This window comes from Pirellulales bacterium (assembly GCA_036490175.1).
Classification (GTDB): domain Bacteria; phylum Planctomycetota; class Planctomycetia; order Pirellulales; family JACPPG01; genus JACPPG01.
In genome coordinates this window covers 1-46,770 of sequence record DASXEJ010000082.1, presented here as the reverse complement: position 1 = coordinate 46,770, position 46,770 = coordinate 1, and the positions used below count along the sequence as shown (strand labels likewise).

General features: G+C 60.2%; 38 protein-coding genes. 17 read left to right on the top strand and 21 right to left on the bottom strand.

The window, feature by feature from the left end; genetic code table 11:
• Positions 1-245: 245 nt before the first annotated feature.
• On the bottom strand, positions 246-524 hold the full coding sequence (locus VGG64_05985) for a hypothetical protein (protein HEY1599131.1): 279 nt from the start codon (positions 522-524) through the stop codon (positions 246-248).
• Between the two features lie 247 nt (positions 525-771).
• Between VGG64_05985 and VGG64_05980 the strand changes: the two genes are divergently transcribed.
• The 3 genes from VGG64_05980 to VGG64_05970 all read left to right on the top strand — a co-directional run bounded on the left by VGG64_05980 (position 772) and on the right by VGG64_05970 (position 5,018).
• On the top strand, positions 772-1,800 hold the full coding sequence (locus VGG64_05980) for a hypothetical protein (GenBank protein ID HEY1599130.1): 1,029 nt from the start codon (positions 772-774) through the stop codon (positions 1,798-1,800).
• A gap of 469 nt (positions 1,801-2,269) precedes the next feature.
• Positions 2,270-3,628, top strand: coding sequence for a DUF1501 domain-containing protein (locus tag VGG64_05975; protein HEY1599129.1), 1,359 nt, complete (start codon positions 2,270-2,272; stop codon positions 3,626-3,628).
• A 127-nt stretch (positions 3,629-3,755) separates the two neighbouring features.
• On the top strand, positions 3,756-5,018 hold the full coding sequence (locus VGG64_05970) for a hypothetical protein (protein HEY1599128.1): 1,263 nt from the start codon (positions 3,756-3,758) through the stop codon (positions 5,016-5,018).
• Between the two features lie 39 nt (positions 5,019-5,057).
• Here the strand turns inward: VGG64_05970 and VGG64_05965 are convergent, their stop codons facing one another.
• Complete coding sequence (locus VGG64_05965) at positions 5,058-8,432, bottom strand: PAS domain S-box protein (protein ID HEY1599127.1); 3,375 nt, start codon at positions 8,430-8,432, stop codon at positions 5,058-5,060.
• A 227-nt stretch (positions 8,433-8,659) separates the two neighbouring features.
• The gene (locus tag VGG64_05960) at positions 8,660-9,619 is read right to left on the bottom strand and encodes an alpha/beta hydrolase (protein ID HEY1599126.1); all 960 of its coding nucleotides are present in this window, start codon (positions 9,617-9,619) and stop codon (positions 8,660-8,662) included.
• A gap of 358 nt (positions 9,620-9,977) precedes the next feature.
• On the opposite strand from VGG64_05960, the gene VGG64_05955 reads away from it, so the two are divergent.
• The 5 genes from VGG64_05955 (at position 9,978) to VGG64_05935 (ending at position 13,824) form a co-directional block, all read left to right on the top strand.
• A complete protein-coding gene (locus VGG64_05955) occupies positions 9,978-10,313 on the top strand; it encodes a DUF1805 domain-containing protein (protein HEY1599125.1) in 336 nt (111 codons plus the stop codon).
• Between the two features lie 138 nt (positions 10,314-10,451).
• Positions 10,452-11,426, top strand: a complete 975-nt coding sequence (locus tag VGG64_05950) for a dihydrodipicolinate synthase family protein (GenBank protein ID HEY1599124.1) — start codon at positions 10,452-10,454, stop codon at positions 11,424-11,426.
• 72 nt (positions 11,427-11,498) lie between these two features.
• A complete protein-coding gene (locus VGG64_05945; protein HEY1599123.1) occupies positions 11,499-12,332 on the top strand; it encodes an enoyl-CoA hydratase in 834 nt (277 codons plus the stop codon).
• 26 nt (positions 12,333-12,358) lie between these two features.
• Positions 12,359-13,180, top strand: a complete 822-nt coding sequence (locus VGG64_05940) for a class II aldolase/adducin family protein (protein HEY1599122.1) — start codon at positions 12,359-12,361, stop codon at positions 13,178-13,180.
• A 32-nt stretch (positions 13,181-13,212) separates the two neighbouring features.
• Positions 13,213-13,824 carry a hypothetical protein gene (locus VGG64_05935; protein HEY1599121.1) on the top strand — a complete coding sequence of 204 codons (612 nt, stop codon included), beginning with the start codon at positions 13,213-13,215 and terminating at the stop codon, positions 13,822-13,824.
• Between the two features lie 43 nt (positions 13,825-13,867).
• On the opposite strand, the gene purE is transcribed toward VGG64_05935, so the two are convergent.
• The gene (gene purE, locus VGG64_05930) at positions 13,868-14,362 is read right to left on the bottom strand and encodes a 5-(carboxyamino)imidazole ribonucleotide mutase (protein HEY1599120.1); all 495 of its coding nucleotides are present in this window, start codon (positions 14,360-14,362) and stop codon (positions 13,868-13,870) included.
• A 183-nt stretch (positions 14,363-14,545) separates the two neighbouring features.
• On the opposite strand from purE, the gene rfbD reads away from it, so the two are divergent.
• Positions 14,546-15,526: a dTDP-4-dehydrorhamnose reductase gene (gene rfbD / locus VGG64_05925; GenBank protein ID HEY1599119.1), complete on the top strand. Its 981-nt coding sequence runs from the start codon at positions 14,546-14,548 to the stop codon at positions 15,524-15,526.
• A 13-nt stretch (positions 15,527-15,539) separates the two neighbouring features.
• Here rfbD and VGG64_05920 read toward each other — a convergent pair whose 3' ends face one another.
• From VGG64_05920 to VGG64_05890, 7 genes are all read right to left on the bottom strand, one after another.
• The gene (locus VGG64_05920) at positions 15,540-16,805 is read right to left on the bottom strand and encodes a PQQ-binding-like beta-propeller repeat protein (GenBank protein HEY1599118.1); all 1,266 of its coding nucleotides are present in this window, start codon (positions 16,803-16,805) and stop codon (positions 15,540-15,542) included.
• A gap of 52 nt (positions 16,806-16,857) precedes the next feature.
• Positions 16,858-17,412, bottom strand: coding sequence for a hypothetical protein (locus VGG64_05915; GenBank protein HEY1599117.1), 555 nt, complete (start codon positions 17,410-17,412; stop codon positions 16,858-16,860).
• 77 nt (positions 17,413-17,489) lie between these two features.
• Positions 17,490-18,434 (bottom strand): ThuA domain-containing protein, encoded by a 945-nt coding sequence (locus tag VGG64_05910; protein ID HEY1599116.1) that lies wholly within the window; start codon positions 18,432-18,434, stop codon positions 17,490-17,492.
• Between the two features lie 288 nt (positions 18,435-18,722).
• Entirely contained in the window at positions 18,723-20,144 is a 1,422-nt protein-coding gene (locus VGG64_05905; GenBank protein HEY1599115.1) for a polysaccharide biosynthesis/export family protein, read from the bottom strand.
• 42 nt (positions 20,145-20,186) lie between these two features.
• On the bottom strand, positions 20,187-22,994 hold the full coding sequence (locus VGG64_05900) for a hypothetical protein (protein ID HEY1599114.1): 2,808 nt from the start codon (positions 22,992-22,994) through the stop codon (positions 20,187-20,189).
• A 341-nt stretch (positions 22,995-23,335) separates the two neighbouring features.
• A complete protein-coding gene (locus VGG64_05895; GenBank protein HEY1599113.1) occupies positions 23,336-24,250 on the bottom strand; it encodes a haloalkane dehalogenase in 915 nt (304 codons plus the stop codon).
• 115 nt (positions 24,251-24,365) lie between these two features.
• Complete coding sequence (locus VGG64_05890) at positions 24,366-25,388, bottom strand: NADP-dependent oxidoreductase (GenBank protein ID HEY1599112.1); 1,023 nt, start codon at positions 25,386-25,388, stop codon at positions 24,366-24,368.
• 156 nt (positions 25,389-25,544) lie between these two features.
• On the opposite strand from VGG64_05890, the gene VGG64_05885 reads away from it, so the two are divergent.
• On the top strand, positions 25,545-26,501 hold the full coding sequence (locus VGG64_05885) for a GNAT family N-acetyltransferase (GenBank protein ID HEY1599111.1): 957 nt from the start codon (positions 25,545-25,547) through the stop codon (positions 26,499-26,501).
• Here the strand turns inward: VGG64_05885 and VGG64_05880 are convergent, their stop codons facing one another.
• A complete protein-coding gene (locus VGG64_05880; GenBank protein ID HEY1599110.1) occupies positions 26,502-27,206 on the bottom strand; it encodes a methyltransferase domain-containing protein in 705 nt (234 codons plus the stop codon).
• 26 nt (positions 27,207-27,232) lie between these two features.
• Positions 27,233-27,547 (bottom strand): hypothetical protein, encoded by a 315-nt coding sequence (locus tag VGG64_05875; GenBank protein ID HEY1599109.1) that lies wholly within the window; start codon positions 27,545-27,547, stop codon positions 27,233-27,235.
• Positions 27,548-28,216: 669 nt separating this feature from the next.
• Here VGG64_05875 and VGG64_05870 point away from each other — a divergent pair.
• Complete coding sequence (locus VGG64_05870) at positions 28,217-28,885, top strand: PEP-CTERM sorting domain-containing protein (protein ID HEY1599108.1); 669 nt, start codon at positions 28,217-28,219, stop codon at positions 28,883-28,885.
• Positions 28,886-29,122: 237 nt separating this feature from the next.
• Here the strand turns inward: VGG64_05870 and xylA are convergent, their stop codons facing one another.
• Positions 29,123-30,433 carry a xylose isomerase gene (gene xylA / locus VGG64_05865; GenBank protein ID HEY1599107.1) on the bottom strand — a complete coding sequence of 437 codons (1,311 nt, stop codon included), beginning with the start codon at positions 30,431-30,433 and terminating at the stop codon, positions 29,123-29,125.
• Between the two features lie 572 nt (positions 30,434-31,005).
• On the opposite strand from xylA, the gene VGG64_05860 reads away from it, so the two are divergent.
• On the top strand, positions 31,006-31,647 hold the full coding sequence (locus VGG64_05860; GenBank protein HEY1599106.1) for a hypothetical protein: 642 nt from the start codon (positions 31,006-31,008) through the stop codon (positions 31,645-31,647).
• A 231-nt stretch (positions 31,648-31,878) separates the two neighbouring features.
• Entirely contained in the window at positions 31,879-32,166 is a 288-nt protein-coding gene (locus VGG64_05855; GenBank protein ID HEY1599105.1) for a putative quinol monooxygenase, read from the top strand.
• 74 nt (positions 32,167-32,240) lie between these two features.
• On the opposite strand, the gene VGG64_05850 is transcribed toward VGG64_05855, so the two are convergent.
• The gene (locus VGG64_05850; GenBank protein HEY1599104.1) at positions 32,241-33,059 is read right to left on the bottom strand and encodes an SDR family NAD(P)-dependent oxidoreductase; all 819 of its coding nucleotides are present in this window, start codon (positions 33,057-33,059) and stop codon (positions 32,241-32,243) included.
• Positions 33,060-33,125: 66 nt separating this feature from the next.
• Complete coding sequence (locus tag VGG64_05845; GenBank protein ID HEY1599103.1) at positions 33,126-33,746, bottom strand: DUF6174 domain-containing protein; 621 nt, start codon at positions 33,744-33,746, stop codon at positions 33,126-33,128.
• Positions 33,747-34,093: 347 nt separating this feature from the next.
• On the opposite strand from VGG64_05845, the gene VGG64_05840 reads away from it, so the two are divergent.
• Both VGG64_05840 and VGG64_05835 read left to right on the top strand, forming a co-directional pair.
• Positions 34,094-36,298, top strand: a complete 2,205-nt coding sequence (locus VGG64_05840; protein HEY1599102.1) for a hypothetical protein — start codon at positions 34,094-34,096, stop codon at positions 36,296-36,298.
• Positions 36,299-36,385: 87 nt separating this feature from the next.
• Positions 36,386-37,408: a tRNA-dihydrouridine synthase gene (locus tag VGG64_05835; protein ID HEY1599101.1), complete on the top strand. Its 1,023-nt coding sequence runs from the start codon at positions 36,386-36,388 to the stop codon at positions 37,406-37,408.
• A gap of 36 nt (positions 37,409-37,444) precedes the next feature.
• On the opposite strand, the gene VGG64_05830 is transcribed toward VGG64_05835, so the two are convergent.
• The 4 genes from VGG64_05830 to VGG64_05815 all read right to left on the bottom strand — a co-directional run bounded on the left by VGG64_05830 (position 37,445) and on the right by VGG64_05815 (position 41,922).
• Positions 37,445-39,028 carry a DUF1559 domain-containing protein gene (locus tag VGG64_05830; GenBank protein HEY1599100.1) on the bottom strand — a complete coding sequence of 528 codons (1,584 nt, stop codon included), beginning with the start codon at positions 39,026-39,028 and terminating at the stop codon, positions 37,445-37,447.
• 37 nt (positions 39,029-39,065) lie between these two features.
• Positions 39,066-40,463: a hypothetical protein gene (locus VGG64_05825; GenBank protein ID HEY1599099.1), complete on the bottom strand. Its 1,398-nt coding sequence runs from the start codon at positions 40,461-40,463 to the stop codon at positions 39,066-39,068.
• Between the two features lie 162 nt (positions 40,464-40,625).
• On the bottom strand, positions 40,626-41,351 hold the full coding sequence (locus VGG64_05820) for a zf-HC2 domain-containing protein (GenBank protein HEY1599098.1): 726 nt from the start codon (positions 41,349-41,351) through the stop codon (positions 40,626-40,628).
• 4 nt (positions 41,352-41,355) lie between these two features.
• Positions 41,356-41,922, bottom strand: a complete 567-nt coding sequence (locus tag VGG64_05815; GenBank protein ID HEY1599097.1) for a sigma-70 family RNA polymerase sigma factor — start codon at positions 41,920-41,922, stop codon at positions 41,356-41,358.
• An 819-nt stretch (positions 41,923-42,741) separates the two neighbouring features.
• On the opposite strand from VGG64_05815, the gene VGG64_05810 reads away from it, so the two are divergent.
• Both VGG64_05810 and VGG64_05805 read left to right on the top strand, forming a co-directional pair.
• Positions 42,742-43,422, top strand: a complete 681-nt coding sequence (locus tag VGG64_05810) for a PEP-CTERM sorting domain-containing protein (GenBank protein ID HEY1599096.1) — start codon at positions 42,742-42,744, stop codon at positions 43,420-43,422.
• Between the two features lie 202 nt (positions 43,423-43,624).
• Positions 43,625-44,902: a dipeptidase gene (locus tag VGG64_05805; protein ID HEY1599095.1), complete on the top strand. Its 1,278-nt coding sequence runs from the start codon at positions 43,625-43,627 to the stop codon at positions 44,900-44,902.
• Between the two features lie 390 nt (positions 44,903-45,292).
• Here VGG64_05805 and VGG64_05800 read toward each other — a convergent pair whose 3' ends face one another.
• Positions 45,293-46,354, bottom strand: coding sequence for a PEP-CTERM sorting domain-containing protein (locus VGG64_05800; protein ID HEY1599094.1), 1,062 nt, complete (start codon positions 46,352-46,354; stop codon positions 45,293-45,295).
• Positions 46,355-46,770: the final 416 nt, after the last annotated feature.

The window sequence follows — 46,770 nt, the reverse complement described above, 5'->3', positions numbered from 1 at the left end:
CCATTGCCATTGTCCGTCCGTCAAATCGCTGGGATAATTCGCACTCATTGTTACGGCTCCGTCTTCCTTGACTTGAGAACCAAGAGGGCGGAGTCGTAACGTTTTTCATCGATTCAGGCAATTTGAAGACTTGTTCTTAGTGGATTGGTGGCACGGCTAACCTGCTTGGTAGCCGCGCGCTGACAATTATTGCTGTTGTACCTTCCCACCCCGTAGTCGCTACTGGCTTGTGGTAGGTGATTGGATTAGAGGCCATGAGAGCACTGGTATCGCTCGACAAATGGCGCAGAGATGACGGAAAGCCGTTGCGTTGCGACCGGTTCATTCAACGCATCCGACAGTCGCATGCGCTCTATTGGCAAAGGGAATTCCTCACGCCTGCCGCGTGAAATGTCACTATGAGCAATTACGCCCATCGGCACGTTGCGGCTGGCCGTCGATCGCCGTATGTAACGGTGGCGCTTCATCTCTATGAAGACTGGCAACTGCGGCGTGGCCAGCTTGTTGTCAGAGAGCGCCGCCATTCTTACTACACGACGGGCGATGACCCCGGTGTATTTTCCGCAGTCTGTCACTGGCCGACGTGAGATCGAGAGACCGCCGGCGCACGGCCCGCGCCATCGGGGGCAATATACGTGTTGCTACGCGGCGCATCGGTCTCGACTCTTCGCGCTGTTATTCGGTAATCCAGCCACGAAATGGCGAAAGTACTAGTGCCTTACGCACGTGGATCTCGCCTAACGACACGCATTATTTCGAGAGACTGCTAAAATGGCATTTTCCGACGAACAGACGATGCTCACCTTGGCCTTCATTTCGGACCTCGGGGAGACAATTACCGGCACCGATTGCGGCACCGAGGTCCAACTCTGCCAGAATGTGCGTCAACACCTCGCCTCCGAGCCGGCGGTGGCTGGCGATTGGGATTTGGTGTGGGGCCCGACGGTTTTTAAGTTCCCGCTAATTGCGCGACACACGGACGATGTCTTCTACATCGCTCAAAACACGAGCGACCGGTCCCGATATGTCCTTGCTCTCAGCAGCACAAATCCGTACGAGCTCACCGATTGGCTTTTCGAGGATTTCATGGTCCTCAATACAACGGCGTGGACCTATGGGGTGCCTCCGCCAGGCGCTCGAATTTCTAACTCCGATGCCTTGAGTCTGGCAATCCTGCTAGGTGTCAAACCCTGCTACGGGATTCCGGGAGCGGGTCAGACGCTGATGGACTTCTTGACCAAGACTGTTGCCGCAAGCGGGGGAAATGTCGAAGTCACAGTCACCGGCCATAGCCTAGGCGGCGCCTTGGCGGCCACGGCCGCATTGTTGTTAGCCGATACCCAGGGACCGAACGTCATTGGCCCGAATCGCTGGGATCCGACGAACAAGGCGGCGGTTCGCGCTTTCTGCTATGCAGGACCCGCCACCGGCAACAGCGCATGGGCGGACTACTTCGATCAGCGACTTGGTGCCAACACGCGCCGCATTTGGAACTCGTTGGACGTCGTGCCGCGCGTATGGAATGTCCACGACATGACAGCGATCAACAGCATTTACGAACCGAGCATCAAGACACCGTTCTGGACGAAAACGCTCGTGCGTCTTGTCTCGGCCGCTGTGGCCGACGATTGCTACGAACAGATTCAGAAAAAGGTACTGCCGCTCGTTGGCTCGGTGAATGTCGCCATGAATACATTCATCGAGCAAGTGATCTATCAGCACATCGACGCCTATTTTGTGTTGCTTGGCCTACCAGTCCCGATGGTCTTACTCAACAAATTGCGCGCAGCAGCACGCTAGCGATGGGCCGGCGTGCACGGGACATGCATCGTCCCCGTAAAATAAAGCGGGCAAACGGACTCGAACTGTCGACATCCAGGTTGGCAAGCTCGCACATGAGTAGTCGGGCTGGGACACGCTATGCCGAGATCCTCGCGATGGGCGACTGTGGGAACGCACGTTTCCGATGAGCGAGATACATGGCGGCGGTCCTCCGAGATTGGCGATCATCGCAACGGACGCTGCGGCTCAAAAATACAATATCCCAGGGCGCACGCATTAATCAGCCACCCGCGCAGGCAAAAAGTTGACCTACCTTCGCGGACTCGAAACAATGTGGTTCCCCGCAGACTACTGGAGTTTGCCGCAGCCCTGCGAACTAGCCCGGCGTCCTATATGGCGACGGCTGACGGTCGCAGGTTTGTGGACCCGCCCGCAAGCGTGAAATTTTGTTCCCGCCCACAGCCGCACACCCCTGGGAAGTCGTGCGATGAATTTTTTCTGCCCTGGCCCGCTGCCGCGCCGCGAGTTCTTGCGCGCGGGGGCGCTCGGTATGGGGGGATTGGGGCTCGACCAGTTGCTGGCCGCGCGGGCCCGCGCCGGCGAGTCCACGCGCAACACATCCGTGATTCTGTTTTGGATGTGGGGTGGGCCCAGCCATCTGGAGACGTACGATCTGAAGCCGCAGGCGCCGGCCGAATATCGTGGCCCCTTCCGCCCGATTGCGACCGATGTGCCGGGCCTGGACCTCTGCGAGTTGTTTCCACGGCAGGCGCGGCACGGCTCGCGCATCTCGTTGATTCGTTCGCTGCACCACGACATGTCGGCGCACAACGATGGATCGATCGAGCTGCTCACCGGCAAAACGCCCGAGCGGCCTGACCCTACTTCGACCGCGCGGAGCGAGCATCCCGATTTTGGCATGGTGGCCAGTAAGCTGCGCGGCAGCCGGCCCGATGGTCTGCCTAACTATGTCGGCATTCCACGGCAGCCATTCATGACGCGGCCGACGTATCTGGGGTTGTCTCACTCGGCGGTGGCCGCCGGCGATCCTTCCGATAAGGGATATAAGCCACCCAACTTGTCGTTGGCTGCCGGCGTTGATGCCGGACGGCTCGACCAGCGGCGTGGGTTGCTGCCGCAATTCGACCGATTGCGACGCGACTTGGATCTTGGCGGTTCGCTCGACGGCGTCGACGAATTCCGGGGCCAGGCCTTGCGGATGCTGACGAATCCCTCGGTCGCCAATGCCTTTGACATTAGCGATGAGAATGATCAGGTGCGTGATCGCTACGGACGGCACTTGTGGGGACAGAGTTTTCTGTTGGCGAGGCGTCTGGCCGAGGCCGGCGTGGCGGTGGTGACGATCGACGCGCTCGCGCCCACGCTCAGCGATCGTTATTTCAGTTGGGACGATCACATCAACCCGATCACGCGTTGGGACCTGGCCGACGCCATGCGTTATCGCGCCCCGTTCATGGATCAGGGCTTATCAGCGTTGATCGAGGACGTTTACGATCGTGGGCTGTCGGAGCGGATTCTGATTGTCGCTGCCGGCGAGTTTGGCCGCACGCCGCGGCTGGTGGAGCGCGACGGATTGATCGGCCGCGACCATTGGCCGGGCGCCCAGGCGGCGCTAGTCTCTGGCGGCGGGCTGCGCATGGGACAGGTCATTGGCGCGACCAATTCCAAGGGAGAATTCCCGGCCGATCGGCCACTCACTCCGCAGGATCTACTGGCCACGATGTACCGGCACTTGGGCATCGACTACCGACGGCCCTTCGTCGATCTGGCCGGCCGGCCGACGCCGATTCTGGGCGACGGAGAACCGATCAGGGAACTGGTGTAAGCGGCCTGGCAGGTGCATTGTTCTCTCGTAACCGCTGATACCGCCATGCGGCGACTCGCGCGCGCACCATCCGTATTGGCGGTACACTGAGATGGTTCTAACCGCATTCTCTCGCACGTAATGACAAATGAATGCCGCCCCTGCCACCGTCGCTTCGTCCGCTCCGACCACGGCCAATCGCCCCGTTGTTGCGCCCGTCAAAGGGGACCAACGGCTTGTCTCGCTTGACGCCTATCGAGGGTTCATCATGCTGGTGATGGCCTCGGGCGGGTTGGGAATCTATGAGGTTGCCCGCAAATCATTTCCCGACAGCGAAGTTTGGACGACGCTCGGCTATCACTTCCATCACGTCAGTTGGCTGGGATGCGCATTTTGGGACTTGATCCAACCGTCGTTCATGTTCATGGTCGGCGTGGCCATGGCTTATTCTTATGCGGCCCGTGCTGCCCATGGCCAGTCTTACGGCCGGATGCTGGGGCATGCGATATACCGCTCGATCGTGCTGGTGCTATTGGGTATCTTCCTGCGCTCTGGCGGCGGCACGCAGACGAACTATACGTTCATGGACGTCGTGTCGCAGATCGGCCTGGGCTATACGTTCTTGTTCCTGCTGTGGAACAGACCGCGCTGGGTACAAGGAGTGGCGGCCGCACTGATACTGGTCGGCTATTGGGGATGGTTCGCGGCTTATCCACTGCCGCCTGATGATTTCGACTACAAGAGCGTAGGCGTCGGAACCGAATGGCCGCACCTGACCGGGTTCGCCGCGCACTGGGACAAAGGGACCAACGCCGCGGCGAATTTCGATGTCTGGTTTCTGAATCAATTCTCGCGTGCGAAGCCGTTCGCCTACGAAGGCTCTGGCTATCCAACGCTGAACTTCATCCCGTCGCTGGCCACGATGATCTTCGGGCTCATGACGGGCGAGTTGTTGCGCGGACCTCGCAGTAAATCCGCTAAGTTCTGGATCCTGGCCGGAAGCGGGCTGGCGGCGCTATTGGTCGGCAAGCTCCTGGACGTGGCCGGCATCTGCCCGATCGTGAAAATCATTTGGACGCCCAGTTGGGCCATCTTTTCGACCGGCTGGACGTTATGGATGCTGGCGGGCTTCTACGGCGTGATCGACATCGCCGGATTGCGCCGCTGGAGCTTTCCGTTTTTGGTGGTCGGGATGAATTCGATCGTGATGTACGTGATGTACGGCCTGCTGCGCAACTGGTTTAACACGCGGTTGAAAATCCATTTCGGTCAGGAACTGTATCACCAGGTGGCTGACGGGCTGCACCTGGGCGCAGCTTATGTGCCCATCGTCGAGCACGTGCTGGTACTATTCGCCATGTGGCTGGTCTGCTTGTGGCTGTATCGACAGCGCATCTTCGTCAGGATTTGAGCGGCCGGATCACTGCGCGCGACTCGGCTGCGATCTGGATCAATCCGGCTTTGCGCGCAATTCGTTCAAGGTTTTTACCAGCGCGGCATAGCCCACCGGCTTGACCATGTGGCCGTCGAAGCCGGCTTCTTTGGACTTCCGCCGATCATCGTCTTGGCCCCATCCCGTCAGGGCGACGAGGATCATACCCTGGCCCCATGTCTGCCCCCGAATCCTGCGGGCGACTTCGTAACCGTTCAGCCGAGGCAGGCCGATATCAAGCAGGATCACATCGGGCCGAAAAGAGTCCGCCAATTCGACCGCTGCCAGGCCATCGTGTGCGATCTGCGTGTCGTTACCCGCGGCCTTTAACAACAAGGCCAGCGACGTGGCCGAATCGCGATTATCGTCAACCACGAGAATGCGGCTCGCGTCGACAAGTTTCTGCTCGGTGACGGCGGGCTCGGGCAACTGTTCAGGAATTTCGACGACAATCGGGAGCCGGATGATGAATTCACTTCCTTGGCCTGGCCCAGCGCTATTTGCCTGCACCGAACCGTTATGCAAATCGACCAATCGTCGGACAAGCGTCAAACCGATCCCCAGCCCGCCGTCGGACCTGTCCAATGATCGATCGATTTGCGTGAACATATCGAAAATTTTTGGCAGCATGTCCGGAGGGATTCCGATGCCGGTGTCTTTCACCGAGATCACCGCCGCGGGTCCCTGTCGCTCGACCACGATCGAAATGCAGCCTCCCGGCTCGCTGTACTTGCCAGAGTTGTTGAGCAAATTACTGAACACTTGCGCCATTCGGACGGGATCAGCATGCAAATAGATGGGCTGCGACGGCAACTCTATCTTCAACTCTTGCTGAGAGGATTCGATCGCAGGGCGGCTTGTTTCCACAGCTTGCTGAACAATCGACGCTATGTCGACATGTTCGCGACGAAGATCGATCTTTCCTCGCGTGATACGACTGACATCCAACAGGTCGTCGACCAGCCGGACCATCTGTGCCACCTGGCGCTCTATGAGCGCTCGGGCCTCTTTGACGGTGTCTGTGTCGCCGTCGGCCAGCTTCATTAACTGCAGACCGTTGCGAATCGGCGCGAGAGGATTGCGCAACTCGTGCGCCAAGGTCGCCAAGAACTCATCCTTCCGATGATTGGCCTCGGAAAGGTCCGAGGCCAACTGTCGCAGATTGTTCTCCAGATCGCGACGTTGCGTGATGTCCCGGCTGACGGTCGCCAGCCCGACGCAGTTGTCATGCGAGTCGACCAGCGCGACAACCTTGTACAACATCCACAGCGCGTTGCCAGTCCGAAAATGGCGGAAACGCACTTCAACTTCGCCGTGGCCATTTTTTAGGACCGACGGCAAAAACTCGTCAAGCATCTTGGGCTGATCTTCTGGGAAGAAAAAATCCCGGACCGAGATATCCTGCAACGGCTCCTGCTCGTTCAGGCCGACCATCCGCATGCCTGCTTTATTGACGTAGAAGGGTTGGCCCTGCAGATCGCAAATACCGACGAAGTCGGTGATGGTTTCCGCCAAGGTGACAAACTTTTCCCGGTCCTCCTCGGCCCGTTTGCGATCGGTGATGTCGGTGCCGGTGGGCGCCAGAAACAGAACATTCCCGTCTTCTCCCTTGATAGGAAGCACGACCAGGTCGACGATCCGCTCGCTGCCATCGGAAACAAAATAGGGCATCTCGGCGCGAAAGGCCTGGCCGGTTGCGGCCTGGGCAATCGCCCCCCGGATCTGATCCATTAGCGCCGCAGAGCGGTTCCACCAAGGACAATCCCAGAACGGTTTGCCAACGACTTCGTCTCGGGTGTAACCGCAGGCTTCCAGCGAGAGGCGATTCGGCTCGATGAGAATCCCGTCGAGTGTCATGATGCCGGCGAAAAGCGGCCCCTGATCAAAAAACGCGCGGAACTTGGCATTGGCCGTGGCGGCTTCGCCGAGTAAGAACCGCTCACGCGCCGCGAAGCGTTCCGCCTCGGTGATATCCGTGTTCGTGCCAAACCATTGGACAACGCGACCCTCTTGGTCCAAGAGCGGCTCGATCAAAGTCAGAAACGTTCGGAAGGTGCCATCCTTGCCCTTGAGCGGAAACACCATCTCGAACGGGCGACCTGACGCGATGGCCGAATTCCATTTTTCTAGAACATTCGGCAGCGATTGGGGATCGTGAAGCGACTGCCAGCCCCAGCCTTCCATTTGTTCGAACGTTGTACCGGTATAGTCGTACCAGCGGCGGTTGTACCAGAAGATGTGGCCGTCTGGCTTTGCCGTCCATACCAGCTGCGGAATGGAGTCCGCGAGCGTGTGAAATTGGCGCTCGCGTTCTTTCAGTTGTAGTTCCGTATTTCGCCGATCAGTTACGTCGCGGAAAACGAGAACGCAGCCGACAATTTCACCGTCCTTGCAACGGATGGGCGCGGCACTATCGTCGATGGGTCGCTCGGTGCCATCTTTGGCAAGCAGCACCGTGTGGTTCGCCAATCCTACAATAACGCCCTGGTACAAAGCCCTGGCCGCGGGGCTCTCGACGGTCTGCCGGGTATCCTCGTTCACGATGCGAAACACATTGTCGAGAGGCTGACCGGCTGCATCGTCGCATTTCCAGTCGGTAAGTTCCTCGGCGACGGCATTCATGGTCGTAATGCGGCCATCGAAGTCTGTCGCGATCACTGCGTCGCCAATGCTGGAGAGCGTGGTGCGCCAACGTTCCGCCTGCTCGGCAATGGTTTGCGACGCCTTGGCCCGAACAGCCAGATGTCGCGTCATCAGCACGATGAACGCCCCGACGGCCGTCAGACCCGCGACGCCCGATAGCAAACCGGAGATGACGGCCACTCGATACGTGTGTTCCGACGCCTGACGGCGATCCCGCAGCAAGTCCTGTTCGTGTTCGACCATTTGCCCCACGACGCTGCGCAGGGCGTCCATTGCTTGGCGGCCCCGATCGGACAAGACGGCTTGCCGAGCCGCCTCGAAACCATCGCCGGTCATGATCCCGATGGTCTTGTCGAGTTCCCGCAACTTGGCGGCAACATGCTCTTTCAAGGCAGGAATCGTCGCTTGCTGACGAGAGTTATCCGCCGTCAAAGTCGCTATTTCGTCGACCGTCTCATTGATGCGGGCGACGGCCGCGTCGTAGGGCTCGAGATAACGCGCGTCACCAGAAATGAGGAAGCCCCGCTGTCCCGTCTCGGCGTCCTTCGCCAGCGACAGCAGGTGCTCCAGGCGGGCAATCACCTCATGGGTATGACCGACCCAACTAGCATCCTCGTTCAATTGCCGGGTATTGCGCAGCGCGAGCGCAATGTTCATGACGAGCAGGGATACGGCGACTGCGGCGCCCAGGAACAGGGTCGTAACTTGCTGCCTGTTCTTTACCTCGCTTTTTCTAGGCGATGGTCGCATAGCGTTAGTGTGTCCGTCCGAATGCCGTGGGCGGATTGCCAGCCGAACTCACTGCCGCAGACGCGGCCAGAGTCTTTGAAGCTTCTGACTTAGTCACTGGAAGTTTACACGCCCGCACAGTGCAACATGCTTGCCGGTATTTGCCTGCTGGCCTGGACGGCCAAACGCCAAAACCTGGGCGCGCGTAAATACACGACTATGGCGCGCGGGCAATGTGCCGGGTTTGCCTACTTCGGCAGGTGCGTGTCGAACCAGTCGGCGACTTCCTTGACCTCTTCATGAATCGTGGGCCACGGATGTCCGCCTCCGGGCTTGACGATCAGTTCGGCCGCAACACCTTCCTTCTTCAGAGCCTCGATCAGTACTTCGGACTGCTGTAAGGGAACCAGCGGATCAGCGTCGCCGTGATATACCAAGAGCGGCGGAAACCGGCTCGATACGTTCAAGGCCGGCGAAATTTTCTTGATCTGTTCGTAGACTTCTTCGTTCTTCTGCGTCGTGATCCCGCCGGTGAACAACAGGTTGCCGATCATCCGCGACGTTCCGCCGGGATTGTCTGGGCTGACCTTTTGCTTTCCCCAATTGGTGAAGTCGGTCGGCGGGAAGAACACCGACACGGCTTTCACTCGCGTGCTGGGACGCTTCAGCGGATCGCGGTCGTCCGGGTTTCCGTCAGCGGCCGTGGCCGCACAGAGACAAGCCAAATGGCCCCCGGCAGATGCGCCCGTCAGGCCCAGACAGTCGGGATCGATCTTGTACTCTTCGGCATGGGCTTTGACCCAGCGGATGCCTTGGTTCAAGTTGTCCAGCATCTCGAGCGCCGTGAAACGATTGCGCGAGCCTGGCCGCACTGCGAACACGGTGTAACCGCGGCCGCAGAACGTATCGAACATGCGGGCACGTTTATGGTCATTGATCTTGCCGCGATCGGAAAACCATGCACCGCTGGCGACGTCGACAATGCCTAAACCGTTGGCCTTGCCCGTGGGTGTGAAGATATCCATCAACAAGCCCACGCCGTCGATGTCACCGAAGACCACGTCCTGGTGCTGGACGTAAGGGCTTTCCTTCTTCGCGGGTGCATCCGTAACCGCGGTGGCGCCGGCAGCATCGTCGGCAGCGCGGGCGGAAACAGAAAGAAGTACCGGCAATGCGCAAAGCAAGGGAATGAGGACCAATCGTTTCACGGTAGTTACTCCTGCGGGGCGCGGAAGGTGGGTATCACGGTCCAATGGCCCCACTACTTTGGGGTCGCTATGGCAATCCGTGACAGGATTTAGCGGCAAAGCGACATTTTCATCCACGGGACGCCTGCCGTCAAACTCTTCTCGCCTTCTTCGGGCGCCGGCCAGTAGATCTTCGCCAGACCGCGAGATCGATCACGCGGGGCGTGGCGGCCAGCCATTGCCAGCCTTTCTGTTTCCACCAGGTTGGGTCTGTTTTCTAGTCGTGCGGCTTGCAGCCGCTGGTCGGCGCGGCTACCAAGACTAATGTCGACGGTCCGAGACGTCTTCCGGGGGTATATTGAAATAGGAACTAATTCACATGACCACAACCACGTTGCCAACGGCACGTAACGACACGCTCCAGACGCCCCATGGCGCGGTCCTGGGGACCAGCTTTCGCTGGCCGGGCGGCCAATATTGTGCCATCCATACGAGCCGTGGAATGGTCGGCTGTGGCATTTACGACGTCGACATTGCCGGCGAATTCGGCATGGTCGTAGCCATCGCTCGGGGCACTCCGGCCAAGCCTTTGTGCGAGCCAGAAGACCTTTACGAGGCCAAGATCGTGGAGGTCAGCGAGCCAGCACGCAAATTAGGTATTCAGCCGGGCATGACCGGCCTCGAGGCCCTCGCGAAGCTGCTAGCGGCCGGTTAGACTCGACGCACGAAAGATGCCAATCGCAAATACCATGACGAATGACGAGTCGCTGGACATGGCCAAGCCATTGTCTCGCGCAATGCAGCTCATCGTTCCAATGTCCCCAATCTTCATTTCCCACCTGTAAGCCACGCTATGAAACCATCACCCGTTCGTCTGATTGCCGCACCGTATACGCCGTTTGGGCGTAATGGCGAGTTGGCCCTCAACGTGATTACCGAACAGGCCGACCTGTTCGCGCACAACGGACTCGCCGGCGCGTTCATATGCGGTACGACGGGGGAAAGCATGTCGCTCACGATGGACGAGCGACGCCTGCTGACCGAAACCTGGATCAAGGCCGTCGCGGGGCGATTTGCCGTGATCGTTCACGTCGGTCACACGTGCCAACGTGACTGCATCGCGCTGGCCGAGCATGCCGCGGCACATGGCGCGTCAGCGATTGCGGCGATGGCCCCTTGCTTCGCCAAGCCGGCCGACGCCGAAATGCTCGCAGATTTCTGCGTCCCGATCGCCGCGGCAGCGCCGGACCTGCCATTTTACTACTATCACATCCCTGGCATGACCGGCGTGAACATGTCGATGGCGCATTTCATGCAGGTCGCCGGCCGACAGATTCCGAATTTGGTAGGGTTGAAATACAGTCACGACGATCTCGTCGATCTGGCGGCTTGCGTGGCGCTCGACGATGGGCGGTTCGAGATTCTGTTTGGCAAGGACGAAATCCTCTTGGCAGCCCTGTCCTTGGGCGTGCGTGGGGCGGTCGGTAGTACGTACAATTTCATGGCGCCGCTTTATCACCGCGTTATTCACGCCTTCGATACGGGTGACATGGCCACGGCCCGGCGCGAGCAGATGAGGGCCGTCGAATTGGTGAGAGCGTTGCTTCGCTTCGGACCCGCCTTCATGGCGGCCGGCAAGAGTGTGATGTCGCGGCTAGGAGTCGAATGTGGACCAGTGCGTCCGCCGCTACGGCCATTATCGCCCGAGCAAGCCACGATACTGGACGAACAGCTCACGCGACTTGGATTTGACGACTACTGCGCCAAGAGCACTTCGGCACCACCTCGAAAAGCGGCCAAAACGGCCCGCGCTTTTAGCGCGAGTTGAAAGATGTTCATTGACGTCGGGCCGGATGCCGTGGCCACTGGCAACAGAGCGGCCAGGGAGGAAGACCGAACGATGGAAAAGCAATCTTCCACGACATCTTCTGATACCGTGTCGGTCGCAGCGGCTGCCGTCAGCGAGTCGCCACTCGTCAAGTGCGACCGTAAAGATCAGATCGCGATCCTAACGCTTGCCAATCCAGCACGCCGCAACGCGCTGGGTCGCAAATTGCTTCGACAACTGCGCGATCAACTGCGTACGATCGGATCCGACCGCACGATCAAATGCGTGGTGTTGCAGGCTGAAGGACCGGTATTCAGCTCGGGCCACGATCTACGCGAGATCGCTACCGCGGACGAGGCCGAGGCTGTGTCGCTTTTCGCTCTCTGCACGGAAGTCATGGAAGCGATCCGGCTTTTACCGCAGCCGGTGATTGCACAGGTACAAGGAATCGCCACCGCGGCGGGCTGCCAATTGGCCGCCACCTGCGATTTGGTCGTCGCGGCCGAGGAAGCGACGTTCGCCACTCCGGGCGTGAAGATCGGCCTGTTCTGCTCCACCCCTGCGGTCGCCTTGGCGAGAGCCGTGGCGACAAAGAAGGCCGTCGAGATGCTGCTCACAGGGGCGCCTATTACCGCCGCCGAGGCCGCGCGGATCGGGCTCGTGAATCGCGTCGTGCCGGCGGATCAACTTGAGGAAACGACCAACGCACTGGCCAGGCAGATTGTGTCCGCGAGCGGCGCGACGTTGGCACTGGGCAAGCGGGCGTTCTATGAACAGTTGCCGCTGGATCGACCGCAAGCGTATGAAGTAGCCGAGCGTGCGATGGTCGAAAACGCGCAAATGCCGGATGCCAAAGAAGGAATTGCCGCGTTCCTGGAAAAACGCCGACCCGAGTGGCAAAGCTGACTCATGCACGCACAGGGAGACATTCTATGATCAACACGGATCCTACCACGATCGTTCGCAATAAGACCATTAGCGACGGTGCCGAAAAGGAACGAATCCTCGAGATCGCCAATACGCCGGAAGCTCGGCAGCAACGTGTGAAGCTGGCCGCCGCGTATCGCATTCTGGCGCGACTAGGATTGGACGACGGGCTGGCTGGCCATATCAGTCTACGCGTACCCGGAGCACCGGATTACTTTTGGGTTAATCCGTTCGGCAAACTATTCAGCGAAGTTACAGCCGAGAACCTGGTACTGGTGAATGACAAGGGCGAGATCATCGACGGCTGGCCGATGATCAATCAGGCGGGGTTTTGCATCCACGCCGCGATTCATCACGCCCGACCCGATGTGCATTGCGCCGTCCACACGCATCCGCCGGCAGGTTCGGCGTATAGCGCACTGGCGATTCTGCTCGACCCACTGGATCAGACCGGCTGCTCGTTTTTCGAGGATCACGCCGTGTACGTCGAGTACACAGGCATCGTGTTGGACGAGCGGCAATCGCAGGACATCGTGTCGGCGTTGGGAGACAAACGGGCATTGATCCTGGCCAACCATGGACTGCTGACCACGGGCGGATCAGTCGAGCAGGCTTTGTTGGACATGATTGACATGGAGCGGACCTGCGCGGTGAACTTGCGGGCCATGGCTACCGGACGTCCGCTACAGGTCGTGCCGCCCGAGGTTGCCCGGCAAAGCCGCTCGGTATTGACGCAGCCCATGCGCTATCCGTTTCAGTGGGAAGCCGTGGTGCGGCAGCTCAATCGCCACGAGACCGATTACGATCCTTGGCGAAACGATTCCTAATTAGCGGATGGTGCGCGCAGGGGGCGACCAGAATGCTGCATGCCGACTTGCAACCATTTCGCAAGACGCATTACATAGGGCGCATCAATCGCGCATTCAAACCGGTTGCCAGGGAGCTGAAAAAAGCGGGCGCATCCGCGCTCTCTCTGGACCTTGTTTCCAACAAAGATGCGTCGCCCCTCAGAGATCTGCTCACGATTCGTTGGAGCTACGACGCCAATCAATGGTTGCGAGCACGTGCGACGGCCTGCGATTTTCAGTTCGTCCTGACGCTTCCCTTTCGGAACGGCGTCACGCTTCCCTACGCGCTGGAAATCTATCTGGATTCGCGGGCGCCGGTGCGCGCAAGCCTGGGAGCATGGTGGAACAAGCGCGGAAGATGGTTCACCGATCCGCCAAGCCGAAAGTCGGCGCGACGGCTGCAAGCGCTCCGCTTGCCAGGCGTGGGATGGGTCCACGCTTCCGGCGGGTTCAAGCACTCCCTGCAAAGCGGCGGAGCGATCCTACCTGCGGATACCTCGGGCGAGACGAATCGCTGGATTGTGCAGTCGGCATATCAGGGATTTCTGATCCGCGTCGGACCGCGTGTCGTCAAGTACCTACGCGCCGCGGCGCGCCTGCAGAACTTGCTTAACGCGTGGTAAATCCTGCGCTGCAGGATTTGTTCAAAGGTTGCCGCGGTAACCTCTACGGCAGCGTTTCGCTCAACACTTTCTTGGCCTGGTCGGCGCGAAACTTGCGAAGCTTTTCGACCAAAGGAGGCCGGCTCGTGGCCAGGATGCTGACGGACAGCAAGGCCGCGTTCGTGACGCCGGGCTTGCCAATCGCCAATGTGCCAACGGGAATGCCGGCCGGCATCTGCACGATGGCCAACAGCGAATCGAGCCCATTGAGCGACGTGCTGGGGATGGGCACGCCGAGCACCGGCCGCACTGTGTGCGCCGCCACAACCCCCGCCAAATGGGCCGCTCCGCCGGCCGCGGCGATCCAAACTTCCACGCCGCGTGATTCAGCGTCGGCGATGTAGCTCCGCAATTCGTCGGGTGTGCGGTGCGCCGAGAGTACGCGGCTTTCGTGTGCCACGTCAAACGTGTTCAATGTCTCGTCCGCATGCCGCATCAATTCCCAATCGGATTTACTCCCCATCACAATGGCCACTAGCGGTCGTTCGGCTGCATGCATTTTCGCTATCCTTTCATCACGATTTATGGCGCGCGGCCGAGTATGGCATATTCCTCGGTGCTGGCAAGGGGGCCGGCACGTCGATGCGTCGCAATTTGGCCTGGACGGCGCGTAACGCGGTTTGCGACAAATACCCTTTTCCGATCGGCATGAACGCAACGCTGGCGAGAGTGCATCGTAGCCATGTCCGCTAATCCAATGTCGCAGCGAATCCTCATCATCGGGTCGACAGGCCAAGTCGGCCGCGAGTTGCTGGCCGCGCTCGCGCCTTTGGGCAGCGTTATTGCCACGGCTCGGGCGCCCGAGCTTACGCGCGGCGTCACGCCTTGCCGAGCGTTGGATGTTACCGATCTAGAGGCCGTCCGCGCCACGGTGCGCGAGGTCAGTCCCACGGTGATCGTCAACGCGGCGGCTTACACCGCCGTGGACCGCGCCGAGACCGAAACCGAACTGGCCACGATAATCAACGCGATTGTGCCCGGAATATTGGCCGATGAGGCACGGCAGCTGGGTTGCGCGCTGGTGCATTATTCGACTGACTATGTCTTCGACGGCAGTGGTACGCGCCCCTGGCGAGAAAATGACACGCCGCACCCTCTGGGTGCTTACGGACGCACAAAACTCGCCGGCGAAGCCGCGGTGCGGGCTGCGGGCGCTGCGCACGTAATCTTGCGCGTTTCCTGGATCTACGCCGCGCATGGCCAGAACTTCGTCAAAACAATGCTAAAGCTGGCAGCCGACAGGACAGAACTGCGAGTGGTCGCGGATCAGTGCGGCGCACCGACGCCCGCCTCACTTGTCGCTTCGGCTACAGCGCACATCCTCAAGCAAAGCGCTCTCCAACACGGTGCTGGTTCACCGGCGGACGCCTTTCGCGAGCGAGGCGGAACGTACCACGTTCCTTGCGCCGGCGAGACCAACTGGCACGAATTTGCTGAAGAGATTTTTCGACAGGCGCGAATTCACAACGTGCCGCTCAAAATCGAGCGTGTGCTGCCGATCGCAACCGCCGATTATCCCACGCCCGCGCAGCGGCCCCATAATTCTCGACTGGACGGAACCCGGGCCTTCGAGCAATTCGGCCTGAGGCTTCCTGATTGGCGTGCCGCGCTCGCGGCAGAATTTCCTGCCATCGCGGCGTCGTTTCGTGGAGGCGCTGCGTAGCGGTTGAACGCTACTACGGAGCGGCCCCCGACACGTCGGCTGCCGACTGCTCGATACGGTAGAGGTGCGTGTCGGTCCGTAGATAGATCGCGCGACCCGCCACGGCGGGCGAAGCCATGATTCGCCCCGGGAGCCGGTTGCGGGCGACTTCTTTCAGCTCGGCGCTGGCCTCGGTGACCGTCGTCTCGCCTTCCTCGGAAAAAAAATAGACATTGCCAGCCGCCGAGATCGGGCTGGCCGAGAAGTTGCCTCCCAAGCGCGACTTGAAGCGTTCCTTGCCCGTCTGCACTTCCAGACACGTGAGCACTCCTTGATCGCTTACCATATACAGATTCTGGTCGACGACAACAGGCGAAGGGTTCGCTGGCACCTGGTTCTTCACGCGCCAAACGATGTGCGACTCGGTGACGTCCCCCGCGCCGTCCGGCCGTATGGCCCACAGTTGCGGCTTCATATAACCCGTGTCCAGAATCACGAGGCCGCCTGCGAACAGTGGGCGCGGCACGTTGGAAAAGCCCTCGAAATCGACGTACCACAACTCGGCACCGGTCGCGGCGTCGTAGGCACTGGCCCGATCCGCACCGACGCTGACGATTTGCTTGCGCCCGGCGACATCGATCGCGAGCGGAGTGGAATAGGCCTTTCGCAGGTCGGGATCGGCATTCTTGCGCCCCGATCGTTCGGCTTTCCAAACGATGCTTCCTGTGCGTTTATCCAGAGCGACAACATATTGCACATCCATGCCGTCGCAATTTACGACAAGCAGATTGCCCACCAGAATCGGGGAACTGCCGGGACCTTCCTTGTGGTCCAACTTCAATTCGTTATTGGTCCACAGGATCTTACCGCTACGGCTATCAAGGCAGGCGGTTCCATATGTCCCAAAGTGAACCCACACGCGGTCGCCTTCGATGACCGGCGTGGGCGAGGCATAGCTGTTCTTGGCGTTAATCTTTGCCGGCTCGTCGATGTTGAACACATGCTCGTCATGCACGATGCGGCCCGACGCGCGGTCGATGCAAAGGGCGTGCAGCGAACGACCGTCGTCGAGTGCTGTGGTGAGCCAGATGCGATCCCCGTCGACTACAGGAGAAGACCATCCGCGTCCGGCAATGGCCGTCTTCCAGGTGACGTTCTCGTCGTCGCTCCAGGTCACCGGCAAACCGACAGCATCCGCATGCCCTTGCCCGTCCGGCCCACGAAATTGCGGCCACGATTCGCCCGCCCAAGACGGTGCAGGCATGAACAAGAGCATCAGGAAAAGTAGGTGGCGCTGCACGCGTCAAAACTCCAGGCAAAGGCGGGAACACGGGCGGAGCAGGCAGGCCTCCCTAGCATAACGGCAGGGTGCCCAGCGTGCCAACGGTTGCCGGAGCGAGATGCAAAGCACCGACAATCAAGATGGACGAAACAGCCGGTTGAGAATCGACCGCAGCTTTTTCGGATTTAGGCAGGTCAAGCAAGTACGCTGTAACAAACATGCTAGACAGCAGGAACAGGAACGTCAGTCCGCACATGATGATCACGCTGAGCCAGCCCAGGGGCTCGTAGCGACGAATCCAAACCCGCCAGTACAGCAGAAGGCCGGCGACAAGCATCGTTGTAAAAGGAGCCCCCAAACCCAAGCGCCAAGCCCAAGCATCGAACGCAGCAAGCGTCACGAATGCGAAGATCGAAGCCGTACCAAATTGCAGTCGCGGCGAACGTCGTTCGCGCACGTACAGCAGTAAATAGGCCGTTAGTAGCAATAGAACAGCGGCCTGAAATGCCCACTGAATGGCCTCCGGCAAACGGCCATCCAGGAGGATGGTCACCACCGCATCCGCCATCAGCACGACTACTACGGCAAAAAGTGCAAGTCTTCTCGCTGGCTTGACGCGCTGCATGCGTAGCCCTTTGCAATGCGCAAGGAGCGGTTAGCGTGAGATGGCTAGAACTGCTGGTGTTCTTTACCCTACGTCCGCTATTTCTTTCCCTTCGGATCGAGATTCTTCTTCAGATCCTCGCGCGCCACCATCGAGGGGACACCGTCGGCTGGTACGTCGCCGTGGGCCGCCCATACGAGCGCGTTGAGAATGAGCTTGCGGAAATAGTCGTCACCCCAATTGATGTGAAAGTGACCACCGGTGAACCCGAAACCGCGGCCGCCGTCAGGACGCTCGACGGCCCATGCCAGGACCTCCTCACGCCCCGGATGCTCCTTGGCGGCCGGAGTTCCGCGCACGCCGTCAGGCGGCGTGGCACTGACGATGGGAATGACCCCCTCCATCTCAGGACGGAACCGCATGTTGAAGTACCATTCGTCGCGAATCGAGAAGGGCTTCACTCCGCGCGTGATGGGATGTTCCGGCAGGCTCTTGATTTGCGCCACCCAGTGCGGGTTGATCGAATAGCCGGTCTCGTAGTAGCCGCCGATCCAATCGATCAGTTCCGGACCGCCGCGGTCTTTGGGCACTTCGACGGCGTAATGCACGCACACCAGGCCGACGCCGCGCGCGACCAAAGCCCGCATCTGCGCCAGGTTCGCCTCACGAATCAAAGGATGGCCGGACCCGCCATCCATATAGAGCATGACGGCATCGGCGTCGTCGAGCACCTTGGGCTCTTTGGGCCAGCCGTTCAGATACGCGTCGCAGTGAATTCCCGGCACCTGATCCAAGCACTGCTTCAGCAGTTGTACGCCGGCATTGAACTCGTGATCACCGCGTCCGTGGCTGGGTGTGCCGGCGACGAGGACGATTTTCTTGTCCTTTGCCTGCGCGGATTGGCCGGCCGAAAGGCCGAGCATGATCGCAACCGCGGCCAAACCGGCAAAGCAGGCGCGAAGGCAAGCCAGAGTTGCCCCCCTCTGCCCTACTGTCGAAGTCTGCTGTAAATCTGGCACGAATAACAATTGATCTGTGTTCATTCCAAGTTGTCCGTTCGAAGAAGGGCAAAGTTGATCGCGAGGGTCACTCTCCCGGGCACTGTGTCGGCCAGCCAGGCCGGACCGTCTGCCGGGAAAGCGGTTGCTATCTTACAGCGCAACGCGGCGAGAATGAACCAGCCTGCGGCCGGGCACCGGTGCAAGAATGCGGAGCCACGAATGGAAATCGGCCAGCCGCGTCAAGCGATGTTCAAAGAATGCAAGCCGGCGTAGGGCCGCAATACGTCGAAGCTGCCGGTCCCTCGCTGATGAAACCGCCTGCTAGGCGCGTTAGTGGGCCCCCGACACGCCACCGACGTTTGTCAGACCCTGGAAGACGGTGTACTGGAACGGAATCACGCCGTAGAGGCCGCGGGTGAAGACCAGTTCGATGGCGTCGTCGACGACCTTGATGGGCCGTTTCGGCACGACGATGATGTCGGAGTCGCGTAACCAGATTTCGTCTGCGGGGCAGGGCTTCTTGCCGAACAAAGGCAAGTGTATCTCGAGCACCGTGGCCATCAGTTGCCAGCAATCGTCGCGGCGAAAAACGACCACGTGGGCCAGGTTACCGCCCAGCTTCCAGCCGCCGGCCAGTGCGATCGACTGCATCGCGGTCGTCGGAGCAACCAGCTCGTACCGGCCCGGTTGAGTTACCTCGCCCACTACGTAGATATAGCGCGGCGCACGGCTATTCAACAGCGGCGTCACGTCAAACCCGTTGACTAACACCTTGTAGCGAGTGTCGATCTCGCGCTTCAGTTCCGAGAGCGTCAATCCCTGGGCTGGCACAGAGCCGATGCCGGGCAGTTGAATCGTCCCTTCAGGCGTGACCCGCACTTCGCGTTGTTGACCGCCAAAGCCTTGGCGGGCGTCGATCGTGGCACGCAATTCTTCCAGCTTCGAGTTGAGCTTGGTCGGCGTTACCGTAATCGATGGCTCGCGGACGAATCGCTGGTATTGATCCTCTAAGTCCTTCCGCACATCGTCGATCGTCCGACCAGCCACGCGCACCTGCCCCAGCAACCGCAGCGTAATGGTGCCGTCCGGCTGAATGATGACGCTGCGGTCCAAATCGGCATTGGTGAGCGATTCGACCTGCAGCACGTCCCCCACGGTCAATTCATAAGCCTGCTCTGTCGGCACCGTCGTCAGGCGGAATAGCAATAGGATGTGATCATCGACGCGAAGTCGGTATTCCGGCACGTGCCGCAGACGATGGGGGCCAATGTATTCACCTTGGGCAAAAATTTGCCAGGGAATCGGCCGCATGGCCTTCCAATTCAATTCGTAGCACTCGCCACCCGGTTGGCACTTCACGCCGCAGCGATAGTTGGGCACCGGGGGACAATCATTTTCACTTGGCCACGCCGCAACCGGCGCCGCGCCCGCGCCGTATTGACCGGCAGCGGCATCGTAGCCGTAGGGGCCGTTGTTGAGGACTTTCATGTCGTCGTCTTCAGGTAACGGCGCGATCTTTGGTGGTGCAACGGGCTCGCCCGTGGGCGCGGGATTCGCGTTGTTGAACGGCTGCGCCGTCGGCGTCTCGTCGGCAAACATGATCCGGCCTGCCACCTTTACGGCGGGCTTGGGCGCGGGGACCGAGGCGGGCTGTTGGGCAATCGCGCAGTTGGCGCTTGCCAGGATCAGCATGACGAGCCGGCCGGCCTGGATTACGGCGCGGCAAACTGCGATTTTCCGAATCCCTGTCACGTTTCTGTTCCCTTGCACGCTTGCTGTCCCTGAGACGTCACATTAGCGCCGCTGCAGCTGCTGGCCGCCGGTTTGTTGCGCCGTATTGCTGTTGCTGTTGCTGTTACTGGAAAATGCGGCGGTGACCTTGGTCTTAAGCCAGTTCAACGGATATTCGTCGGCCCGGGCCTGGGTCACGGGTTGCTGCCCGGCGGGCTGCTGGGTCTGCTGTTGTGGCGGCTGCATTTGCGGCGGCGCACCCTGGCGCGGTGCCCCGGCCACAGACTGCTCTGCCGCCCGTGGTTGTGGTACCGACATGTCGCCGGCTTCGGGCCCGCCCGAGGCGCGGACAAAAGTCTCGGTATCGACGAAGTTCACCATCGGCCGGTCGCCGCCGCCCACCGTGTTGGTTTGCTTAGCCTGGCGAGCCAACTCGTATCGTCCCCAAGCATTTTTCGCGGCGTTCATGTCTCCCAGCGATTCATACGACACGGCCAGATTCCGCCAGCTCTCTAGCTGCGGCGAAACGCAGACGCTCTGCAAAAACGCGGCTTGTGCTTCGGGCCATTGGCCATAGCGGGCCAACAAAACTCCCAGCTCGTTAGCAGCGGCGTAATTCGTCCCATCGATGGCCAGGGCCGCCTGGTGCAGGGCAATGGCTTTCGGTCCGCACATCATCTTTTTCATGTCGTTGCCCGTGCCCAGAACGGATTGCAGCCGAGCCAGCCCGTACAACGCGGCGGCGGCGGTCGGCTCATGCCCTCCGGCGACCCCCAGCTGATATTGTCCGTACGTGTAATATTCCTGCATCGCCACCAATAGCGGCATCTGGTTCGTATCTGTCCGCTTCAACACCGGAGTCTGATGGGTAGTGACAATTTGTGAAATATTCGGCTCGATCGCATCTCGCGGCACGAAGTCGTCGGCCTCACGAAAGGCCCGCATGGCCGTCCGCATGGCGTCGCTGTGGATGTGAGTGTGTTCGGCTGCATCCATGGCTTGTGCGACGAGGAGCAAGGCCTCGTTGAACTCGGTCTCGGACGAGAAAATGGCTCCTCGTTCCGCCAGGTTGAACCCGTAGTCGATGTGTTCCTGGGCACGCTGAGCCACCACCATCAAATAGGGCGGCCGTGCCGGCGGGACATTTGCCAGCGGCATCGGAACGGGTGCCGGGGCGAAACCCGGCTGCTGCATCGCTGGCGGCCGCTGTGCTTGAACCTGCTGTCGGACAGGAGCAGGCGGCGTGGCAGCCGGCATCATCGTGCGGCGCGATGGGTCGACCGCGGGAGGTGCCAATACCATCACGTTCTTCTGGGTAACGCTCGGCGGAACCGGCTTTGGGTCGACGACGGGCACAGGCTGCGCGGCGACCGCAGGAACGGGAGGCGGTGGTGACGCGGGTTTGGCCGCCACCTGCGGGGCTTGCTTCGCAGCCGGTGCAGGCACCGGTTGCGCATCCCGTGACGCGACTGCGGCACGAGGTGTCGGCGGCATGGCCCACGGTGCAACCGGTTGCGGCGGCACCTGTCGCATGCGCATTCCCCGCTCGGAAACAGGTGCCGATGCCACGGGCCGCTGCGGCATCGGTGTTGCCGGTCTGACCGTGGGCGACGTAATCGTCGGCGCCGGTGTCACGGCAGACGCCATCGTTGGCGCGGCACTTTCCGCGACAAACTGTTCGGATCGCGGTTGTTGCAAGTTAGGAGTCACGATCGGGTCCGTCGTCGGCTCACTCGGGGCGGAGTTGCTGTTCGCCGAGATCGGTGTTCCCCCTGAATTTGGAAGCACCATCCGTACACTGGTGTCGTCAGGGACAACGGACGAATCATTATTCGCCGAGTAACGATCTGCTGAATCGATATTCGCGGCATCCGTGTCCACCACCTCACTCGCACCGTCACGCGTGGACTCAGGCGCGGCACTGACAACCGGCGGGCGATTGTTGTTAGGCGTGCCACGGACACCGCGAGGCGCCTGGCCCGACGTCGGATTCTTTGCCGTGCTGCGCGAGATGCGCGGGAGGCCAATGCCAAAGCCGCGAGGCAATGCGGGAGGCGCGAATAACTCGTTTGATTTCGCCGGAGCCGCGTCATTTTTTACCGGGGCGCGCTGCGCGGCGACCGTCTCGTTCATGCTCACGTACGGCTCGGGCGTGGACAGATCGGCAACGTCTTCGCGCCGAGAAGCCGCCCCGCCTACGTCGACCGCTGGCTGCCCTTCGTCTGCCTGTTCGGTGGAATCCCCTGTCGAATCCCCTGCGGCATCCTCGTCGGTATCAGATCCGAGAACGGAAAGGTCCGAAAGCTTCTGTCGTTGTACAGCGCGAACGACTGGCGTTGCGGGTGCAGGAGAAGGCTCAACGTTTACGGCGTCCGTGGTGGCTGGTGGCGCAATCGTGGGATCAGCAACGGCCGGTTGCGCAACCACTGGTTGAGTAACGACTCGGACCGTGGGTGCTGCCGGAGACGCAGCGAGCGCCTCGGCACCGTAGTTGCCGTCCTGGGCACTGCCCGAAATGACAATCGGCGCTGTCGCGGGAACGGACCGCACGGCACGTTGCGCAATTTTCACGACGGGCCGATTCTGAGCCGACGGTAGCGTGGCTGATTCGACGGAAGCGACGCGCACCGAATTGCCTGTCGCCTCTTCGTTCCATGCCACTGGCTGCCATACCGATGCCTTGGCGGAGCCTACGTGCGGCGACTGCGGCCCGTTGTCCGTTACGACGCTCGACGCGGGAGCAGTTTGCAAGCCGAACGCCGGCGCCCGTGTTCCATCGACACGGCGCATGGCAATTCCCACTACCAGGGTCGCCGACCCGGCGGCCGCCACCAACAGCAATGGCAGGCAGTTTTGGCGCAATCGTGTCATGCTGGTCACAACTTGAGTAAATTGCGAACGAGTTTAACGGCCACCATCCTCAAACCGAGGTTGGCGGGTGTTGCTTAGAATCGTCGCCCGAAACCCGTTCCATGAGCGCAAAGCCCATAAACCAGACCATGCGGTGAGCGGGTGCCCGCAAAGTTTTTCCAAATGCCGCAGACTAAATCGCGGGACTGCTAGCATTGCAGGGCGCGCACTTACCGGCATGGGCAAGACAAGGCGACGAGATAGACTTTGCCGGCCAGTGGGAATCTCGCAAGCGATGAATTCCGTCTTGCTGCACGCCGTATCGTGCCGACGGTCACGTGGCTGTGTACCCGAGACGAGATCTAGCCTGTTACGGGGCGGCGGGCAAGGAATTGCCGAATGTGGTCAGCGATCTCTTCGCCTTTATCTTCCTGAAGAAAATGCGCGGCATCGCGGATTGTGACTGCCGGCTCGTCTTTGGCCGAGGGAATTGTACGGCGAAAAAACTCGTCGCCGCCAGCCGTGATCGGATCGCTGTCCGAAAACATGACGAGCGCCGGCTTGGTCCACTGACGAAGCGCCTCGCGCGTGCGCTTCATGGCAGGTACGGCCTCGTCCCCCGGTGCGACCGGTACCAACAACGGGAATTGTGCCGCGCCCGCTTTATACGTTGCATCGGGATAGGGTGCCTCATACGCCGCGAGAATCTCGGCAGAGGGGTTCGATTTGGTCGCCCCCTTGATCACGAAGCCAATGGGCAGGTCTAGCGTGCGCTCGGCGAATCCACGCCAAGCGGCGAACGCGGCGGCGCTTTTTTTCGCCGCTTCGGTCTGCGGCGGATCACCGGTTGGCAGGCCCGTGTTCATGATCACAAGCCGCGCAAATCGATCTGGCATTTCGGTGGCGATGGGCAGACCAAGCAATCCTCCCCAATCCTGGCATACGAGCGTGATGCGCCTCAGATCAAGCGCCTCGATGAATCCCACCACCGCGTCATGGTGCATGGCGTAGGTGTATGCCGATCGTTCGGCGGGCTTGTCAGAGCGACCAAAGCCCACCAGGTCGGGCGCAACCACCCTGTGTTCGAGCGCCAGAATCGGCACCATCTTGCGGTACAGATAGCACCACGATGGCTCGCCGTGAAGGCAGAGGATCGGGTCGCCTGTTCCTTCGTCGAGATAGTGCATCCGCAGGCCGTTGACTTCTACATAATGTGGCGCGAAGTCAAAACCCGGTAGGTTTTCAAATCGTTCGTCAGGCGTGCGGAGGGTTTTCATGATGACTTTTATTGCGAGAGGGTTGGGCACTTGGTGCGAAATCGATGCTAGAAAAAAAAGGGCACGAGATAGACAACGCCGCACTGCCTTCGCCGCCGAGTTGTAAACTTTTTATCTATGCCGCTTCATCAGACACCTTCACCAGCAGCTTGCCGAAGTTCTTTCCTTGCATCAGTCCCAGAAAAGCCTGCGGAGCGTTAGCCAGACCTTCGACGATGTCTTCGCGGTATTTGATCTTACCCTCGCGAATCCAATGGGCGATCGCACGCGTCGCTTCGGGGTAACGATCGCGATAATCGAACACCAGAAAACCTTGCATGCGGGCCCGGTTAACGAGCAACATCCGGCCTGGCCGCGGTCCGACGGCGGGCTGCTCGAGATTGTATTCCGCAATCATTCCGCAGACGGCAATCCGCGCGCGGGTATTAATGTGCCGCAGCACGGCGTCCAGAATCTCGCCGCCGACATTTTCGAAATAGACGTCAATTCCTTGAGGGCAGGCATGCTTCAGCGCGGCCGCAACATCGGGAACTGCGCGGTAATCGACGGCGGCGTCGAAGCCCAGTTCGTCGCGAATGTAGGCCGCCTTGTCCTTCGATCCGACAATACCCACCACGCGGCAGCCCGCGATCTTGGCGATCTGCCCGACGACCGCTCCGACAGCGCCCGACGCCGCCGAGACGACAACAGTTTCGCCAGGTTTGGGCTGTCCGACATCTAATAGACCAAAGTAGGCTGTCATGCCGGGCATCCCGAGGACGCCGAGCGCGGTGGAAATTGGACCGAGCCGCGAGTCGACCTTGCTGACCCCCTCGCCTCGCGACAGAGCATATTCTTGCCAGCAGAAATTGCCGACGACGATATCCCCTACGGCAAACCCTGAATGCCGCGAGGCCTCGACACGCCCGACAGCACCCCCGACGATGACCTCGCCGATTTCGACATTGGCGGCATAGCTTTTGGCCGTGCTCATGCGGCCGCGCATGTAGGGATCGAGCGACAAGTAAATCACGCGGACCAGGAATTGCCCCTCGCGGGGCTCCTCGATGGGTCGCTCCTCAAGTCGAAAATCTGTCTCCTTGGGAAAGCCGGCAGGCCGCGCGGCTAACACAATGCGGTGATTGAGCACAAGCGTCACGCCGGCGTCTCCTTGATAACCGCGCCACAACCTGTGGCAGGGGGATTCCGCGACATCGAAATGCGCATCACAATCTAGCCGACCTCCGGACGTCTGCAAACGGATCCCCAGAAAAACGCGACATTACAACGCAATTCCCACGACAATCGGAACTCGATGACACAATTCCTCGACATTCATCTGGCAAATGACGACGAAAGACGCGCGGCGCATGAGAACTGCCACGATGTGTGGTCGCAAGGGCTGCCCTTAGCAGCCCATGTGGCGCACCGTGAGTGCTCGGCGCTACATCAAAGTGCCCGTTGGGTCGTAGGTTGCCTTGATGGGCGCGTCGTCGCGGCGCTGGCTAGCCATCCCCTGCGTTTTCGATGGCATGGCCGCTCCTATCCAGGGATTGGCATCGCCTCGGTCCACACACTGCGCGAGATCCGTGGCCTAGGGTTCGCGCAACGCATGATTCGCTGGATCGAGCCGTTCGAACGACAACACGGCGCCCGCTTGAGCGTGCTGTTTTGCGATATCGATCCTCGCTATTATGCGCGGTTGGGCTACACACTCTGCCCATCACATCGCGGTTGGGCATCGACAGCGAGCATCGATCTTCCGCACGTCGGTAACGATGGCTGGCGACTGCAACCCGCCGAGACGACAGGAACATTCGCCGCACAGATTGCAGCTTTTGCCGAGATTTACAATTCGGATCATGCGCGCAGGGCATTCTCCGTCGAGCGCACGACAGACTACTGGCAGCATCTTGCCGACCGATTGCCGGAAGCCGAGCGATTTTGGTTCGTCTCGCCAGCCGGCGATCGCTGTGGCTACGTCTGGTTGCGAACCGAGACCCGAGATGTAGTGATCGACGATCACGCGGTGCGCGACGGGGTCGATGCTAACCGATCAAAACTGTTGCGCGCCGTCGTCGAATTGGCGGCCCAGCGTGGGCTGGCCCGGGCCGGCGGATGGCTGCCTGCAGTTCCGTTAACGGACGGGCTCTTTGGCCTGGAACCCCGCACGACTGAGATCACGATGCTCAAATCGCTCGACGAGGCTGTTGTGCTCGACCAGGCCGCAATCGCAGCCTGCGATTGGTTGCAGGAGATCGACCACGTGTAATCAGGTCGCGGGCTTGGTTAGCCAGACTTCCAGGCTGATATCTTCGGCGCAGATTCGACACGATCCAAACCGGCTCTCGCGTGCCATGCGTTGGAAATCTTCTTGACGATAGGCACGCTTAAGCAGCATGTGCCGGAAGACGAACCGAGTAATCGCGGAATTCAATGCCCCGATCTGCATCGCGTTCACATGCACGTTGATATCCGCCATGGATGCATCTTTGGCCAGATCGACGATCAACGCCCTGCCGCCCGGCTTGAGAACGCGATACATCTCGTCCAAGGCCTGGACGGGTTGGGCAAAGTTCTTAAAAGCCGCACGACAGATGATGAAATCAAACGCGTCATCGTCCAGCGGCATGGTCGCCGCATCGCCGTGATGAAAGACGACCTCTGCTCCGGCGTCTTTCGCGTTCTGTGTGGCGATCTCGATGAATGATCGGCTGATGTCCAAGCCCGTAACATGGCAGTCGCCGATCTGGGCCAGGTCGATTGCGAGATAGCCCGGGCCCGGTGCAACCTCCAGCACATTGCCGCCGCGCGGAACCTGGGCGTGCACCATTTCGGCAGCCTTGCGAAACTCGTCACGGTTTCGACCCGTGATCTTGGCGTACCAGCGGGCCATCATTCCTTCCAATGGCAGGCCCTTATAGCCTTTTTTGCCAGAAGGCATCCTGTTTGCGCCAGGCTGGCTAATCGTACTCATTGCGTTTCCTACCGCTGAGACGTGGCTTATGCCCCTGTGACAGATTTGTCGATCGCTCCGACCTCGACCTGGAATTTGCCCATGCCTACGCGAACACCCTGGTTGCCGGCCAATGCTAGGCGCGCGGCCTCGTCATCGCTGCGGGCTTCGAGAACGATCTTGATGTCAGCGGCTGACATGCCCCGGTTCAGCATGTCTTGCCTGAGCGAGGCATCGATCTCGGCCTGATGCGTTTGCCGCAGGTAGTCCGTGATAAAGACGATTGCCACGCAGGCCACGATGACAACCGCCACCAGGACACACAACGCCAGCCACGGATTGCTGATGAAGAGCTGCAACATATGGTTTCTCCGAATATGTAGGGAATTCGCCCGACGGCCCCGATTATTTGAGCATAGGAACTTTATTCAGGATTTCGATCCGAGCGGCTGTAACCCTCGCAAAACTGACGCCTCAGGGGGTATCTTGCCGCAAATCAACGACCCCCGCCGACTGGCGACACCCCCCAGGCTAGGGAAAAGGGGCCATGATGCCAGGACCGACCAACCATGCGAAAAATATTTCCATTTTCTTCCTGAAAAGGCGACACCTCGTCCGGGCTGTGGTTATTATATCTGCATGGGGTATTTGCCCCGTCTGAACTATTGCCGCACCCGCGACGTGAATTGCTAATGCTTTCTAGCTGAGAATCGCACTTGCCCTTGGACCACGGTCCGAAGGCTCCCGCCGCTTAACAGTGGCATTCTTTCGCGATTCTCATCAGGCCCACTTTCCCGACGAACTAGCTGCGTTTTCGGCTTGCGCCTAAGTACGCGTTACGCCTGACCGCATGCAGCACAGTTTCGTTGTTGCGAAAGCCTGTGCCTGGCATCACCTCAAAAAAACCAAAGCCGGCGAGTCTACACAGGCGCCGGTTTAACGAATATCGCGCTCGCGGCACGGAAATCGAGCGAAATGTAAACAGCATGACGCAAAACTTAATGGCACTGCATCAGGGAATTACAACGAAAATGAAGATCCACCGCACCGCAGTTTTCCAACTTATGATCTTGGCGGCCGTCATGGCCAGCGCCGCGCCCGCGCGGGCCGTGCTCTTGTCCGATCTCATGACTCCGGGCCAGACGGTTCAGGTTGGCGATTTGCTCTTCAGCAACTTCAGCTACCTACAAACAAATGACATGCCGAATGCGACGGGGATTAATGTCACGCCCTTCACGTCGCTGAGCGGCAACAATGGGCTGATGTTCCAAGGTGCGTTTCAAGACTTCTTCGGCCCCGGCGGATCCGACGCGCTGATTGGCTATCAGGTCGCCGACATCTCTGTGGGCGCAGCAATTTCCAGCGCCGCCCTCGCCGGCATCCCCACAGTGATCGACGGTACCGGAGTTATGAGCGTTACCCAAAGTTTTTTGCCAACTGACGCGAGTGACATCCTAAACATCTACAGCGTCGCGCCCGGATCGACTCAGACTAATAGCAGCGTCGTTTTTAGCAGCCCACTTCCATCACTCACCGTGCAGGACAGCGTACTGGCTTACGCCGTTACTGGTACACCAGGCTTGTCATTCTTCACATCGACGTTCGCTACCACCAGCGTCCCCATTCCCGAGCCGTCTACCGTCACGTTGCTGGGAATCGGTTTGGCCGTGATCGGATGGCGCCGCTGGCGGCGCAAATAGGCCGCCGCGCCGATGGAAGGCGATTGGACGTGAGAAACGTTAGCTAGCTGCCGAACGACAAACGCAACCCCGTTGGCCGCTGGCCAGCCGGCAGCTGATTGTCAGATCTCATGCACCCCGGCCCATGGCGCCGGGGTGCGCACGGTCTAACGTTCTTTGCGATGCGGTAGGTGCGCTTCTGGTGTTTGCATCGAGCACCGATGGAACACCGCTGTCCAGTGCGAATCGATCGCTGATCTATACAAACGTGTTGATCAGGTTTTCGAGCATCTCTTGCCGGCCGCTGGTGTTGGGGGTGCCGTCCCCCTTCTTCAGCATGTAGGCCTCGAGCGACTTGAAGTCCGCCTTGCCCGACTCGATCTCGGCCCCCACACCGCTATCCCAACTGCTGTAGCGTGTTTTCAGCATGTCGGCCAGCCGACCATCGGCGCGAATCGCAGCGGCAATCTTCAAGCCACGGGCGAAGGCGTCCATGCCGCCGATGTGGGCGTGGAATAGATCGACCGGCTCAAAGCTCTCGCGGCGAACTTTAGCGTCGAAGTTCAAGCCGCCTGTCGTGAAGCCGCCGTACTTCAACAGTACGAGCATGATTTGCGTCGTGAGATAGATGTCGGTCGGAAACTGATCCGTGTCCCAGCCAAGCATCAGGTCGCCGTAGTTGGCGTCGACCGAACCCAGGAATCCCTGCATCGCGGCATATTCCAACTCGTGATGCATCGAGTGGCCGGCCAGCGTGGCATGATTGGCCTCGATGTTCATCTTTATATGCTTCTCTAGGCCGTATGCTCTGAGGAAATTGATGCAAGCTGCCACGTCGAAGTCGTATTGATGCTTGGTCGGTTCCTTCGGCTTGGGCTCGAAGTAGAACTGGCCGGTGAAGCCGATGGCCTTGGCATAATCGACCGCCATATGCATGAAACGGGCCAGGTGGTCGACCTCGCGCTTCATGTCGGTGTTCCACAGATTCTGATAACCCTCGCGGCCTCCCCAGAACGTATAGCCTTGGCCACCTAGATCCTTGGTAACCTCGAGGGCCTTCTTGACCTGGGCCGCGGCAAAGGCGAACGAATCAGCATTAGGGCTGGTCGCGGCCCCGTGAACGTAGCGAGGGTTGCTGAACAAGTTGGCCGTGCCCCACAGCAGCTTGATGCCCGTCCGCTGTTGCTCCTCCTTGAGAGCCTTGGCGATGGCGTCGAAATTCTTGTTCGATTCGGCCAGTGTCGGGCCCTCGGGCGCCACATCTCGATCGTGGAAGCAATAATAGGGAACGCCCAGCTTCTCCATGAACTCGAATGCTACGTGGACGCGATTAATCGCATTCTCGACCGAGTCAACGGGCGCTTCCCAAGGACGCACAGCCGTACCCGGGCCGAACGGATCGGCGCCGGCGCCGCGGAAGGTGTGCCAATAGGCCACGCTAAAGCGGAAGTGATCCTTCATCGCCTTGCCCTCCACAATCTCGTCGGGATTGTAGTGGTGAAAAGCGAGCGGATTCTTCGACTGAGGGCCCTCGTAGCGGATCTTCGAAACTTCGGGGAATGCGGCCATGGGGGTAGGTTCTCTAAAAGGACGAAATCAGGCGTTGTTCAATGGAAGCCCGAGCCATATGTCCCGGGCGCAAGCCAGTATGGTGCCAAACGAAGGGCGGACTGGCAATCGCCCCTGCCCCGGTTTTCGCTACCGCCGGCGGCAGGAATGTCCCTGATGACCGCCGACGATAGCACGCTGCCCGACGTTCTGGCAGACTCGAAACGACGGCCGCGGTGCGACGACCCCTTATGCAAACTGCCGGTCGTGCGCATCCCAAACCCGTTCGGGGGAGCATGCAACGCGCCTTACGCAATGTACAGGCAAACCGGTTAAATCGCACTTGGTGCCTGCGAACCAGTTGGTTTAATCTCGCCTTCCCCTCGGTAGCGGTAGACCTGCCCGCGGTCGCCGGCGACGGCGTGCTCCTATTCCTGCGTCGTGAGAAGGGACCGGGGAACGTCCTCAAATTTCGAACGACGTATTGCGGCAAATGAAGAAGGCGGTGCCAGATGGCGAAGAAACTGCTCGCGACGGGATGCGCGGTTTTGGTCTGCTGCGGGTGCACAAGCCTTCAGTTGCGTCGCAGCGCATTGAATCAGGCTCGAACCTGGACTGACATCCAGTATGAGCAAGTTCTCGATAACATTGCGATGTTTGTGAACAATCCCGGCTCGATGCCTTATTTCGCTGGCGTCGGCGGTGGCGTGAGCGACATCAAGGACTACGGTTCGGTCGGCGCTTCGTCCAACTGGGCGTTTCCGTTCAACACGTTCAGTTATTTCAATCAGGCAGTTGGCCTGAATGCTTCACGCCAGCGAAACGAAAATTGGAGTCTAGCGCCCGTCTATCAAGCACCCAAGCTTGCCGACATGCGCTTTATGTACGCCTCGTTGGTCACTGGTTCGTGCCAAGACGAGCGTCACGCCGAGTATCTGCACAGTGCCTATCACATTGACCCTTCCGTCTACATGACGCCTTGTTGGTGGGGCGCCGGCAAGCTTCGCAACGTTCCACATAGCGCGAGCTACGTGGGACATTATCGCGGCGTCTATGTGTGGGTGATGCCCGAACACGTCGCCGAGCTGACGAATCTCAGCCTGGCGATCCTCAAGGTGGCGGCAACTGTGCCGAATACATCGTTCGAGGCTGGCGAGGGTACGATCGAAGAGGGCTCACCACAGTACGAAAACTGGTTCAATCCGCTGCTGAACCAGGTTATGACGCGACATTAGCTCAACGATGGTAAGCATCACTGACTGTGAAACCGCCGCTTTTTGCCGACTTGGGTACTGGGCTTACCATGACGACGGTCAGTTGTGAGCAACTCGAAAAGATCGCCCTGGGCAGTCTCTTGGCACCTGGGAATCCATAGACTAAAAAACTTCCCAGGCTAATTCGATTTCCATTGCCAACGGGTTCACTGTGAACTCGACAATCGTCACCAGACCAATGAGATTCCTGCCATGATCTGCGCCAACATCTGGTTAACTGTGAAGGACGCCAAAGACATTCCCGAAATTCGCGAACTGTTGCGCGAACAGGGGCGCCTTTCTCGGGCTGAGCCCGGCTGCCTGCGGTTCGAGGTCTATCACTCGACGGTCGACGAAACGCGGTTTCTGCTCGTCGAACGTTGGGAGTCGACCGACGCACTCGACCTGCACCGTAAGGCCAAAGCCTACACCGAGATCTACCAGCCCAAAGTGCTACCCAAGGTCGACCGGCAAGGGCATGTTTCGACAATCATCGAGTGAACGACGTCGAGACGCTATCGGCTAAACGCGATTCACTGACTGACTGGCGATAAATCACAAGGCGTCGCGGCGCATCAACTGGTCATCCGCCGTACCAGCCAATCTCCCCAGCGCGCTGAAAGTGCCGAGATTGCAAAGAGCAGTCGCGCCTTGCCCGGCACAATCAACTCTGGGTTTCGCCGTTCGCAGGCGCGCACGATGCGTTCGGCCAAATCTTCAGGGCGCAGCTGCGTCACCTTCACGCCGGCCCCCGGTTTTCGGGCACTTTCCGGAATGCCCTCGACATTCTCTTGGGCACGCTCGCTGTGCGACGAGCGCGGTTCGTCGCGTGCAATCGGACCTGGGCACACCAGGAGCACGTGCAGTCCTTGGGGCGCGAGTTCCAAGCGCAGTTGCTGCGAATAAGCACTAAGTGCGAATTTACTGGCCGGATAGGCCCCCATGTACCTCGTGGCCGACTTGCCGGCGAGCGACCCGATGTTCACCAGGTGGCCGTGGGAGGAGAGCAAATGGCTGGCGGCAGCACGCGTCAGACGAACCACCCCGAGCAAATTCAAATCCATGAGCGCCTGAAAATCCTCAGGCGTGGTATCGAGGACGGCGCGGCGGCTCGATCTCCCCGCGTTGTTGACCAGTACATCGAGCCGGCCGAAGCCAGCAATGACTTGAGCTACGAGCGACTCGACCGATGCCTGGTCGGTCAGATCGGCCGGGATCGCGGTGACGTCGAGCCCTTGCTGCCGGAGTTCGACAGCCACGCGCTCGAGCGCCTCGGCGCCGCGGGCCGCGATCACCACGCGCGCCTTGCGCGCCGCGAACGCGGCGGCAATCGCACGGCCCAAGCCGCTCGATCCGCCGGTCACCAATACAACTTTTCCCTGCCAATCGGGCATCGGACAATTATCTCGAAAATAGGTGCTGACGAAGGATCGAGCCCACTCGCGCCCGCCCGCGATTGGTCATTTCCCGGCCTCGAAGCGCGTGACGCGCCAGTCGACGTCGAGATCGGCGCCCGCTGAAGACTCAATTGGTGCGAGAGACGGAGACTGCGCAGGCGTCTTGGACGCCAGGACGAAACGCTGGTAGCGCCGCGGGTAGCCGTACTGCGGGTCGAAGTCGGCCTTTAAAATCGTTTGCGTGCCGGGCGCCGCGCCAAATCCACCGGCGGTCTCCGCGGAATCGAAATCTTGGCGGATCGTCTCGAACTGCTCGGGCACCGTCCAGTATTCCCAAGTGCGACGTTGCGACGGTGTGACCCCGTCGCGTGTCATGCGCGTGACGGTGCCGTCACTCACTTCAATGTGGACCGGCCCGGGCTGCCGACCACCGATCAACAGGTCCATCGTATAGCTGGCCGGACCATGCGTTTGCCAAAGTCGCTCGGCGGCGGCCAATTCTTCACGCGTGACCATCGGCACCGATGGCTCGCGCCGCGCGATCAGCACCCCCAACAAGACAGCAAGTGCCAAGACCGACCCGCCCGCGAAACCAAGGAAGATCGACCGAACTCCCAGGCGTCGCGTCTGCGTCACGTTGGTTACATCGCTCGGAAGGCTCTTACCGTCGCGTCTCGACGACATATCGTTTTTTGCCTCAGACGCGACAAAGGGACGTGGATCTGGAGCAACATTCAGCCCGCACCGGGACGAACGTCGAGCTGCATTCTCACCCGGCTCAAGAGTGCCCGTCAACCGCGAGCGACTTCCGCCGCGGCATGGAGCCAAGGCAAGCTGCGCAAAGTTTCCCGCGCCGTGTCCACTGTTTGACTGGTCCTTGCATAGTCGAATGACGGTAGACCGCGACACGCTGAACGACTCAGCCCCGCGTCTTGGACAGCTTTCGCTATGGGCCTGTTGACGCTTTGGCAGTAACCGGTCACGCTGGAAACACAGTTCATTTGCTAAACGCCCTCCTGGAGGATCCAGGGATGTACGTTAGTCATCTCCTTTTGTGCGGTTTTTTGGCTCAGCTGCCTCCGGCGGCGCAATTGCCGAGCGCCCCGCGAGAGCAGCACCACGGCCACGCTGCGCCCGCCGAGCGTGCCGCGCCTGATGTAGCCCCGCCGGCAGCCGTTTCCGAGCCTTCGGCCGGTCAAGGCGAGGCGCAGGCACCTAGTGCACCGAACGCGGCAGCGCCACTCGTGGCTGTCGGCCCGCGCACGTCGCGGACCACCCCGCTCGACATTCTTAGCACCGCCATGGTCGCTCCCGAGGGTGACAAAGTTCGCGGGCGGCCACTGAGCCTGGTTGACGTGTTACGCTCGGCATCGGACCGCACGTCGCAATTGCGCGCCACGGAGAGCTACTGGCGCTTGGCCGAGACGTTGGCAGATTACAACTTCACGTGGGACGAATATCAGCAGATCGAGCGTCTGAAACCAGCCACCTCGCCGCAGGAGCAACCATCACCCGAGCAGCACATGCTCTCCACGCGGCTGGCCGCGGCCAAAGCGCGCTTGCAGGATGCGGAACTGGCCCTGGTCGCTGCGCAATACGATTTGGCTGGCGCCATCCGTCTACCTGCAGGTCAAGCGTTGCCGCTGCCGATTGACCCGCCTCATGTCGGCCCCTACCGCACGTTGCTGGAGCAGGTTTACACGGGTCGTACGATTCCGGCCCGCGCTGTGCTGATTGACCGTACATTGCCGATACGTCGCGGTGCGATCGACGCGCGGGCCGTCGCGGTGCAGGCGGCCGCGGATGCGCTCGAGGCCGTCGAAGAATCGCATTTCGAAGGGCGCAGCGATCTGGCCCTCGTGCTCACGTTGATTGATGATCTGGCGTCACAGCGGCGCGCCTTCTTGGCGGATGTGCGTGTCTACAACTATGAAATTGCCGAGTATGCCATGTCGGCGCCTACGCCCACCTTGGATGCGCAGGGCCTCGCTTCGATGCTGATCAAGCCGTCGGCTTCGGCGCGTCCGTCCGCGATCGCCGGAGGGACCGGGGCAAGCCCAGGGATGGCCGGCGGTGTAGAACGCGCTGGCTTCAATCAACAGATCGGAATGCCCCCCGCGAGCCCCCTGCAACCAGTCCCCGAAGGGCAGATCCAGCTAGCGCCGCCGCCGGGCTACCCCGCGGCACCCGCACGCAACGAGCCGACATTGGCGCCGCCACAACCGACGCAGCCACCCCGGCAGGAACAAGATCCCAAACCGCCGCGCATAGGAGTCACCAAGGCTGGCGGCACGATGCAACCCCCCATCAACATTGGTGACGCCAAAGCGCACGAAGCCGCTCGTCCGCTGGGCAGCGAACAAGCCACCACGGCCGCCGCTGATGTCGCGCCGGCGGCGAGCACGCCCACGTATCTTTACCCTGCGCTACGGCAGATGACGGCTGAAGATCAGGCCCGACAGCTGGCCCTGGTACTGTGCTGGGAACCGGCGGAAGCCAGCGCCAACGTCACGCCCATCTCGCTCGAAAACTTCCTGGCGGTAGTACCAGTTGAGCGCCGACGCGATGCCCTGACAGCATATTGGCACTCGCAGTTCTATACGGCGTGCGCGCAGGCGCTCGCGCAACAACTCGAACAATTCGAGGCCCTCGGGGCAACAATCGCGGTCGGGCACATTGGCGGCGCGCGCGGTGCTGGCCCAGCGATGCTTTTAGTGCGTGCCGCGCAGTTGGCCGCCGAAGCGGACTCCCGTCGCGCTCAGGCAGATCGGCTGGGGGCCGAATGGTCACTGACCATGTCGGCCGGCCGACCGCTTACGGCCAAATGGCTGGTGGCTGAAACGCCTCCCCATGCCGGCGGATATCGCATGCAACTGGCCGATTTGCCCCGCGACGTGCGGGATTCGCCAAACGTGCAACGGCTAGCGGCCGTGATTCCGCAGTTGCGTCGCACGGTTGCCGAGCGCGCCGCGGCCGTGGTTGCTGCCGATCAGGCTCGGGGATCTACAGTGCTTGATTCCGGCGATGCACTGACCGAGACTCGTCAAGCCCTCAAGGCAATTCAGGCCCAAACGACAGAGACGACGGCCTTCTTGGCGCGGCTAGCCGACTATAATGTCGAGATAGCCAACTTTGCGAGCATCGTCCTTCCGCCGGCGACGACCAATGGGTCGCTGGTGCGGGCGCTGGTGACCGCGGACGAAATCGCCTCGTCACGGGCAAACGCAGATCGTTGAATCATGGCCCAATCGGAATCCCCAACGGCCGAGCGCTCATCGCTCAGGCCTCCTAGCGCTGCTGCTTCCGGCGCTGTGCGCCCTCTGATGATCGGCAACGTGGTGGTCGATCCGCCGGTCCTACAGGCACCGATGGCGGGCTTCACCAATTTCGCCTATCGGCAGATCGTCCGTGAGTTTGGTGGCGCTGGGCTGCAAGCTACCGAAATGGTCAGCGCCCGCGGCTTTCTGGCCAAAGACGAGCGCGACGGCGAGTTTCCTGATCGGTTATGGGGCGTCAAGGATGAGCCACGCCCGCTGGCCGTACAAATTTGGGACAACGATCCAGGCACGTTGGCGGCCGTCGGTGCGCGGCTGGCACACGAATTCAAAGTCAGCGTGGTGGATATCAACTTCGGCTGCCCGGTCAAGCAGATCACCGTGGCGGCGCAAAGTGGCAGCTATCTATTGAAATGCCCTGACCGCGTGGGCGCGATCGTCGAGCGCGTCGTGGCGGCCTGCGCGCCCACGCCCGTCACGGCCAAAATCCGACTAGGGTGCACGCGTGACAACATCACGGCGTTCGAGATCGCCCAGGTCGTCGAGTCAGCCGGGGCCGCGGCACTCACGGTTCACGGCCGCACAGCGCAGGACTTTTTCAAGGGCTCGGCTGATTGGGACCGAATTTCGGCGATCAAGCCCTACCTGAAGCGGATTCCGCTGATCGGCAACGGCGACCTGGACTCGGCGGCCAAGGTGGTGGACGCGTTGACCCGCTACGACGTCGATGGCGTGATGATCGCGCGCGCGGCACTGTCAAAGCCGTGGCTGTTCCGCCAGGCGCAGGCGGCGCTACGAGGCGAGCCCGTGCCTCCTGACCCGACGCTGGCGGAAGAGCGAGAACTATTGGTGCATCATTACGCGCTGGTGTGCGAACGCTTCGGCCCGGCGCGCGGCACGATCTTGATGCGGCGATTTGCCTGCTGCTACGCCCAAGGCCGCCCCGGCGCGCGGGAATTTCGCACGCGCGTCTCACAGATGGCAACTCCGCAAGATTTCGCGGCCATCGTGGATAAGTACTTCCCGCAGGCTAGCCTTTTGCGCGAGGCGACCGAAGCCGAAGCGGTCTGAAAATCGGGGCAGTTACGATTTCCGCGCAACAGGCATTTAGGGCAAACGAACCGGTTCCCTGCCGTTTGCCGTAAACGCGGGCTTCAATATGTCCGCACCCAGATCGGCGGCGAGAAATCGCACGCTACCGTCGGCCATGGCAGCCAGAAAGCCGTTGATCGTCGCTCGCCGCAGCCCGTGCGCCGGATCGCTAACGTCGATCTCGATATCGTCGGGTTTGGTCCACACCACGGCGTGGTCATCATCTGCCTCGACGACGGCGATCGTATTACTTGTACCGTCGACGATTTGCTTGAATTCGAGAGATTCGCGGCCGCCAAAGATGCCCCCCTCTAGCACCGGCACGACGTAAGTTGTCTGTCCGGCGCCGGCCGTCGACAGCGGACTGCGCAACACATCCGGCATCCGATCGATCAGCTTGCGGTTGTGCTCGCTGTCCCAGGGCTCGTCGAGCTTGAATTGCTTGTAAAGCGCATTACCGTCGCGACCGACCAGGTACGGCAAAATGTGCACCCGCCAGCTCAGCAGCGGCTTGCCATCCGCAGAATGGCTCGCACGGGCAGGAAATCTGTTGTTGTTGGCGCTGGAATAATTGAGCATAGCCAACATAATCTGCTTCAGGTTGTTCGTCGATCTGTAACGTGTTGCCGCAGCACGCGCCGCTTCGACCGGTGGCGCCAGAAGCGAGGACAGGGCCGATAATCCATCATTGGCTTCATTCAATTCCAAGGTCAGTCGATCGCCCGAGACTGTCGGCTTGATTGCCTGGGCAAACTCTGCGAACTTGGGGACGAGCCGCTGCATTTCGGAACTTTGTCCGACGGCTTGCAATATTCTGGAGAGCTCGACGTTCAGCGCCACGGCTGCCGCTGGATCAGCGGATTGTACGACGGCACGCGCGGCCATCTTTTTTGGCGACAAGTCAAAGCCGACCGCGCCCCACAATGCTCCTTGCGTCAAGATGCGAGTCGCGCCTCCACCAAGTTGCGCGGGCAAGTTAGGCAATATCTCTTCGATGATGCGGCGCACATCGGCGGGCGGCACCAGCAATAGTTTTGCGGTGCTGCCGGCAATCGCGTCGCAGGCGGCGGCCAACTCGGGGCGCGGCGTCGGCTTGATGTTCTTCAAGCGTTCGATCGCTTGGGAACCGCCGATCAATAGCAGATTGCCTACCCGATGATGCGCCGCGCCTTGTGCGCCATGCAACAGGGGAATACCCAATTGTGCAACGATCGGAGCTGTATCCGTTTTGGCATCGACTGGCACGGCAAGAACGTACGGCACCCCCGGTAAGTCAGCAATGCTAGATACCAAGAACAGTTCTTGCGCGCCGGATTTTTTTAGCTTGGACACCGTATCGACTAGCGCCATCTTCGACAGCGATAGCGCCGCAAGATAACTATCAGACAACTTCAATATGTGGCTCAATCGATCGAGCCCTGCACCGGCATCGAGCTCGTCCAGGTCGACGTGCGCAACGAGAAACGTTTGGTCGTCCACAATCGCTGCGATAGTCTGGGCCAGGCCGGCCCCGGCTTTTTCCTGCGCGGCCGCGAGCATGCCACTCAACGTGACACATGCACAGGCGATCGTTGTCGAAAAAATGATCTTTAAGCGCATCGGTTGGCTCCTGAGACGCTGGTGTTTGTCAGATCCGTTAGGGCTGAATGGTTAATTCATATTCGAGCGCAAAATGCGCCGGATCGAGGCCGGCGGGAGCTGGGCTGGTGATCGCGGCGGTTCGCCCCGTGACCGTATAGCCGAACTGCTTTCCCGTTAGCGGGTCGTCGAGCACCGGCGCGAGCGTCACGTCGCTCAGCCGCGCAGGCAGTTGTCCGCCGTGGGCAGCCGCGTGAATGCGCAGCGCTTCGACCGCGGCATGGATCGCGACCAGTCGTTCGCTACGGACTTGCGCTAGCGATACGGCCGATACGGCTGACAGCAAACTGACGAAGGGGTAGCCCTCCACGTGCGCTGTCGCGTTCTCTATTTCTTTTGCGGCCCGTTTCGGTCCGTCGCCGCGCTGTGCGTAAGGGACATACGACCATTTGAAATTCTCGTCGCGCACGCGCCGGTAATCTTGCATCATGCCCCGCAAGGCAACTTCGGCAACCGGCATCTTTTCGACGTCGGCGACCGGTATTCCGGCTGCAATCAGCAGTTTCTTGCCACGCGGATAAGTCTTAATTGCGAACCCTGCCGCGATGTACTCCGGAGCCACCGCCGAAGCCGGAGGGGCTATCTCGAGCAGGGATGCCATATTGGCGGCGACGCCCACCAACTGCTCACGCCATTGATCGGCCGAATACCGAGCCGAATCAACATCCTGCAACTTGGGAAAGCTGAAATCGATAAAGTGGGTCTCTGCGTCCATGGCCGGCCGCAAGTCAATCCACGGACGCGGCAACCCCATGATGGCCCAGTACAAGTTCGGCGCGTTGGGAGCGCGCATCAAGCCTTCGACCTCCCGGAAGCCGATTCCGGAAATCGCAATCCCCACCAACCCATTGACGAGCGTTGGCCCCTGGCTCACATGGCGCGCCATGGCAAAGGTGGTTTGCAGATCGTACAGCGCATCGTCGAATCGCCCGTCGGCGATTGCCAACCGGGATCGCAAAATGACCACACGCGCGACCGAACGAATCCCTTGAACTTCGGGGAGCATGATCGTCCAAGGTTTATCGCCGCGCACAGGGAGTTGCCAATCGCACGTTTCCATGCGCGCGGCGCGGCCGGCTTCCTTGATTCGCTCGGCGTGCATCGCCAGTGCCGCTTCGACCTCGGCACGGGGGAGCTTTTCCGCTGGCACCTCTTGCCAATCGGCGATCTTCTCGATGATCTCTCGCGCCTGATCGGATAAGGGGCCTTGGAACTCGACGGCAATCTTCGTATAGACGATCGCCGCGTTGCCCGGCTTCAGGTCCAGGAACGATGGCAGCAGCCGATATTTGAGCGCGGGTACCGGCTCGGGCGTGGCCCGCACGACGAACTTCGTCACCGGCGCCATATTCGTGGTGTCATCGGCCCGCAGCGGCGCCACGTGGGCGGCAATCACCGACAAGAACGCGAGGGTACCAAGGCAGGCTGAGAACACCTGCCTGCCCGGAACTATCCGGCAACGAACGTGCTGTGGTCCTGAGAACGGATTTCGCATCTGATCCTCCGATTTTATTAGCGGCGCGACCGGCATAGCCGCACCGCATTTCTGATCTTTGTTTCATGCCCCGCGCGGATTACGAGTCGGACCGTCGACCCTCTCTTCGTCCAACAGTTCGCGGCGCAGATCGCCGTAGTTCATGGCGCGATCCGCAGCCCTGGTCGCATCCGTAATCGGCTGCGCATAGCGTCGCGCATCCCAACTTGCTCCTGGCAAACTGCCGCCTCGCGCGGTGCTGAACATCAACGCCTGACCGCGCGAGTCGAGTAACGCCGATTCAACGACATCTTTGCGACTGTCAAAACGATAAACCGGCGACACCGCACTATCAGGACCATCCGTGGCAGCGCGCTCTGTCGCCGCATATTGAATGTCAGCAGCGCCCCCGCCCTGCCCCGCCGGCGCTTCAGCCGGTTCGGGCGGCACGGGGGATGGTTGCCGCCAGGCAACGACTACATGCCCTGGCGCGAATTCCACATGCAGCAAACGCACCGCAGCCAAAGCAACCAGGCTGGCCGCCAGGCTCGTAACACCCAACCCCCAACGCCGCCATGCACGGCTGCGACGTTCACGGTCGGCAATGCGCAAGCAGACTGCCGCCAAATCGACTTGCGTTTGTCGCGCCGGCGTCAGGTCGAGCAGCCGCTGCGTCGCTTGCAGCGCAGATAGCTCGGCGCGACATGCCGGACAGCTGGCCAGATGCTCTTCGACGAGTGCCTGGTCGGCGACACCAAGTTCGTCGTAGACCAACAACAGGATTAGCTCAGACAATTCTTGGCAACGCATGGCTTCATTCCGATTCTGTGATTCCAAGACGGCGCAACTCGACACGCAGTTGCACGAATGCCGCCTGCATACGTGATTTCACCGTGCCGAGGGGCAAACCGGTGGCGATCGCCACTTCGCTGAAAGAAAGTTTTCCAAAGTGTTTCAACACGAGTACCTCACGCAATCGCTCGGGCAGTGCGGCCACGGCGGCAGCTACCGCCGTCGACGTTTCTTGTCGCTCGAGCGAATCATCCGGGCCAGGCTCGCCAGAGGCGACGTCGCGCGCGGCAAGCGGCTCCTGCGGACGACGACCGGCACGCCGCCGGCTATCGCGAGCAACGTTCAGCGCGATTTGATACATCCAGGTCGAGAACGAATGGTTGGGTTGATAATGTTCGCGCGCCCGCAGGACACGGACGAACACCTCTTGGCACAAGTCGTCGATATCTGCGCCTGGCGGCAGCAGGTGGCCGACCATCCGGCCGATGGGCCCTTGCCAGCGGCGCACCAGCACCTCGAATGCGACCGCATCGCCGAATTGGCAGCGGCGCATCAATTCGTGGTCCGTGGCAGCGGCCGAGGAACTCATCCAATCTTCCGGTCAGGGTACGGTCGTTGGCCGTCTGTCTATTACACGCCGACGTCGATGATTTGGCCGAAAGAACGTCGCCAAAAACTCGGGAAATCCGGTACGACGCAACGCGTCCTCCGTCATCGGGTGATCTCTGAGGTAAAGCCCTCGGCGGCCTTTGCAAGCGAGAGTGCTAGCCAATTCCTGGACTGCGGCCAGTACTTCCCGGCCCAACATGATACCCACAAACCGTTAATGACAAGGAACTTACGTAATGAACCGGGATCAACATGCCTGCTAGCAGCTAGCCAGCAGCTCGATTCCAGCAACTTTTTTGTTGACGGGCTTTGATGATCACCCTAAAATCGCGGCACGTTGGGCGTGCTGTGTGCATGCCATCCATTTGTCCCGCAGGATAGCTAGTGAAAATCGACTTAGAGTTTTTCAACCAATAACTCTGTCTGTCGATCGGTTTTCAGCTAGTTGATGTCAGTCCTGTGGGATTTCTTTTGCGCTCGTTGTCGGAAACCCGATGGTTTCCGCAGAACGCAACCGGAGTCCGCCCCTCGATCCGGCTAGCTTTCATCATCGTCCGGCGCGATTTTTTGAATATTTTCGATGTGTTGTTTCCCGCCAGGGGAAACCTTTTTGCAACTTAACTTTTACGGGCGGACCATAGGGTCCTGCGTCTCCAGGGTAGCTAGTGAATACGGACAAATAGTTCCTCGCGTTTCGCAACTGGTTCTATTCGTTGTTCGATATTCAACTGAGAAAGGCACTCCTGTGAGATGCATTAGCTCGCGTTGCACACCATTACTGAAAACCTCTCGACTGGGTGTGACGGTCCTCGCCGTCGCCTTGCTACTCAACGTGTCCGGAATCGCCCAGGCGACGATGATGTCGATACCTGGCCTGTTTAACACCGGTGTGGATGGCACTGGCACCCCGCTAGCCGCGGGTGTAGTCGATCCTCACTATGCGCTGATTTCCAGCGACGATTTGTCCTTCCCTGGTCCGAACGCCCTCGTCACGGACTCGCCATTGCCTGCCGGGTGGACGCCCAACACACCGACCGCTCAATGGATCAGCCCGAACGCTTTGCAAACACCAACTGACAATGGTGCGGCAGGGTTCGGCAATGCGGTCGGCACCTATATTTATGATTTGCCGTTCAACATGGCCGGCCTCGATCCGACCCAAGCTACGATCACCGGTTCGTGGGCGGTCGACACGATTGGTTTGATCTACCTGAATGGCGCCTATGTCGGCTTTACGACAAATCTTAACGGTTCGGGGACGCCTACTCCCTTCTCGGTTCCGGTTGGATCCAATTTTGGATCCGGCGTAAACCACCTCGACTTCGTCGTGATCAACGCAGCCCCCGGTTCGACTGGCTTGATCGTGCAGGGACTCGGCGGTAGTGCCCCGGGCATTCCCGAGCCATCCACAATCGTGCTGGCCGGCTTGGGCTTTGTCAGCCTGGTCGTGGTGCGGTTGCGTCGTCGCAAAAGTTCGTAGCTAACGTACGACACGGACGACTTTTTTGAAGTCGACGTGCCGTTCGCCAATCTGAAAGAGATCTACCAGCCCCACGACCTCGTGGGGCTTTTTTTTGGCTTGTATGGGACCTTACGACTGCGAAATAGCAGCTTGGCAAGCTGGTCGCAACGACGCAGAATGCAGCAACCCGCCGAATCCCTGGCGACGGAGCCTGCCTATTATGAAACGCCCCCGCTATTCGATCTGCGTGCTTGCGATCGTTGCCCTGCTAGGAGCAAGACGCGAGGCCACGGCTGACGAATCCCCGACGCCTGCCAAAAATCCAACCAGGCCACCCATTGTGCTGTCGGACGCCGCGCGCGAATTGCACAGAAGCGCTTTGTTGATCGACGGACACAACGACCTCCCCTGGCAATTGCGCACCAAGGGAGACTCTGGCTTCGATAAGCTCGATATCTCGCAGCCGCAACCTTCGCTCGACACGGACTTGTCGCGATTGCGGGCCGGTGGCGTTGGCGCGCAATTCTGGTCGGCGTACGCACCGGTCGAAACGATTAACCGCGGCGAGGCGGCCAAGGTCACGCTCGAGCAGATCGACCTGATTCGGCGGCTGGTGGCCCGTTATCCTGACGATCTGGAACTTGCGCTCACGGCAGACGACATCGAGCGCATCCATCGGTCGGGCAAAATCGCTTCGCTGATCGGCGTGGAAGGAGGGCATGCGATCGAGAATTCGCTGGCCTCGCTGCGCAGGCTGTACGACCTGGGCGTCCGTTACATGACGTTGGCCCATTCCGATACGCTCGATTGGGTCGATTCCGCCACCGACGCGCCACGATCGGACGGGCTATCCCCGTTCGGAGAGGACGTGGTACGCACGATGAATGATTTGGGAATGCTGGTCGACATTTCCCATATCTCGGCTGCGGCCATGAAGGACGCATTACGGGTCAGCCGGGCTCCGGTGATTGCCTCGCACTCGTCGGCGTTCGGTGTGGCGCCGCATCCTCGTAATGTACCGGATGACGTGCTGCGTGAACTTCCGCAGAATGGCGGTGTCGTGATGGTCAATTTCTATTCGGGGTTCATCGTGCCCGAGCGTGCGGTGATCGGTGCCAAAATGATTGCCGAGCGAATGGCCCGGCGTGCCGCGACCGGGCAGGCAAAGGACGAAGGCGAGGCGAGTTCGGTGTTCCGGTCGACGCGCGAACAGGAGCAACTGCCGGCCGGCAGCGTGCATACCCTGGTCGACCATATCGAACATATAATCAAGGTGGCCGGAATCGACCACGTTGGCATCGGATCGGATTACGACGGAGTCACAAAACTGCCCGTCCAGCTCGAAGACGTCTCCTGCTACCCTTACATCACTCAGGAACTGCTCAACCGCGGGCATAGTGCGGACGACATTCGCAAGATTTTAGGGAGTAACTTCCTGCGTGCGTTCCGGCAAGCCGAACGCGTCTCCGCAGCCGGACAAAGGGCAAGTCCGAAATGACGTGGGTCATCCGGCGCCTGGCCTTTTAGCCTGGATACTCCGTATGGCTCGCGCATCGAATGCGAATACGCTGAAGGGGACGACCTGACGAGGATCAATTTAACTAAAGGCGCGGCGGTGATCATATTACAAAACACCTAGGGCGCCGCGCTACGAGCTACCTCTATTCTCTAATACCTATTTTCTCAGTTCCGAGGACCTTGAATCGAGTTGTCGTCACGTCGATCCCAAGCGACTTTCGCGACGCGAGGGAAAACCACCAAGAAGGAACTGGCGGCAGAAGGACCTCTCGTCTCTGCCACACCGGATCATGCCGACGGCGGACATCTTGCATCCAGCGATAACTGCCTGGTTGGCAATACGTTCACTCGCAGTCCAGCACGCGTGGGATTAGGCCTTAAGCCTGATCCGTAAACGCCGGCTGGCCAGGGCGAGAATGCCGGCCAGTGCCATGCTCACCAGCGCGAAACTCGAAGGCTCGGGAACCGGCGTGAGGAGAACGCTGTGGATGTCGCCGCCGATTCTTGCGTCGGCCAGGATTTGCCCAGCATTGTTGATGGCTCGGCCGTCCTGTAGCACCCAGCCGGAGGACGGATCGATCAGCGAGTTCAGATCGACCATCAATCCGTTTGTATACAGGAACGCGTGCTGCGCACCGCTCCCGGGAATGGCCGACTGGCCCACCACCTGGCCGCTGTCGTTGATCCCGTCAGCCGCGCTGGAAGTTCCGCCGAGCGTGCCCAGGTCGTGCATCATGCCGCCAGAATAAAGGAAGGCGTGCTGCACATCGCTGGCCGTGAGCGAGTAGCCAACGACCTGGCCACTATTGTTGAGGTCGTAGCCTTCGCTATTATTGCCACCGACCGTACCGAGGTCGTGCATGGAACCGCCGGAGTACAGAAAGGCGTGATCCGCAGTGTCGCCTGTTATAGTCGACGATCCCGCGATCTGGCCATTGTCGTTGATCGCGTTGCCATGCCCCTCTGCCCCTCCGAGCGTGCCGAGGTCATGCATTGATCCGCCGGAATAGAGGAACACGTGGCCGTTGGAATCTCCGGTCACGTCGCCACTGTCATTGACGTCGTAACCTTTGCTCGTGATTGCCCCTCCCAGCGTGCCGAGGTCGTGCATCGAGCCACCGGAATAGAGAAAGGCGTGGCTGCCGGGGGCACCGTTCAGTGCCGAATAGCCGGCCACGTCACCGGAGTTGTTGATGCCGAGGCCGGTGCTGAATGACCCGCCCAGCGTGCCAAGAGGGAGCAGCGACCCGTTCGAATAAAGTACGGCGTCGTTTGAAATTCCCGCCATCTGACCGGCGTCGTTCAGGCTAGTGAAACTTGCCGCATCGCCCAGGTCGGTGATGTTATAAGCGATCGTTGCGATGGCAAAGTTCGGCGCTAAAAGGCCCGTAGCCGCGACGGCGATGACAGTCACGATGCGAATCAAGCTCATGCAGTTGCCTTCTCGATCGGAGTGTTAGAGTATCGGCGATATCGGCAAATCAAAAGCAATATGCTGCCGAGCAACCCGAGGCCAACCTACGCAGGCTCTTGGGCGTTCGCGTCAACAAAAAGGCTTCCGTTTGACCGATTGATTTAATGCCGAATTCAACGATCTGGCCGGCGTCGTTAACCGGGATTTCCCACTTGGATCTTGAACTGCCCACTCGGCTACGCTGCCGAGCTACGGACTCACCGATTCTGATGCACCGTCGAGTCAAACGCAAATCTTTCTCCTGAAGGTCATGACCTCATCGGACCTGGCACACTTCTGTTGCGTTTATTAAGCCCCTTGCTCTGTTGAAAACTGATTGGATGGGCTATGTTTGGTCGGTTGTTTTGGTTGTTGGCTGGTCCAGGGAGGGACAG

Bases quoted from the DNA above. Each gene is read 5' to 3' on its own strand.
- VGG64_05885 (HEY1599111.1), top strand. From the start codon at position 25,545: ATGACACAATTCCTCGACATTCATCTGGCAAATGACGACGAAAGACGC.
- VGG64_05980 (HEY1599130.1), top strand. From the start codon at position 772: ATGGCATTTTCCGACGAACAGACGATGCTCACCTTGGCCTTCATTTCG.
- purE (HEY1599120.1), bottom strand. From the start codon at position 14,362: ATGCATGCAGCCGAACGACCGCTAGTGGCCATTGTGATGGGGAGTAAA.
- VGG64_05835 (HEY1599101.1), top strand. From the start codon at position 36,386: ATGATCGGCAACGTGGTGGTCGATCCGCCGGTCCTACAGGCACCGATG.
- VGG64_05940 (HEY1599122.1), top strand. From the start codon at position 12,359: ATGATCAACACGGATCCTACCACGATCGTTCGCAATAAGACCATTAGC.
- VGG64_05820 (HEY1599098.1), bottom strand. From the start codon at position 41,351: ATGCGTTGCCAAGAATTGTCTGAGCTAATCCTGTTGTTGGTCTACGAC.
- VGG64_05840 (HEY1599102.1), top strand. From the start codon at position 34,094: ATGTACGTTAGTCATCTCCTTTTGTGCGGTTTTTTGGCTCAGCTGCCT.
- VGG64_05945 (HEY1599123.1), top strand. From the start codon at position 11,499: ATGGAAAAGCAATCTTCCACGACATCTTCTGATACCGTGTCGGTCGCA.
- VGG64_05910 (HEY1599116.1), bottom strand. From the start codon at position 18,434: ATGAACACAGATCAATTGTTATTCGTGCCAGATTTACAGCAGACTTCG.
- VGG64_05830 (HEY1599100.1), bottom strand. From the start codon at position 39,028: ATGCGCTTAAAGATCATTTTTTCGACAACGATCGCCTGTGCATGTGTC.
- VGG64_05870 (HEY1599108.1), top strand. From the start codon at position 28,217: ATGAAGATCCACCGCACCGCAGTTTTCCAACTTATGATCTTGGCGGCC.
- VGG64_05975 (HEY1599129.1), top strand. From the start codon at position 2,270: ATGAATTTTTTCTGCCCTGGCCCGCTGCCGCGCCGCGAGTTCTTGCGC.
- VGG64_05875 (HEY1599109.1), bottom strand. From the start codon at position 27,547: ATGTTGCAGCTCTTCATCAGCAATCCGTGGCTGGCGTTGTGTGTCCTG.
- VGG64_05955 (HEY1599125.1), top strand. From the start codon at position 9,978: ATGACCACAACCACGTTGCCAACGGCACGTAACGACACGCTCCAGACG.
- VGG64_05805 (HEY1599095.1), top strand. From the start codon at position 43,625: ATGAAACGCCCCCGCTATTCGATCTGCGTGCTTGCGATCGTTGCCCTG.
- VGG64_05815 (HEY1599097.1), bottom strand. From the start codon at position 41,922: ATGAGTTCCTCGGCCGCTGCCACGGACCACGAATTGATGCGCCGCTGC.
- VGG64_05880 (HEY1599110.1), bottom strand. From the start codon at position 27,206: ATGAGTACGATTAGCCAGCCTGGCGCAAACAGGATGCCTTCTGGCAAA.
- rfbD (HEY1599119.1), top strand. From the start codon at position 14,546: ATGTCCGCTAATCCAATGTCGCAGCGAATCCTCATCATCGGGTCGACA.
- VGG64_05965 (HEY1599127.1), bottom strand. From the start codon at position 8,432: ATGCGACCATCGCCTAGAAAAAGCGAGGTAAAGAACAGGCAGCAAGTT.
- VGG64_05895 (HEY1599113.1), bottom strand. From the start codon at position 24,250: ATGAAAACCCTCCGCACGCCTGACGAACGATTTGAAAACCTACCGGGT.
- VGG64_05915 (HEY1599117.1), bottom strand. From the start codon at position 17,412: ATGCAGCGCGTCAAGCCAGCGAGAAGACTTGCACTTTTTGCCGTAGTA.
- xylA (HEY1599107.1), bottom strand. From the start codon at position 30,433: ATGGCCGCATTCCCCGAAGTTTCGAAGATCCGCTACGAGGGCCCTCAG.
- VGG64_05855 (HEY1599105.1), top strand. From the start codon at position 31,879: ATGATCTGCGCCAACATCTGGTTAACTGTGAAGGACGCCAAAGACATT.
- VGG64_05985 (HEY1599131.1), bottom strand. From the start codon at position 524: ATGGCGGCGCTCTCTGACAACAAGCTGGCCACGCCGCAGTTGCCAGTC.
- VGG64_05970 (HEY1599128.1), top strand. From the start codon at position 3,756: ATGAATGCCGCCCCTGCCACCGTCGCTTCGTCCGCTCCGACCACGGCC.
- VGG64_05800 (HEY1599094.1), bottom strand. From the start codon at position 46,354: ATGAGCTTGATTCGCATCGTGACTGTCATCGCCGTCGCGGCTACGGGC.
- VGG64_05935 (HEY1599121.1), top strand. From the start codon at position 13,213: ATGCTGCATGCCGACTTGCAACCATTTCGCAAGACGCATTACATAGGG.
- VGG64_05850 (HEY1599104.1), bottom strand. From the start codon at position 33,059: ATGCCCGATTGGCAGGGAAAAGTTGTATTGGTGACCGGCGGATCGAGC.
- VGG64_05900 (HEY1599114.1), bottom strand. From the start codon at position 22,994: ATGACACGATTGCGCCAAAACTGCCTGCCATTGCTGTTGGTGGCGGCC.
- VGG64_05950 (HEY1599124.1), top strand. From the start codon at position 10,452: ATGAAACCATCACCCGTTCGTCTGATTGCCGCACCGTATACGCCGTTT.
- VGG64_05845 (HEY1599103.1), bottom strand. From the start codon at position 33,746: ATGTCGTCGAGACGCGACGGTAAGAGCCTTCCGAGCGATGTAACCAAC.